Here is a 50400-nt window from a genome sequence, read left to right as displayed (position 1 = left end):
CCCCTAAAGGGTTTCCCAACACTCTGAAAAAAAGAACGTGATCCAATCACGTTCTTTTTTCATTATATGTTCATCTTTTCCTTTAGTTGTACTCCTGTAACAGATTCTAATACATCCATCGATTCTCCAAATGTCATATCAAAAATTGTATTGTCCTCTATGTATGGAAACTGTCTGAAACGCTTTTCTAACACCTTCACAGCATCTGATGTAAAGTTTGCACTATCAATGCCAAATTCTGTTTCAAGAAGAACGATCCAATCTAACACATGAAAACCTAATCCATTGACGAATGCAATAAGTTTTTCTTCTGGGTTTGAAGATAAGAATACTTGGCGTTCCATCTCACTAAAAAGTTCTTCTCCTAAGATTTCAGCTAACTCATCATCATGTTCACGTTCAACAAGTTCTTCGTAGCCGTAATCATCCACAAGCTCTTCTACTTCTTCACTATCCTGACACAGCAATTGACTAAGAAGTGCCTCTTTCTTAAATTCACTATTTTGTACGACTTCTAAAAAGCTCGTTTCCCATCCATTTTCTAATTTCATATTATGTACTCCTTTATATACGTTTCTTATCATCACTGTACCCAAAAGATCACTTTTATAACCTTTTAGGTAGTTACTATTATTTCACATGATTCATAACATAAGATGCAAACTCCGCTACATCTCCTTCAAAAATATTTATTTCTGGCAAGTGATAGAACGTTTTTTGGAGCGGGTTTCCTGCATGATATACATATATCGTTTTCTCTAGTGCAATCGCCATTCCAAACTCTGTATGGCTCCCGTTTCCGCCATCTAATATAAGTAAAAACACATCCGCTTCTTTTACAGCATTTTTTTCTGCCTGACCAATTTCTCTTAATTGTTCTTGATTCACTGCTCTTTCGTTTTTGGTCCAATCATATGTATGGTGCCATCCTGCATGTTTCAGTTCATTTGCTACGGAACATACAAGATGTTTATTTTGGAAACCTGAGGCGATATAAAAATTCATTTATATACACTCCTTCATTATGTATCGGGAAACTCCTTTTTAGCGTTATTTGTTATAGCTATAATAAAGAACAACTTCAAAAAAAAATCCCCATCTTTAAAACTTATTTGCGTTTAAATGATGGGATGCTTCATGGTCTTCTTTTATTTTTTGTTTTTTATAACTTTCATCAGCTAACATTTCTAGTTCAGCTGTTATCTCTGATTTTTCAAGCTCTCTTTCTTGCGAAAATTTCCTTGAAATATAAACAATAACACTACCAACGTACAACACAAAGCATATAATAAGTGCAGTATTTTCATAGAGACTTAGCTCCAACACAGTCACTCCTAATCCATTCGTATTTTCACGCTTCATTAATTGGAATTTCCCTATTAACCCATTTGTTATCCCGCTATTTGAGGGCAGTAAAACCCCCTCCTCAAATTCCAGTGAAAGCAAAGAAGTTAGATGGAGGATGCCCCCAACTGATTAAAGTTTCACTTTATTGTAACATAAAAATATCAATTCTTGGAATCTTTCACCCTACTAAAAGAGGCATGATTGTTTCATCATGCCTCTGAAATATTTTGAATGATTGTTTTAATTGCTTCTTTTCCATTATATTTTTTTAGTGCTGTTTTATACTTCTCATTATTTTGATTCAATTCTTCAACATACTTTATAAGAGATTTTACAGTTACATCTTCTTCATATAATACGGAGGCATACCCTTGCCTTTCAAAGGACTCTGCATTTAATATTTGATCTCCACGGCTTGCAAATTTCGATAATGGAATTAAAACCATCGGCTTTTGTAATGTTAAAAATTCAAAAATTGCGTTGGAGCCCGCGCGTGAAATAACAAAATCTGTTACCGCTAATATATCTGGCAGTTCTCCATGTACATATTCAAATTGTCTATATCCTTCTTTATTTTGTAAACTTTCATCAAGGTTACCTTTTCCGCAAAGGTGAACAATTTGATACTTTTTAAGAAGTTCTGGTAATGCTTCTCGAGCCGTATCATTAATTTTTTTCGCGCCCAAGCTACCTCCCATAATCGTAATAACTGGCTTTTTACGTGAAAAACCTAAAAACGCTAAACCTGTTTCTCGATTTCCCTTCAGCACTTCTTCACGTACAGGAGATCCCGTATATATTACTTTTTCTTTCGGTAAATGTTTCGCTGCTTCTTCAAATGTAACAAATATTTTCGAAGCAAAACGAAGCGCAATTTTATTTGCTAGTCCTGGCGTCATATCAGATTCATGTAATAAAACTGGTACTCTATTTAGCCATCCTCCAATTACGACTGGTACAGATACGAAACCGCCTTTTGAAAAAATCACATCTGGTTTTAGTTTTCGAATCCTTACATACGCATCCATAACACCGATACGATAAACTTAACTAAATCTATACAATTCAATCAAATTTACACGAGTTAATGCTTCATCGTGTTCTCGCAGCCCCAAAGGGACGAGGGGTATAACACTCCACACGAGGCAGTATCGTTACCTCCTATTATCAAGCATTTATTTTACCCATCTTGATAAATTTATCGCAGCATTTACATCCCTATCGTGATAGCTATTGCATGAAGCACAACGCCATTCACGAATCTTTAAACTCCACTGTCCTTCTGGTTGAAATGAATGGTCGTATTTAACGCCGCAACATGAGCAAATCTTGCTTGAAGCGAACCATTTATCAGCTTTTACATACGCAATGCCGTACTTCTCGCACTTGTATGACAAACATTGAAAGAAGAAGTTTAATTTTTGAAATGAAAATGCTTTCGATAGTTTTTTGTTTTTTAACAGGTTTGAAATAGATAAGTCTTCCACAACAATCCTCATTGGTTTGGTTTTCACCAATTTAGCTGTTGCTTGATGGATATGGTTATTTCGGATATTCATAATTTTCCTAGATAACCGCAGGTGCTCAGCTTTCGCTTTTTCATATCCAGCAGATTGAATTTTCACACCTTTTTTAAATCTCCTAGACATATCTCTTTGCGCTGACTTTTTCCTTTTCAAAAGTTTTTTAACCTTGGCATCTTTGTTTATATTTCGTTCTTTCGTACCATTAGAAGCTACAAAAAGCTCTTTTAAACCAACATCCACACCAATCGACTCATCGGTTAATTCTTGTGATTCAAAGTCTTCTTGGAACCCTACACTCATCCACCAGTGACGACCGTCAAAGGTAACTCTTGGATTGGATGGTTTTTTATTTCTTGGTAGTTGTTGGCTTGTTTTCACTTCTCCAATAGACTGAATATGAACTACTTTCTTTCCTATAACCAGTCTTTCATAATTGGCATAAAATCCTTGGATTAAATCTTTTTTGGATTTATAAGAAGTGTGATAACCATTTTTGTACTTTTTGAACGAATGTTTTCTCGCCGTATCAAAATCTTTTGAAGCCTGTTTGGGAACTTGTGCGTTGATGTCATTTAACCACTCATATCTCTTTCGCTTCTTGATCTTTGTAAATCGTTTCTGTAAAGCTAACTGTGAAACAGATTTTCCAAATAGCTTATAATACCTATCACTCATTCTTTTACAATAGTTATAAGCGAATCTTGCAGCACCAGCATGGTTTCTAAGCACTTTTTCTTGTTCAGGCGTTGGAATCAGTCTGACTTTCTTCGCTAATATCATCAGAATGTAACTCCTTTAATGAAAGATTTGTTCTTCTGAATCGTAGCGTGTTCCACCAGCATTCTCGTAAGACTACTCGGATGCAAACCTGTTAATTCTGATACTTGACTAACTCGTGAAAATTTCATTATTATTCTTACCTCATTGAACCCACAATAGCACATGTGTTCGATATATTCAATGAGGTTTGATAGATTTAATTAAATGTATCTCGTTCAACTAAGGGCGCAATTCCTTAGCCAGTTCTCTTATGAACTTCTCATGTTTTCACATGAGCGCAGACTATATGTTTATCTCTTTAGAGATAGAGGATTTTTCCATCACCATAGGCTTGTGATGTACTCTCGTCAGTTATACGAGATAGTCGTTGAACGTTCATCTTATCGCTTTTGACTTAGATGATTCGAGGCGGAAGACCCATTGTTCTAGTGTTTAGGATTTAACCTTGCACGATCTGATTGATTTTTTCTGCTTTCGCAACATTCACGCTCGCCATTTCTAGCCACGTTGTAGTTCAATCAGCTTTAGGGATTGCCCGCAGTTAACCCTCACTACTAGCCAATCACTTGACTAGCAGGGCTTACTGATATATTTAATTAACTTTCGTTATAATTGGTTAAATAAATCGTAACAGTTAGTTACCCTTCATTACAAGAAAAGGATCTTTTATATTTTTCAAATCAAAATAACGACGTAGCTTTCCACTCGAAATACTATAGTAGGGAATGCCTTCCTTTTCTATAATCGTTTTCTCAATACCTTGATGAGAACCAATGTAAGAGATATCCCAGTTGTCTTCTTGTAAATATGGGATAATGGCTAAATTAGGTGTTACATGTCCTGCCGAACCGCCACCTGTAAAGACTATTTTCTTCATACGTCTCCCCCTTCTAGACTATAATACACTAAAATATCTTGCCTCAGGGTGAGAAAATACCATAGCCGTTACGGACGCTTCTGGCTCCATCATGAATCCTTCTGTTAATGAAATACCTATTTCCTCTGGATGAATTAAGCGAAATAGCTTTTCTTGATCTGCAAGTTCTGGACACGCCGGATAACCAAATGACACGCGTATTCCTCTATATTTCGTACGGAAACGTTCTTCCATCGTCAGTTCAGGTGAGTCTGGAATGCCCCAGCGGTCACGAATGAGCATATGTGTTTTTTCAGCAAGTCCTTCTGCTAATTCAAGCGCTAACGATTGAATGGCATGACTACGTAAGTAATCACCTTTCGCCTTCCACTCTTCAGCAATGTCCCGAACTCCTTCCCCAACCGTAACAGATAAGAAAGCAACATAGTCCATCTCATCTCCAATTGGGCGCAAATAATCGCCTAAAGTACGATAGGGAGCCTTTCCTTGTCTAGGGAATGTGAAACGCTCTATAACACGCGTATGATCTTCTGGATCATATATTACAATGTTTTGTCCGTCGCTTTGCGCTGGGAAAAATTGATACACTGCTTTCGGCTTTAACCAAGATTGTCCTTCCTGCAATAATTCATCTATTAAATCATTTAATTCATGTGCTCTCTTATCCCCCTCTTTCAAAAGCTTCTTCACATTTCCTTTTAATCCAAGGTGATGCCCAAGTAACATTTGTCTATTTAAAAATGGAGCGAGATGAAGAGCCGGAATATCGCGTAATACAATTCGTTTTGTTGAATCAGGCACCATAACCTCAGCCTTCGGTAATGGCTCAATTACTGCTGGAATTTCTACTTGCTTCTCCTCTTTTTTTACGATATGAAGATGACGTTCTTTTTTATCCTGTTTCATCTTCTCACGCTCTTCTTCTTTTTGAAGCTTATTAATAATATCGAGCCCCGTCATCGCATCACTCGCATAACAAACGAGCCCTTTATATGATGGTGAAATCCGATTATCTGTAAACTTTCTCGTTAACGCTGCACCACCTACAACAATGGGCACATCAATATTTGCTGCTTTTAAATCTTCAGCAGTCGTTACCATTTGTTGCGCTGATTTTACTAATAAACCTGAAAGGCCTATAATGTCAGGCTTCTTTTCTTGTACTTCTTGAACAATTCGATCCGAACGAACATTGATTCCTAAATTAATAATCTCATATCCGTTATTCGATAAAATAATTTCAACGAGGTTTTTCCCAATATCATGTACGTCACCTTTAACAGTTGCTAATAATACTTTCCCTTTTTTTGCACTATCGCTAGATTCCATATGTGGCTCTAAATAACTTACAGCAGCTTTCATACTTTCGGCACTTTGCAATACTTCTGCAACAATAAGTTCATTATTATTAAATAGTCGTCCTACCTCGTCCATCCCTGTCATAAGCGGACCGTTAATAATATCAAGAGGTTTTCTTCCTTCTTCAAGTGCAAGACTTAAATCCTCGTGTAATCCTTGTTTCGTACCTTCTACAATATAATTTGCTAGTCGTTCATCAAGCGTTAACGTTTCTTGCACAACGACATCTTTCTTTTTAGCGACTCGGTAAAAGTTTGTAAATTCTTCTAACGTCTCTTTCGTCGTTTCAAACAGTAATGCATCTGCAAGTTGTTTTTCTTCCTCTGGAATTGACGCATAGCGTTCTAATTTTTCCGTATTAACAATCGCGTAATCTAATCCAGCCTTCGTAGCATGATATAAAAAGACGGAATTCAATACTTCACGTCCAGCTGGTGGTAAACCAAATGATATGTTACTTACACCTAAAATCGTTAAACACTCTGGTAACGCTTCTTTAATAAGGCGAATCCCCTCTATAGTCGCTGCCGCTGAACCGATATATTCTTCATCACCTGTCCCTACTGGAAACACAAGTGCATCAAAAATAATATCTGACGGGCGTATCCCATATTTCGTCGTTAATAATTCGTAACTTCTTTTTGCAATTTCTAATTTTCTTTCAGCACTTACTGCCATACCATCTTCATCGATTGTACCAACTACAATTGCAGCACCATACTTACGAAGAAGCGGTGTTACCTTTTCAAAACGCTCTTCTCCATCTTCTAAATTAATAGAGTTGATAACAGCTTTTCCTTGAATATAAGTAAGTGCTCTTGCCATAACATTTTCATCCGTTGAATCAATCATAATCGGTACTTTTAACACTTTCGTAACTTCTGTCAAAAATTTCTCCATATCTTCTATTTCATCACGATCAGGATCTGCCATACAAATATCAATAATATGAGCATTTTTCTTCACTTGCGCTCTTGCCACTTCAGCAGCCTCTTCAAATTTCCCTTCTGCTACTAATCGTTTAAATTTACGTGAACCAATAACATTCGTTCTTTCACCTACAAATAACGGTCTCATAGACTCATCGTATTGCAGTGCCTCTAATCCACTAATTCCATGTCCTTCTCTCTCATGATGGTCACGAGGCTTAAGAGATGCTAGCGCTCCCTTCATTGCTCTTATATGTTCTGGTGTTGTGCCACAACAACCACCGATAATATTAACCCATCCTTCTTCAGCAAATCGCTTCACCTTTTCAGCAAGAGAAGATGGAGACTCATGGTAATGTCCATCTTCATCAGGAAGACCTGCATTTGGATAACAAGAAATGTAACACTCCGATAAATCAGATAGTGAACGAATATGATCCCTCATAAACTCCGGACCAGTCGCACAATTTAACCCAACAGATAATGGTTTCATATGTTCTACTGATAAATAAAAAGCTTCAATTGTTTGCCCAGCCAGAGTCGTTCCCATTGGCTCAATCGTTCCTGAAATCATAATAGGAACCGTTTTTTTCAGTTCTTCAAAAGCAGCTTGAATTCCAATATAAGCTGCTTTCACGTTACGCATATCTTGACTCGTCTCAACGAGTAATACATCAACTTCTCCTTTTAATAATCCTCGTGCCTGCCTTGTATAAGCCTCAATCAATTCTTCAAAAGTCACACCACCAGTAACACTAATTGCTTTCGTTGTTGGTCCCATCGCTCCCGCAACATATACTTCCTTACCGCTTTCTTTAACAGCTTGCTTCGCCAAAAGTGCTGCCTTTTCATTTAGTTCTTCATCTAAATGAGACAGCTCATAATCACTTAGTACAATATTCGTTGCTCCAAATGTATTTGTTTCAATAATATCCGCTCCAGCTTCAATATAAGCTTTATGAATCTTTAAAATAACGTCTGGTCTTGTTTCTACTAAATATTCATTACAGCCCTCGTACTCTTCTCCTCCGAAATCTTCAGCAGTTAAATCCTCTTGCTGAATCATTGTTCCCATTGCACCATCTAATATTAAAATGCTATTTTGTAATTTTTCTTCTATACACTTCATCAATTAATACCTTCTTTCACTTCTTGCTTTTCTCTTACATATTTAACAAGATGTTCTGTAATTTCATATTTTAAAAATGGTGTAATAAGATAAATACCATTAAAATATTTCATCGCTGCGTCGATCAATTCTTGCGAAATGCGAATCCCTTCCTCAATTACTGCCTCTTTCGTTTCGTGTCCATCCATTCTCTCTCTTATTTCTTCAGGAAGAGTAATACCCGGTACCTCAAAATGAAGAAAATCTGCATTCCGCTTACTTACTAACGGCATAATTCCAATAAAAATAGGTTGTTCCAAATGCTTTGTCGCTTCATACACTTCTTCAATTAAGGCGATATCGTAAATTGGCTGAGTTAAAAAATATTCCGCTCCAGCATCTATTTTTCGTTCCATTCGCTTAACCGCTGCTTTTAAGTGCCTCACGTGAGGATTAAATGCGCCGCCTACAGAAAACCTTGTCGCCGGTCCAATTGATTTCCCTAAAATTGAACGTCCATCGTTCATTTCTTTAATCATTTTAATGAGCTCAATAGAGGACAAATCGTATACAGAAGTTGCACCGGGAAAATCACCAACGCGCGCTGGATCACCAGTCAAAGCTAACACTTCTTCCATCCCTAACGCCGATAAACCTAACAAATGAGATTGTAGTCCAATGACGTTATGATCTCTACACGTTAAATGTGTCAATACCGGGATATCATGCTTCGTTAATAACGCACCCATCGCCATATTAGAAATACGAGGCGATGCTAATGAATTATCTGCTAGAGTAATAGCATCTGCTCCCGCTCTTTTTAACGCTCTTGCTCCTTCAAAAAAACGCTGTGTATCTAACGTTTTCGGTGGATCTAATTCCACTACAACTGTCGTTTGTTTTTTCGCTTTCTCTGCTAGAGTGACGTGAGCCTTCGAACGTTTCTCATGCGTATGAACGACTTTCGGCCTTTGAATAGTGTCTTTTTCTATTACAGGTGTAACATTCGCAACAGCGCGCTTCATACTTTGAATATGTTCTGGAGTCGTACCACAACAACCACCTAATAACCGAATACCTTGCTCAATAAATCTCGGTGTCATCGCCTCAAAATAAGCTGGGCTTCCCTCATATACGTAACGTCCCTCCACATAATTCGGGAGACCTGCATTTGGGTATGCTGATAAATAGCCATTTTGCGGAATCGATATCATTTTGAAAGCCTCCGTCATATGAAGCGGCCCTAGTTGACAATTCAATCCAACAACATTTGCACCGTAATCTATAAGTTGCTTTAATATTTCATTGACATCATTTCCATTTTGAGTCGTACCTGCTTCATGTAACGCTAATTGAGCAACAATTGGAATGTTCGTTTGCTTACGCAATACTTTAACGGCATGCAGTAATTCAAATTCATCGTAAAAGGTTTCTAATAGTAATCCATCAACTTGTTCTTCTAGTAAAGCCCCTGCCTGTTCAAGTAGCATAAACTCCCTTTCCATATCAGTCGTTGTAACGGCTCCGATATGTTTCATACCACCAATTGTTCCTAAAATTGCATTTCTGTCCGTAACAGATGCTTTCGCCAGCTTTACTGCCGCTCTATTAATTTCTGTAACTTGATTTTCTAAGCCATACATACGTAATTTCGCCTCATTTGCTCCATACGTATTCGTTTGAATTACATCTGCTCCAGCAGCTACATATTGTTTATGAATCGATATAATTAAGTCTGGATCAGATACATTCAATTCTTCAAAGCTACTTTGCAAACCATGTGAATGCAATAACGTCCCAACCGCACCATCACCTATTACAATTCCTTTTGATAATAAATCTAGTAACTTCACGAATCTCCCTCATTTCTATCAATATAAAAACCCCCTCTTCACTTTGAAGAGGGGGACATAATCGTTCCTCCTCTTATTATGCAAAACATTCGTTTTGCAGGTATTAGCACCGTTTCAAACATTTCGTTTGAAGGTTGCCGGGTTTCACAGGGCCTTTCCCTCCACCGCTCTCAATAAGAGTTGTCTTTATTATTTTATTTATGTAGCTAAAAGGAAATGCGTTCCCCTTTTAACAATGTTTGTTAATTTTTTAATAAATTTAGCATGCACAAAAGTAAAAGTCAATGACACTTGCGGAAAAATAAAAATTATTTAAAATAGAGTTGCAATTCAATTATCTTTTGTTGTAAAGTTAAAAACATAATAAAAATTTCATACGAACATTCTTATCTAGAGAGGTAGAGGGACTGGCCCTGTGACGCCTCAGCAACCATTAACATTTTGTTAATAAGGTGCTAATTCCAGCAAATTGTGAAAGATTTGACAGATGAGAAGAAGACTCTATTCAAACCGAAAGCCTTCTTCTTAGAAGGCTTTTTTTATTTTATATTCAGTTAATGTTTCAATTTAAAAAGGAGGAATTTTCACATGTCAACAATCGAAACAAAGCTAGCACAAATCGGCAATCGCAGTGAAACTACAACAGGAACGGTTAATCCACCAGTTTATTTCTCAACCGCTTATCGTCACGAAGGAATTGGTAAATCTACTGGCTTTGACTATTCACGAACTGGCAATCCAACTCGCGGTCTTTTAGAACAGGCGATCGCAGACTTAGAATATGGCGAACAAGGTTATGCCTGTAGTTCAGGGATGGCAGCTGTTCTCCTCGTCCTTTCTCTATTCCGCTCTGGAGACGAACTTATTGTATCTGAAGATTTATACGGGGGAACGTATCGATTATTTTCTGAACATGAAAAAAAGTGGAATGTTCGATGTAGATACGTAAATACACAGTCTATTAAACAAATTGAGCAAGCTATCACAACTGAAACGAAGGCTATTTTCATAGAAACTCCAACTAATCCATTAATGCAAGTTACTGATATTGCTGCTGTCGCAACTGTAGCGAAAAAGCACGGACTACTTCTTATTGTAGACAACACATTCTACACACCTTATATACAGCAACCATTAACAGAAGGTGCCGACATTGTACTTCATAGCGCAACGAAATATTTAGGGGGGCATAACGATGTACTAAGCGGACTTGTCGTTGCAAAAGGAAAGGAACTTTGTGAGGAAATCGCCCATTATCATAATGCATCAGGTGCGGTCTTAAGCCCATTTGACTCATGGTTATTAATTCGCGGTATGAAAACGTTAGCGCTTCGCATGAGACAACATGAAGAAAATGCGAAAGCAGTTGTTGCGTATTTAAATGATGAAGACGGGGTGACAGATGTATTTTATCCAGGAAGAGGCGGCATGATTTCATTCCGCCTTAAAGATGAAGCTTGGATCAATCCATTCTTACAATCTTTATCCTTAATTACATTTGCCGAAAGTCTCGGTGGTGTAGAAAGTTTAATGACTTATCCAGCAACGCAGACACATGCTGATATTCCTGAAGAAATTAGAACAGCAAACGGTGTATGTAATCGTCTTCTTCGATTCTCCGTTGGCATTGAAAATAGTAACGATTTAATTCAAGACTTAAAGCAAGCCATTAAACTCGTAAAAGAAGGTGTAAGAATATGAGTTATTCTATAGATACACTCTTACTACACAACCAATATAAACATGACTCACAAACAGGCGCTGTGAACGTTCCTATTTATAACACATCAACTTTTCACCAGTTTGATGTAGATACGTTCGGAAAATATGACTATAGCAGGTCAGGAAATCCAACTCGTGAAGCTCTTGAAGATATCATCGCTTTATTAGAGGGCGGCACAAAGGGGTTCGCCTTTGCATCAGGCATTGCAGCGATTTCCACTGCATTTCTTCTTCTTTCACAAGGGGATCACGTTCTCATTTCAGAAGATGTATACGGAGGCACTTACCGAGTGATAACTGAAGTACTCTCCCGTTACGGTGTTTCACATACATTTGTTGATATGACCAATTTAGAAGAAATAAAACAAAACATTAAACCAAATACAAAGCTCTTTTATGTAGAAACACCTTCTAACCCACTTTTAAAAGTGACAGATATTCGCGAGGTTTCTAAACTCGCAAAATCTATTGGCGCTCTTACTTTTGTTGATAATACATTTTTGACACCACTATTCCAAAAACCACTTGAACTTGGAGCTGATGTCGTTCTTCATAGTGCTACAAAATTTATTGCTGGTCATAGTGATGTTACTGCCGGATTAGCAGTCGTAAAAGATGCAGAACTCGCTCAAAAGCTTGGATTTTTACAAAATGCATTCGGTGCTATTTTAGGGCCTCACGATTGTTCTCTCGTACTTCGCGGTCTAAAAACATTGCATGTACGCCTCGAGCATTCAGCTAAAAATGCCAATAAAATTGCACATTATTTACAAGAGCACGTTAAAGTACAAAATGTCTATTATCCGGGATTACAAACACATCTCGGATTTGATATTCAACAATCTCAAGCGACATCAGCTGGAGCAGTCTTATCATTTACTTTGCAATCAGAAGATGCACTCCGCCAATTTTTATCAAAAGTAAAATTACCTGTTTTTGCAGTTAGTTTAGGAGCTGTCGAGTCAATTCTTTCCTATCCAGCTAAAATGTCACATGCAGCACTGTCGCAAGAAGCTCGTGATGAAAGAGGAATCTCTAATTCATTACTTCGGTTATCAGTTGGTCTCGAAAATGTTGACGATTTAATATCCGATTTTGAAAATGCCCTTTCTTATGTAGAAGAACCTGTAAATGCATAGAGAAAAAAGAAGATATGAGAATAGGTTTTCATATCTTCTTTTTATGCGATTTAGTTATATTCATTTGAATTTTTTCTTTTCTTATAGTCAAAAAAATAAAAGTATATCATCTATTTCTAAATAATGGATTAATTGATATATTAAGAAATAAAAAGGGGTAAAAATAATGGATACTTGTGCAGATATTTTAATCGTTATCGATTTACAAAATGGCGTATGTTATGGCGGAGAGCATTTATTTGATTTACAGAACTTACTAACAAAAGTAAATAAAAGAATTTCTTCATACAGAAAATTAAATAAACCAATCCTTTTTGTTCAACATTGTGATGATGATTTAGTACCCGAGAAAGAACTTTGGGCTATTCATACCATTCTAGATGTTCAAGAACAAGATTTTTTTGTAAGAAAAACACATGCAAATTCATTTTATAAAACAAACTTAAAAGAAATTTTAGATCAATTATCTGTAAAGCGCATTGAATTTTGTGGTGCCCAAACAGAGTACTGTATGGATGCTACGATTAAGTTTGCCCACGGACTAGGATACGAAAACTTTATGGTACAGAAAACAACCTCTACGTTGAATAATCCTTTTATGTCCGCAAAAGAGACAATTGATTTTTACGAGAACATATGGAATACCAGATTTTTAACGTTGCTAAAAGATGAATTTTAGAATAAATGACTAATGACTTGATTACCCTAAGATTTATCAGCCGTAATCAAATATTTCATTATCACCATAAAGAAGCGAATTACATTCAGCTTCTTTTCTTTTAACCTGTTTTATATTCTATATATATCATTATAATTCCTTTGTCATATTATTTTAAAAATTTCGTATATTCATTTGAAAGAATAAGAAATTCATGATAAAATTGTGTTACAAATATATCTATATCTTTCAATTTTTAAAACACATCGAAATTTTCACCCAAAAATGTCATTTTACAAAAACATGCTAATTTATCTATTTTATTTACATCAGGGTCTCTTTTCTTACAATTTCTTTACTTTAGGACTTTTTTTCTGCAACAACTATTTTCTTTTCTTTAAATTTTTGGTATGTATAGTATGGTATAATAGCTCACACGGAGGTGGAAAAGAACATGTTAGAAACCTTTCAAAAAGAATTAGAACTATATGAAAGTAATGCAGAATTATTAAAAGTACTAGCTCATCCTGTTCGTTTATGTATCGTAAAAGGATTAATCGAGCGCGGTCCAAGCAACGTTTCTACAATGTATACTGGCTTAAACATGCCACAATCTACAATTTCACAGCATTTAGCAAAATTAAAAAGCGCTAAAATCGTTTCTAGTGAAAGAAAAGGTTTGGAAATTTATTACAAGGTAGAGAACGAAACAATAATTCAACTCGTTCGCGTATTATTAGGTTAGGGACTAATAATCGAAGAAAAAGAACGTATTCTATATTTTTTATCTCATATCTTTAATATAAATATATATCATGAGAGGAAATATATAATACTACATAAGTCGTATTAAAAAACAAGACACAGTATATACTGTGTCTTGTTTTTTTATATTGTTACATACCGCTCCAAATGTAAATGTTGCATATCTTTTGTATGTATAACAACATCAAACGCACTCCCTACTCCTCCATTCAAAATCATAGAACGAACTGCTCGATTTTGTTTTTGCGTTTCAGAAAAAGGATTTGTATCTTGATGATTCGTAAGCTGTTCTAATATTCCTGCCGCTAACAAAAACTCAGATTGTTTCTTATGCCATACTGCACTCATTCCTTGCAGACTAAACATCTCCTTTAGCTCGTCCCAATGAATATGAGTAGTAAGATCCATTTCACCTGGATACGCTAGTGGGTTACGTATTAGATTATGCTGATAATAACCTCGTAAACTTCCTTCACGGTGTGCTGGATGCATCCATTCTTCTTTTGTGTATCCGTAATCAACTGTAATACATATACCTTTTTGAAACCATTTCGCAATTTCTTTTATATACTCCTCCATCACAATTGGTACTTCAAAACGTTGCCCTTCAGCAATATGAATATTATATTTCAATAAATAGCGACCAATTCTTTTATCTAACGGCCTACATACTTCTGAAAGTTTTCCTTCCTCTGTATATGTAATACGTACTTCATACAACATACCATTTCTTTTCTCAATTATTTCAACAGGAAATGCATCAAACAACTCATTTGAAAAAAGAATTCCCTCGAAAGAATCTCCCATTTCACTATAAGACGTATAGTACGATACATTAGAAAATGAGCCAAGGTGCTCCTGCTGTAATTTTCTATGAAAAGGGCTCACTTCAATCATTGAATAGTTTAAATCAATAAAGGTTTTTGGAGATAATTGCTTCCATTCTTGTAAAACATCATAGGCAAACTTTCCTGTTCCCCCGCCAACCTCACAAATATTCGGAGCAACTTCACCATTTTCAACAAGACGAATAAAAAGTTTAGCAAAAGTTTTTGCAAAAACAGAGGAAACGTTGCTACTTGTAAAAAAATCCCCTTGTCTTCCAATCTTTTCACGTTCTTTCATATAATATCCATGATCTTCTGTATATAATACAAGGTTCATATACGTACTATATGAAATTGAATAATCCTTTTCTTTCCCCATCCATTCTCTTAAAATGAGCTCCATTCCCATAATGACTCCTTATTGTAAAAACGGATTATTTTCTTTTTCAAAACCAATGCTTGTTTCTGGACCATGTCCACATAACACCGCTGTTTCATCTGGTAATACAAATAATTTCTCTTCAATACTTCCAATTAATTCAGCAAAACTTCCACCAGGTAAATCTGTTCTTCCAATGCTCATTTGGAACAATACATCTCCTGAGAACACAGCATTCGCCTCTTTACTATAATAAGAAATACTTCCAGGAGAATGTCCTGGCGTCTCAAAAATTTCAAAATTAAATGATCCAATTGTTAATGTACCTTCTGCATCAATAATATGATCCGCTGGTTTTGCTGTAATACTGCGGTTCATCATAAAAATTTGAGCGCCGTTTACAGTTGCATCTCCTAACCAATTTGCTTCTTCTTTATGTACGTATACAGGAATATGAAAAGCGTCTCTTACCGCATCAACAGCACCGATATGGTCAAAGTGAGCATGCGTTAATAAAACCGCCAATGGTTTTAATTGTTCTTCTTGTAAATATGTAACGAGCTTTTCACCTTCGTGACCAGGGTCAAAGATAATGCACTCTTTTTGATCGTTCATTAAAATATAAGCATTTGTTTGTAATGGGCCTAACGGCATTTGTATCCATTTCATATGAAAATCTCCTCCAGTTATTAAACTTACTTTTAATGATACAACATTTCTTTCTCTTAGGAAAAGAAAGGATGCTCTCTCGACAATCATTTTTAAAACATGTACAATATAAAAGAGTAAATATTCCAAAAACTCATAATAAGAAATGGGTAGACAGAGGAGGATATTGCATGGGCCTTGTTATTATTTTTACACTTGTCACTCTGTTAGCTGTATTTGCTACGCTTAGAACACTTCGTGAAAAAAACTTTTTCGCGAGCGGCTTTGCAATTGCAACTGTACTCGTTTTCGGATGGTTTACGATCATGACTGTTCTATATAACGGGTATCCACCAACAGCTTAATTCGTTTACACTTTATTCTTCATCAAGATTTCACACAAAAAGAGGAAGGGTTTCCCCTTCCTCTTTTCATATTTCACAACTTATATCATCTTCGCTTCGTATTTGTGCTTTTTTACAAGCCAAGCTCCTCCGATAACACCTGCATCATTACCAAGTGTTGCAATAGCTAACTTCGTGCTCTTTACAGCACGCGAGAAAGCGTATTGCTCGAAATAGCGTTGAATTGGTTCTAATAGCGCATCTCCAGCTTTAGACACGCCTCCACCAATAACAATTTTCTCTGGGTTCAACGTACTAGATAGGTTCGCTACAGCTAACCCTAAATAAGAAGCTACTTTTTCTACTACTTCGCCTGCTAATTCATCACCTTGTCCAAGTGCTTCAAAGACATCTTTTGATGTAATACGTCCTTCTTCAGCTAACATAGAACGCAACATGCTTTCTTTATTAGTCTCTTGTATTTTTTGCATAGCAACACGTACAATACCTGTCGCAGATGCTACTGTTTCTAAGCAACCAGACTTCCCGCAATTACATGGGAAAGCATTTTCTGTAACTACTGTAATATGTCCAATCTCACCAGCAGCACCACTCACGCCGTGTACAATCTCACCATTGGCGATTACACCACCACCAACGCCCGTACCAAGTGTCATACAGATTAAATCTTTTGCACCTTCACCAGCACCTTTCCACATTTCACCAAGCGCTGCTAAGTTTGCATCATTATCAATAACAACAGGTAATCCTGTTTCTACTTCTAATAAATCTTTTAGCGGATAGTTTTTCCACCCTAAATTAACCGCTTCATAAATCATTCCAGATGCCACATGTACAGGGCCAGGAGCTCCCATACCAATACCAATTAACTTGCTCTTCAATTCGCCTAATTCTTCTAGCTTTTTATCAATTGCTTTCGCAACATCAAGTGTAATATGTTTTCCTTGCTCACCTGTATTTGTAGGGATTTCCCACTTATGTAAAATTTCACCGTATACATTAATAAATGCTAATTTAATCGTTGTACCACCAAGGTCAACACCAACTAACCATTTCTCTTCCATGTTGCTTACCTACCTTTATCTAATTCTTATTTAGCTCTTTTTGAATTTCTTGCTTCAATAAAAATAAAGCTGTTTGATAGTCTTGTGGATCGATTAGCTGTGATTGATTTAATTCACGCAATTCATCTTGCATTAATTGTAAATCTGCAATTCGATCTCCCGTATAAATAATCGTACCAAATTTCTTTAGCAATTGCTGAATATCATAAATAGATACCATTTCATCACCCTCTATGCTCACTTACTATAAAAATTATAATAAGAAAACGTTCACATATTTTATTATAATCAAGAAGAAAAAGTCTCGTCAATTTTTATTTGTCTATACAAGCTCATTTATAAGCATTGTTCCTTTTTCTGTAATAATTTTTTCTATATTTTTATCAAATGGTTCTACCGGAATGTGTTTTACCATTTGAAAATCATATGCTAATGATAGCGTTTTCCCTTTATAATGCACGAGATAACGATCATAATAGCCCCCGCCGTATCCAATCCGCTCTCCTCGCTCTGTATAAGCTACGCCTGGCACAATTTGAAGATCAATTTCATCCACATTCACTTCTTCCGTAAGTCCCGGAATCGGTTCACGTAAATTCATATACACCGTTTCTAATTGATCAAAATCACTAATTTTCCGGAAAGACATCGTTCTTGTTCCTTTATTACACTTAGGAACTACAACTTTCTTTCCTTCTTCCCAAGCTTTTTCGATAATAGGATATGTATTCACTTCATTTTCCATTGAGAGAGTAATTCCAATTGTTTTAGCTTCAATCCACTCTTTTTGCGCATACAACGAAAATGCAATCTGTTCTGATAAAGTTGTATACTGTTCTTCTGATAAAGAATTCATGTGTTCTATTATTTGTTTACGCAAACGCACTTTCTCTTCTTTCACACATTCTCCTCCTTACAGTGACACTTTACTCTATGATGATAGTGTATCACTTTTAACATAGGAATCGAATAAAAAAAGAAACAGTAGGAAAATATTCCTACTGTTTACTTTGTTTCACGGTGTAACGTAGACTTCTTGTCACGCTTGCAATACTTTTTAAGCTCGATACGCTCAGCGTTGTTACGTTTATTTTTCTTTGAGATATAGTTACGATCTCCGCATTCTGTACATGCTAGAGTAATATTCACACGCATTCTTATTTCCCTCCAGTACTAATAACTTAAATCAGACTATACTATAATACCACTTTTAAAATAAAAATTCTACACCTTTTGATATTGTCTAATTTTTTCTATAAGATTTTTCATGTTTTCCCTTGCTATTACTGGGTTTCTAGCATGTGAATACACTAAAAATTTTGGTTGTTTTGTGTCAGAAACGATATAAGACCACTCTTTTTCAGTATATTTGAACTGTACTCCTTCAAATATACCTTCTCCCTTCCTTTCAATATCATCCAATAATTTCCTCATAATTTTCCCTTTTTCATTCCATGAACATACCACTTCATCATAAAGTAAATAGAGCGGAGGTGATTGCTCTACTATGCTGAGAAACGTTTTTCCTTGCAATGCTATTAGCTCAAATAATTTTCCAATCCGATATAAAATATCTCGCTTCCACCTTACTTGAAACGACTTCCTTTCATCCTGCGTATAAAACAGAAGATAACATTCTCCTAATTTCAAAGACATTGGGTAAATATTTCCTGTAGATTCGAGTAAGAAATCTGGAATATCTACCTCTTCCAAATCTGTACCCTGGTAAATATTACTATGTTTATCGTATAACTCGAAATGATTTCCTTGCTCAGAAAACATAAGAGCCATATTCGCTTTACTTGATTTCATCAAAGCTTTCACATGATCTTTTTGTTCGCTTGCATAAATCCATGTAACTGTACAACCAAGTCTTTGTAGAAAGAGCATAAGTAAATGTTGCAACGTATCATTTCTCTTATTAATAAGAAGATGAAACTTCTGCATCTGTATTTTCTCGATATCAATATGCCCCAATATAACTTCTATATACTCATTCATAGAAATATGAACCAGCTTATTTCGCCCCATCTCTTTCTCATGCACGTAATAAAACAATTCGGACATATATACTTGTTCTATCTCTTTTTGCTGCTTATACGTTAACGGCATGCCAGCTTGACCATACAACTTTATAACGATCTCATTCTCATTTTCCACTTGGATGAAAACCCCACCTGCACATTGCAAATGATGAACACTATATTGAAAAAGTGACTCGTTCATTTCTTTACATTCCATCGTATGAATCCCTATACCATGAATAGCATGTAAAAATAAATTTTTATAAGAGGTTGTTTCTATATTTTCTTGACTTCCAATTAATATACTTTCCCCTTTTGTGAATAGGGAGCCATACGCCATCGCAATCTTCACGATAAACTGGGGAGTAATTTCAACATTCCCTCTTCCTACAATGCGGCTTTTTTGTAACCACCCTGCACTCATTTCACTCTCTTGAATACCAGCCGCTCCTACTATCGAATGACTATCAATCGCCTTATAAGGCCATAGTTTTCCTTTTTGCTTAATTACCGTACTTCTCCCGATATGACAGTGATCCGCTACAACGCTTTTTTGAAACAGTGTAACGTCATCTTCAACCATTGTACGCTCTCCTATTGTCGTTTCTAATAGTTCACAATACTTCCCAATGTGGGCATTTGCAAAAACAATACTTTTTTGAAGATGAGAATAACTTGAAACGATACTATTTTTCCCAATAATAGAATATGGCTCAATTACAGCTCCTGTACCAATCTTTGCTCCTTCTCCAATAAAAGAGGGGCCATGAATTTTCGTCCCTTTCCCAATCGTCACCCCTTCTCCCATCCATACCATCGGTAATACTTCCGTATAAGGAATAGATACTTGTAACTTTTTCGTTAACAAATCAAATTGCGCTTGTCGATATTGATTAAATGTGCCGATATCTAACCAATAGCCTTCTGACAAATATGCGAATAACACATTTTTGTTTGCCAATAACGGAAACACATCATGACTGAAATCAAAAAATTGCCTAGGCGGTATGTAAGAAAAGATTTCTGGCTCCATAATATATATGCCTGTATTCACAACATTAGATACTACCTCATTCCAGCCCGGCTTTTCTATATATCGTGTAACCTCCTGGTCTTTATTCATTACAACCAATCCAAATGAGAGTGGATTTTCTACTTCTTTCACAAACATTGTTACCATTCTTTTCTTTTGTTCATGAAACCTAATTCCTTCTGATAATTGAAAGTCAGTTAATGCATCCCCGCTTATTACAACAAATGTTTCATCTAAAAATTGTTCTGCTTGTTTAATACTCCCTGCTGTACCAAGCGGAGGAGAGTCTTCAAAATAATACAAGTTAACTCCCCATTTACTACCATCACCAAAATATCGCTTAATCGTCGTACTCATATATTGAACAGTAATTGCAATTTCACGAATACCATGCTGGCGTAATAACTCAATATTGTATTCTAAAACTGGTTTTTCTAATAATGGTAACATCGGCTTTGGAGTATTACATGTTAATGGTCTAAGGCGTCTTCCTTTTCCTCCAGCTAAAATAACCCCCTTCATATACTTCAGCCTCCACTTATATAATGTTCAGTAGCTCCATATACCATATGTATATTCTCTATCCCACATGAACTAGCAGCATAAACTTGATTAGTTAAACGAATCCTCATTTAAAAGACCCTATAATTAAATTTCCCACCTATAAAAACGTACGTTTAAAACAAAAAGAAAACGCTTACTATTAATTGATAAATAATACTTATTAACGAACAACATATATACTAATTTTCCCATTACATTATGATACATCTTATCATCATAAACTCAAGGAAACAACGAGCTTTTTTTGTCATGTTTTGACTAAAAAAAGCAGGTGATTTCTCATCACCTACTTTCATTCCTACTCATTCAATAAATAATGCTTTCCTTTTACTAAATAAAAGACATTTTCAGCAATATTTGTAATATGGTCTGCTACACGCTCAATATATCTCGCCACAAATGATAATTGTGTAATTTGCGTAATTGCTTCTGGTTGTTCCGGAACTGAAGATATAAACTCACGAATTGCTTTTCCATATATTTCATCAACGGAATCATCCATTTCAGCAATTTGTTTCGCGAAAGTTAAATTTTCTTGTTCATATGCTTCTAACGCTAAATGCAACATCTTATTTGCAACCGCAAACATTTCATCCAGGTTGTGCAAACTAACAGCCACTTCTTTTTCCCCAAGACGAATTGTAGCCTTTGCAATATTAACAGCATGATCTGCAATACGCTCTAAATCTGTCGCTGTTTTAATTGAAATAAAGATCCTTCTTAAGTCACTTGCTACAGGTTGCTGCTTCGTAATAAGCATAAGCGCAAGATCGTTTATTTCCTCTTCTAAATTATCCATGCGGTAATCGCCATCAATGACCTCTAACGCTTTCTCTACATCCCTTGTATGCAGACCTTCCATAGCAATCAATAAAGCCGCATTTGCTAATTCGCCAAGCTCAATCACCTTTTGCTGTAACACTTTTAAATCACCTTGAAACTGTTCTCTTACCATTTTTTCTTCCCCCTCAATACTATGTGCCAATATATATAAAGTGAAGCTTTAATCAGCCCTCATCAATCGGGCTTTTACTGACAGCCCGATCCCCACCTAACTTCTTTACTTTCGCTGAATTTTGAAGTGGGGGTCTTATTGTCCGAAAATAGCGGGATAAACCTCCTACATAACCTCTTACGCCTGTAATAAACCTTAAGATAGAAGATCCCAAAATAAGAAATGCCCTCTGTTAAGAGGGCATTTTCTCTTAGCTTTGCAACGATATCAACCAAAGCGACCTGTAATATAATCTTCTGTACGCTTATCTGAAGGCGTCGTAAATAATTTGTTTGTATCTGTATACTCCACAACTTCCCCGCTTAAGAAGAAAGCGGTTTTGTCTGAAATACGCGCTGCCTGTTGCATATTATGCGTTACGATAACAATACTAAAGTCTTTCTTTAACTCTTGAATTAATTCTTCTACTTTTAATGTTGAAATTGGATCTAGTGCCGATGTTGGCTCATCCATTAAAATAACGTCTGGCTCAATAGCTAAGCAACGTGCGATGCATAGACGCTGTTGCTGTCCACCAGATAAACCGTATGCATTATCGTGCAAGCGATCTTTTAATTCATCCCAAATTGCTGCTCCGCGTAAACTTTTCTCAACAATTTCATCTAATGTCTTTTTATCACGAATACCATGGATTTTTGGACCGTATGCTACATTCTCATAAATAGATTTTGGAAATGGATTTGGCTTTTGGAACACCATTCCTACGTGCGTTCTTAATTCTTCAACTGGATATGATTTATCAAATATATTGCGTTCTCTATATTCAATTACACCTGTAGTTCGAACGATCGGTACTAACTCTACCATGCGATTTAACGTTTTTAAGTACGTTGATTTACCACAGCCACTTGGACCGATAATTGCTGTAACTTCATTCTCATGAATACTTAAATTAATATCTTTTAAAGCATGGTCTTCCCCATACCATAAATTTAAGTTTTTCGTATCAAATACTACTTTCTTTGGCGCAGTCTCGATTTTCTCTTCGTTTTTCACCTGTACATTTACTACTGTTGCTACCATTTGAATTCCCCTTTCATCCACTTCCAACTTATTTTCGATTTCGTAACCATAAAACAAATATATTGATAAATAGCAACAAACCTAACAAAACAATCATCCCAGCTGCTGCTACATACTGAAATTCTTCTTGTGGCCTACTCATCCAATTAAAAATTTGAATTGGTAAAACTGTAAATCTATCAAACATACTAAATGGAACATAATTTGCAAACGCAAGTGCCCCAATAACTAATAGTGGTGCTGCTTCTCCAATTGCTCTTGATATCGCTAACGTACAGCCCGTTATAATCCCCGGGAAAGCATATGGCAATACAATTTGATACATCGTTTGCCACTTCGTAGCACCTAATCCGTAAGAACCCTCTAATAATGCACTTGGTACTGATCGGATTGCTTCTTGACTCGCCACAACAACTGTTGGTAAGACGAGTAAACTCATCGTCAGTGCTGCTGCAACTATACTCTCTCCTAAATGAAGAGCATATACAAAAATAGTTAAACCAAGCAATCCAAATACAACGGATGGTACTCCTGCTAACGTTTGATTATTAATCTCTACTATTTTTTTAAATAGAGATTCCTTCGCATATTGCTCTAAATAAAGGGCTGTTCCAACTCCAAATATAAAAGAAACAGGTATAACAATACTCATAAATAATATTGTCCCTGACAAAGCTGCAGCAATACCAGCTTCTTTCGGATTACGTGAAGCGAAATTTGTAAAGAAATCTATTGAAAGATAGCTTATACCTTTTTCAACAATTTGAAACAGTAACACAAACAAAATTACGATTGAAAATAAAATCGCTATATAAAATAACAATTTGTAAATTCGATCTTTTAAAAAGCGTGATGCCATGTTTTTTTGTATTTTTTTATGATTCAACATCCGCATATTATGTCATCCTCCTAAAACGGCGCATAATTGACTGCGAAATGATGTTCATAATAAAAGTAAACAAAAATAATGTTGCACCTACAGCATACATGCTGTAATACGTAATCGTTCCATGCGGAGCATCACCTAAACTTACTTGCACAATATAGGCTGTTAACGTTTGAATAGAATGTGTCGGATCAAGCGATACATTTGGTGTGGATCCTGCCGCAATTACAACAATCATCGTTTCACCAATTGCACGCGAAGCCGCTAATATAATTGCTGCCATAATCCCTGTAAAAGCGGACGGAAACACCACTTGTTTTACCATTTCAAACCGCGTCGCTCCGAGTGCTAATGAAGCTTCTTTCGTCCCTTTCGCCACAGCTCTCATCGCGTCTTCAGATAAAGATGCAACTGTAGGCATCATCATAAATCCGATAACGATTCCTGGGCTAATCGCATTAAAAAATTGTAAATCTGGTATAACCCTTTGTAAAAACGGCGTAACAATTGTTAATGCAAAAAAACCATATACAATTGTCGGGATACCTGCTAATAGCTCTAACATCGGCTTTAATATTTTCCGTGCACTATTTGAAGCATATTCGCTTAAAAATACGGCACACGCTAAACCAATAGGAATTGCTACAAACATAGCGATTGCTGTTACAAGGAACGTTCCACATATAAGTGGTAATATACCGAATTTAGGATTTTCAAAAAACGGTAACCATTCTTTCTCCGTCAAAAAGGAGTACAATGATATTTTTTGAAAAAACATGATTGTTTCATTAGAGAGCGTAAAAACAATTCCAAGTGTCGTAGCAATAGAAACGCTAGCAATTATTTTTAGTAACAAAGGCATTATTCGATTGATTCGCTGCGTTTTTTTTCTTTGTTTTGTATTTCTTTCAATCAAATGTTGTACAGAAAATGTAATTTGACTTTTGTCATTATGAGCCAAAGATGAAAACCCCTTTCCACCCTGACATTACCTTTTTATTTCTGTTAACATACGCAGCTGTTCATTGTATTTTTCTTTTCGTAATTTTACATACCCGACCTCTTCAGCGAGGTTACCAACATGCTGAATCATAAACTCAACATAGTTTGCTACATTCATTTTATTTCGGATAGATGCATTATTCACATAAGTAAGTAGCGGCCTAGATAACGGCTTATACTTACCTGACTGAATGGTCTCTTTCGTCGGAAATACACCATTCACTTTTATTGCTTTCACCTTATCTCGATTAGCCATATAATAAGCATATCCTACAAAAGCAATGGCATGTTTATCATTCATTACCCCTTGCATAATAACTTGATCATCTTCAGACAAAGAGACCTTTTTTACAATGCGATGATTTTGTAAGATGACATTTTGAAAATAATCATAAGTACCAGAGTCTACGCCTGGTGCATAAAACTTCACTTGTTCACGTGGCCATGTTGAATGAATTTGTGACCATCGCTTCTCTCTTCCATTTTCACTCCACAGTAAACGTAACTCGTCTACTGACATATCGTCTACCCATGTATTGTGCCGATTCACAACGATTGTAAGACCATCGTTAGCGACCTCAAAAGGTGTGAACTGAATAGAGTTTTTCTTCATCTCATTTTTCTCGACTTGTTTCATTACTCTCGAAGCATTATTTATATCTACTTCTCCTTTACTAAAACGATTAAATCCTCCTCCAGTTCCAGAAACACTGATGGAAATTTTCACGTCTGGATGCACCTTTGTATATTCCTCCGCTACTGCTTCTATAATAGGAAAAACCGTTGAGGATCCATCAACTCTCACTTCTCCCATATCATTTAAAGCAAATGCAGTAGACATTTCAAAACAGAGGAACCATATCGATAGTACGAAAATTATAATCGGTGTACGCATCCATTTCACGTGTTCTTCCTCCTAGAAGTAACCGGAAATAACAGGATTACAGATATAAGAATACTGCTAAACTATTAATTCGGTTTTAATTGTTTGTAAAAGTTTTGTAAAGTTCCACAAAAATCAACATACGATACAATTTTAATCGGTAGTAGTTATTCATTTTCTCTGATGATTTCCCTATAAAACCGTTATCCCCTATCCCATCATATACAAGTATTATTTATATGGACGCGTGTTTTTTCAATATTGTATACTTGTCCACATTTATTACACGATATGCATAAACCATAAAAAAAAGCACACTATCTTTTCAGATAGTGTGCTTTTTAAATTTTTTTTTATTCATCATCTTGATCTTTATTTTTATTGTTTTTGTCATCTTTTGGAGCTTCACCATTTACTTCTTGGTTTTTCAAATCAAAGTAAGCGTCCATAATTTCACGACCAATATATCCATTAATACCAGTCTTATCATCATGTACCCAGGGAACAACAACAGAGAATGCTACTTCTGGATCTTCAAGTGGCGCATAACCTACTAATGTTAAGTTATATGTTTCCACACGTTCACCGTTTGCTTTTCTACCAATCTCTTTATCTCCGCCATACACAGTTTGCGCGGTACCTGTCTTCCCTGCCGCTTTATATTTTGCACCTGTAAAGTATTTGGTAGCTGTACCACCTGAATCATTATACACTTGTCTAAATCCTTCTTGAACACGTTTAATTTGCGATTCTGGCATATCAACACGATTTAATACTTTCGGTTCCATAGATTGAACAACTTTCCCAACCTCATCTGGTTTCACTGCCGGTTGACGAATTTCTTTTACAACTTGTGGTTGCATACGATATCCGCCATTGGCAATCGTCGAAATATATTGCGCTAATTGAAGCGGTGTATACGTATCATACTGTCCAATTGATAAATCTAGTAAGAAACCTGGTTGACTACTTCTACCCATCTGACCAGCAGATTCATTCGGTAAATCAATTCCTGTTTTTACACCAAGTCCAAACTGTCCGAAATAATAACGCATCGTATCAAATGCTTTTTGAGGTATATCTAATGTACCACCTCTCACATATTGAACACCAGCGATATTCATCGCTGTTTTAAACATATAAACGTTAGAAGACATTTTTAAAGCTGTAAGGTCATTAATATATCCCATCGTTTTCCAAGACGACTTCGTAGGTGTACCTTTTAATTTAATTGGTTCATCCAATTGTACTGCCCCTGGTTGAATCGCACCAGTTTGATATCCAGTAAGTACTGTTGCACCTTTTACAGTTGACCCCATCGGATAAGAACTTGTCATGGTACCTAATGCAAAGTCATTTACTTTCGTTTGACCATCTTCATTAACTAATTGTTTCCCAGCCATGGATAAAACTTCACCATTTTTCGGATTCATCATTACAACGAATGCGCGATCTAAAAGAGGTTCGCTTCCTTTAAATCTCATTAAATTCTTCGCAAGAATATCTTCCACACGCTTTTGTAATTCCATATCAATTGTTAAGTTCAGGTCATTACCACTTTGCCCTTTTGATACATTAATCGTTTCTAAAATATTACCGTTTTTATCTGTAACATTTCTAACTTCTGCTTTCGTACCGTGCAGGCTATCTTCATACTGTTGTTCAAGATAACTTTTGCCTACTCGATCATTCCGATTATAATCACGGACAAGATAGTAATCTAGTCTTTCTCTCGGTAAGCCTTCATCAGATGTCGACACCCCACCAAGTACACTTCGGAATAAATCATCGTACGTATATTTTCGATCCCAATCAACATTTGTATCTACACCTGGTAATGCTGCTAGGTTTTCACTAATAATCGAATATTCCTTTTCTGTAGCATCCTTTTTAATAACTTGAGGTGTCATTGCATATCCGCCATCCATCTTACTCTTAATCGCTAGTATTTCTAGATCTTTTGCGGATAATTGATTAATCTCTTCTTCTGTTACACGACTGCGCTGACGCTCGTCTAATTCTTTATCATCAATTTTTTTATCTTTAAACTCTTGACGATCTTTATTCGTAATTTTTTCTTTAGCTTCCTCTTTATGCATAGCAAGCCAATAATCTTTTTTATCGCGATCTGTTAATTTATCTGTCGGTACTTCAATCAAATCTGCTAGCTTTTTCGCTGTTTCTAAGCGATCCTCTGCAGTTGATCCTTTCATTTTTGTAAATGTAATAGTACGAATGGCTGCATTATCTACTACAGGTCGCCCATAACGGTCAAATATTTTCCCACGCGGTACAGGATTACTTATCGTTGAGTTTTCTTTCTTCTCCACTTCATTCTTATATTCTTCACCGCGAACAATTTGTACATATCCGAGCCTTACAATAACCGCGGAGAACATTAAAAACACGCAGAAAAACAGCACGTTTAACCGAAAAGGAACGTGGGTCTTTTTCTTATTTTGCTTCTGCTTCTTGCTCATACAAACCCCCTCTACCAACAGCTATGTAATGTGAAAGGGACACCTTCATACAGGTGTCCTCACTGCTGTCTTACATCTTTTTCTATTCTAGCATAAAACAAACGAGAAGTTAACCTTCTGGTTCAGTTTGGTTTTGCGCGTTTCCTTGCGTTACAACACTTGTTTTACTCGCATTTCCCTCATCATATTTGACATTTTTAACTGCAAAATAAATAAGAAAATGTCCAGCACCTAAAATACATAATAAGTAAGGTAAACTTTTTTCAGGTGGAAAGAATAGTACAGCACATAAAAAACTTAAAATGGAACAGATTCTTCCGGCGTTTAACCACAGCTCCCGAACAACGACATATTCCACACGCCATTCTCTCGCATTTTTCGCTCTACCAATTACGTCATATGTCATTGATCCATACGGAACAAGTAAAATAGGATATGCAATCGCAATACATGCCGCATAAATAAGTAATTTCGTGTATGTAACATTGAAAATAACTAAAAAGACGACAGCATATAAAATAATGCCTCCAAGTAAAATTGCTTTTTTTCGCCACTCCTTCTTTAACATACGAGCAACTAAGTAATAACATACAAAGGATACAGCAGAGTTCACTAAACTATATTTCCCTAATGCGAACTCACTATTAGTTGCTAAATAAACATATACTGAAATGACAAAAATAAACGTTCCTTCTCTCAATCCTTGGAAAAAATGAGCTCGTGTAATCTTTCCCCAGTTTTTATCAATCCGTCGTTCTTTCAATACTTGCACGATTTCATAACGCCCTTCACATTCTCTTTTAGATAAAAAGAAGCTTAAGACGACAGCAATTGCAAATAGAACTAATGAAAGAAAGAATATAACAGTATAACCACTCCATTTCTCCATACGTGAAATTGTGTATCCTGCTGCTATTGGTCCGATCATCCCAGAGAAGGATGTAAGAAGTCCAAGAAACCCATTAAAGAAATCTCTTGTTTCTGGTTCTGTAATTTCAAATGTCAATAAGTTAAAAGCCAACCAGTAAAAACCGTATCCTACTCCTAAAAGAGCCCCCATTAATAAAATATACTGAGAAGCACTTTTCCCCGCTACTAAGACAACAATAAAAAAAATTGCGAGCGTTCCTACTCCTATTCGTAATAAAATCGAGCGATCGATACGTTTCGCTAATTTTCCCCCTACAAGAAATGTGAGAGGCTGTAATATAACGCTGGCCAAATTATACAAGCCAAGATTCACATAATTTTGTGTTTGTTTCCATAAATAAATATTTACAAACGTATTCGATAAAGAAATTGCGAGCGTGTATAAACCTCCTATAAGGAGCAATAACACTAAATCCCGATTCACTTCAACGTCACCAATTATATGTTTCCACTTCATACACAACTCTCCTTTACTTCATGTTCTAGTCTTCCAAAGACAAGCCCAATTATGTAAAAGGAAAGCATAGAAAAAAGCTAGGGGTTCTCCCCTAGCTTTTTTCTATATTTATTACAATTATTTTGCTTCTTGGTAACGTTTTTCAGCAGCGTTCCAATCTACAACGTTCCAGAATGCACCGATGTAGTCTGGACGACGGTTTTGGTAGTTTAAGTAGTAAGCATGCTCCCAAACATCTAAACCGATAACTGGCGTTTTACCTTCAGTTAAAGGAGAATCTTGGTTTGGAGTGCTTGTTACTTCTAGCTCACCATTGTTTACTACTAACCAAGCCCAACCAGAACCGAAGCGAGTTGCGCCAGCTTTTGCGAATTCTTCTTTGAATGCATCGAAGCTACCGAATTTTGCTTCAATTGCAGTTGCAAGTTCACCTACAGGTTGTCCTCCGCCGTTTGGAGATAGGATTGTCCAGAAGAATGTATGGTTAGCATGTCCGCCACCATTGTTACGTACTGCTGTACGGATTGCTTCTGGTACTTCGTTTAAGTTTGCAACTAATTCTTCTACACTTTTGTCAGCTAATTCTGCATGACCTTCTAAAGCAGCGTTTAAGTTTGTAATGTAAGTGTTGTGATGTTTTGTATGATGGATGTTCATTGTTTCTTTGTCAAAGTGAGGCTCTAAAGCATCATACGCATAAGGTAAATTTGGTAATTCGTGTTTTGCCATTGTTATATTCCTCCCAGTTTATGTATTGCCACTTAAGTGACATACAACTTCATTCTACCCTAATTGCCATAGGGTGCAAACAAATAAATCACATTGTCTTGCTATCATTAAAGTAGCAAAATTCCCACTTCTTTTCAATTAAAATGCTCATATATTCCGTAAAAAAAGCTTCCTTCTACAAGGAAGCTTCCTGCTAACATATAAACATGCGAAATGGATATGGACCCTGTAGGACTCGAACCTACGACCGGACGGTTATGAGCCGTCTGCTCTAACCAGCTGAGCTAAGGGTCCACAATTATGTATGTAACAACATATCAAATAAAGGAATTCCTATCGGATATATCGTTTAAGAAATGTAAGATAAATTTACCATATAGAAAAGAAAAGTGTCAATTGTATTTTTCTCATTTAAAAGAAGAAAGTTAATAAAAAGAAATTTAGTTATCTCCACTATATGTAAATATAATATATCTTGAGATTCTCTAGATTCCTACGTTACAATGATTCTATACATACATAAAGGAAGTGAATCTATGTCCATATTTACCCAATTCGTAAAAAGCATATACTCGCCTAAAGATATGGCGCTATTCCGTTTTCAAAAAATCGGTAAAACCATTTTGTATATTATGCTACTTTGCTTAATTACTACTATTCCAAGAACTTTCTTGTACGGTAGCTTTATCCAAGATAGTGTAAACATGGTAAATCAAGTCATCGATAAAGATTTACCTGATTTTAAAATTGAAAATGGCGAACTAAAAGCCGATATTGATCAACCTATTGAAAAAGAAGAAGGAAATGCACTTTTCGTATTTGATCCAAATTCAACAGACCTAGAAAAATATCAAAATAAAACAGGTTTATTTGTTTTAAAAGATAAAGTAGTCTCTATGGGAAATGGTCAAACACAAACGTATTCTTATAACGATTTGTTAGGTGCATCTCTTGAGAAAAAAGATCTACAAGAATTCATTTCTTTATTCGATAATATTTACCCAATTTTACTATTTGTCATCGGATTTTTAGTGTACCTATTCCAACTATTTATCACTTTTGTAGGAGTAACTTTACTGGCCTTCATCGGTTCTGCCATGAGCGGTCAACGTAAATTATCCTATAAACAAGTTTGGACACTGACTGCGTACAGTTACACAATCCCAACCATTTTCTTCATGATTATGGACTTATTCAAAATCGTCGTACCTGGGGCAACGTTCATTTATATCGCTGTTGCTTTAATCGTTCTGTACTTAACAATTAAAGAAGTTCCAAGACCGAAAGAAAAATAAGAACGAAAAAAATGCCTAAATAGGCATTTTTTTTTTGGACAAGCATATATTCCTAGCAAAGGAGTGAAGAATATGAAGAGGTTAGGTATATTCCTATTCGTGCTTGTTCTCGGTTATATATTTTATTACGATATAAAAATCGGTACTTTACCGATGTTAAGTTCATATAAAAAAACAACTGCTGCCCAAACGATTAAAAAAGAAAATACAGACAACCAACAAAATAAAGAGAACAAAACAGAAAAAGAAACGGATGTATCTTATAAAACAATTGAAGTAAAAACTGGTGAGACAGTTCTTTCTATTACAGAACAAATTAACAAGAAAAAAATTCCTTCCATAGAAAAAGTCATTGACGACTTTAAACAATTAAACAAAAGTACATCTGCTACAAAAATACAAATTGGAAAGTCTTATAAATTCCCGTTATATCAATAAGCTATCACTTAATCCTTGTCAATTACATAAAGGCGCTGATACAATAGTAAAAGTGAAACCGAGTACTTCGGTTTCTATAGCCCTATATCACGTATACTATCATTGATATGAGGGACTAAATAAGAAACTTCTTTTATAAGGAGAGCGATCTATTCGTGAATGAAATGACTCATCGTACAAAAACACGTCCAGTTAAAGTCGGTAATTTAACAATTGGCGGTAATAATGAATTAATTATACAAAGTATGACAACAACAAAAACACATGATGTTGAAGCAACAGTTGCCGAAATCAAGCGTTTAGAAGAAGCTGGCTGTCAAGTCGTCCGTGTTGCCGTTCCAGATGAACGCGCAGCTAATGCTATTGCTGATATAAAAAAACAAATCAACATTCCACTTGTTGCTGATATTCATTTTGATTATCGCCTTGCTTTAAAAGCAATCGAAGGTGGCATTGATAAAGTACGTATCAATCCAGGGAATATTGGTCGTCGCCATAAAGTAGAAGCTGTTGTAAATGCAGCAAAAGAGCGCGGTATTCCAATCCGTATCGGTGTAAACGCTGGTTCATTAGAGCGTCACATTTTAGAAAAGTATGGATACCCAACTGCTGATGGTATGGTTGAGAGTGCGCTACATCATATTAAAATTTTAGAGGACTTAGATTTCCACGATATTATCGTATCTATGAAAGCCTCTGATGTTAACTTAGCAATCGAAGCATACGAGAAAGCTGCTCGCGCTTTTGATTACCCATTACATTTAGGTATTACAGAATCCGGAACATTGTTTGCTGGAACTGTAAAAAGTGCCGCTGGTCTTGGAGCAATCTTAAGTAAAGGCATCGGAAATACACTGCGTATTTCATTAAGTGCTGATCCAGTTGAAGAAGTAAAAGTTGCTCGTGAACTATTAAAATCATTCGGTCTTGCGTCTAACGCAGCAACACTTATCTCTTGTCCAACTTGTGGTCGTATTGAAATCGATTTAATTAGCATCGCTAACGAAGTAGAAGAATACATCTCTACACTTCAAGTACCAATTAAAGTTGCAGTACTTGGTTGCGCTGTAAATGGTCCTGGTGAAGCTCGTGAAGCTGATATCGGTATTGCCGGTGCACGTGGAGAGGGATTATTATTCCGTAAAGGGCAAGTCGTTCGTAAAGTACCAGAAGAAACAATGGTAGAAGAACTGAAAAAAGAAATCGACGTAATTGCTGCTGAAATGGCTGCTGAACGAGAAAAAGAAAAAGAGACACAAGAACAATAAAAAGAAGGTTGCCACAATATTTGTGAGCAACCTTCTTTTCTACGTAAAAAAGCTCGTCAGTTATATAACCGACGAGCTTTTACTTTGCACATTTTGGACAACGACCATATATTTCAAACTTATGACCCGTTACTTCATAACCAGTAAAATCTTTATTCATAAAATCCATTGGGCAGGAAGTAATCTCTTTCGTCCCCCCACAATCCAAACAAATAAAATGATGATGATGTTCCATAATAGAACAAGTAAAACGAAAATGTTTTTCACCATTTAATTCCGTTTGTTCTAAAACACCAATCTCAGCAAAAACTGTTAAGTTACGATAAATCGTATCAAAACTAAGCCCTGGATAATCGTCTTTCATATGCTCTAAAACGTCTTTCGCAGTTAAATAACGATTATGTGCTGCAAATAATCTGAGCATCTCTTCTCTTTTTCCAGTATGTTTGTATCCTTTTTCTTTCATTAGGCGTAAAGCTTCTGTTAGATTCATACCTATCCCTACTTTATGCAGTTTTTTTCTTCTTCCATAAAATCGCACCGATTAAAATAAGAACTGCTATCATAACAATTGTACCACCTGGTGCTAGATCAAGTTGATACGAAGCAAACATTCCACCAATTACCGCAATTTCACCAAATAAAATGGAAAAGAAAATTGTTTGTTTAAATCCTTTAGCAATACGAATACTTGCTGCAACTGGTAACGTCATTAATGATGATACGAGAAGAACCCCTACTACACGCATTGATACTGCAATGACAAGAGCAACTAATATAATGAAAATAAAGTGAATCCATTTCGCTCTTAAACCAGTTGATACTGCGTATTCCTCATCAAATGATAGTAGAAACAGCTCTTTATATAATAAAATAATTGTCGCAACAACAACAATTGCTACAATCCCAATAATAATTAAATCCGTACTTGTTACAGCACTGACACTACCAAATAAATAACTAAATAAGTCTGTGTTAAATCCATTTGCAAGTGAAATGAAAATAACTCCAACTCCCATCCCTGCCGAAAGGATAATCGGAATTGCTAATTCTTGATAGTGCTTATATACAGTTCTTAACTTTTCGATTAATAGCGCTCCACCAATTGAAAAAACCATCCCCATATATAAGGGGTTTAAAAATCCACCTGTAAAAATGGTTTTTTCAAGTAATAAACTTGCTGCAATACCTGATAACGTCACGTGACTTAATGCATCCGCAATAAGAGATAAACGACGAATAACAACAAACACACCTATTAGCGGTGCAACAAGTCCAATTAAAATACCTGCGTATAAAGAATTACGTAAAAAGTCATATTGTAAAAAATCTTGTATCATTATATCCTCCCGTGATGCTCATGCTCGTGTTCTAAACGATGAACATGATGCCCATATAAGACGGACATTTCTGCATCTTCTAACTCTCGGAACTTCTCTACATTTCCATGGAAATGTAGATGTTGGTTTAGACATGCAACATGTGTTACTTTTTCGGTAACAGCTCCCATATCATGAGTAACAAGAATTAATGTGATTCCCAACCTTTTGTTTAAATCCTCTAATATTTCGTAAAAACTTTCCACATTTTTTACATCGATTCCAACAGTAGGCTCGTCTAAAATAAGCAATTCAGGATCACTAACGAGCGCACGAGCAATAAATACACGCTGTTGCTGTCCACCAGAAAGCTCTCCAATATTACGACCTTGAAACTCACTCATCCCTACATCAGCAATTGCTTTTTCTACCTTTTTCTTATCCTCTTTTGTGAAAAAGCGAAAAAGCCCTTTTTTCGAAACAAGTCCCATTGACACAACTTCAGAAACAGTTGCTGGAAAACCAGAATTGAAACTATTTGCTTTTTGGGATACATAACCAACTTTATTCCATTCCTTAAACTTCTTACTATCAACGCCAAACACACGAATGCTTCCTTCTTTTGGCTTTAAAACGCCTAATAAACACTTAAGTAAAGTTGATTTACCTGAACCATTCGGTCCCACTAAACCTAAAAAAGCTCCCTTCGGAACTTGCAAATTAATATTTTCTAACACATTCCGATCTTCGTATCGGAATGTTAAACCTTCAATCTCTAATATATTATTCATAGCATCTCACCTATTTTAATTCAGAATGATTCCGATTTATATCTATTTGAATTATAGTACAGCTTATTATAGTTGTAAACCAATCTGCCTAAAATATATCTATTTTTTCAAGAAACCTTATTATTATAACAAAAAGCAGAGAAAAATTCTCTGCTTTCGAAAAATATTCCTATATACGTTTAGTGAATAGCCGATTTAAACTTACCACCATTTGTCTCTTGCGTGCTCATAATCGTAACAAACGCATTTTCATCAATTTCATGCACAATTGACTTTAACTTCGTCACTTCTAGACGCGTTACAACTGCATAAATAACTTCTTTTTCTTTATCTGTGTAACCACCTTTTGCTACAAGCTTTGTAGTTCCACGGCCGAGTCGATGTAAAATCGCATTTGATACTTCCTCATATTGATCAGATACAATTAAAACTGCTTTCGTTTCATCTAGCCCTTGAATTACTGTATCGATCGTTTTAAATGCAATATAGTACGTCATAACAGAATACATCGCTTGTTCCACACCAAACACAAATGCTGCCCATGCAAAAATAAATAAGTTCACAAACATTACGAATTCACCAACAGAGAACGGTAATTTCTTCGTTAATAAAATCCCCATAATTTCAGTTCCATCTAACGATCCACCATGACGAATTACAAGTCCAACACCAAGACCTAAAATAAGACCACCAAACACAGTCGCTAAAATAGGCTCTGTTGTAAACGGTGGCACCGCATGTAACGTTGACTCAATGAATGCTAACGCTACAATACCAAATGCCGAAGATAACATAAATGTTTTTCCAATTTGCTTATAACCCGAATACATAAATGGGATATTGAGAACAACGACTAAAGTAGAAAAACTTAACCACCAAATATTAGGAGTAAGATAATCTAATATAAGAGAAATACCAATAATTCCACCATCAATAATTTTATTTGGCATTAAAAATAGTTCAATCGCTACCGCCGCGCATGCTGCCCCAAAAATAATCATAACTAAACGATAAATGAGATGAATAACACTTTCTTTTCGATGTTGCTTTTGCTCCATAGGTCCTCCCTTTACTCTTTTTTCTGTAGTTTTGTCCTTATATTATAACATACGCTTCTTTTCCTCATGAAAAAAGAAACTCCATACGAATATGTACAAGCTATATGCTCATATATTTCGATAGAAGAACGCTTGAAGGAGGATAATAAGATGAACCTCATTAAACAAATTGTTAATAAAAAATTAAATCATATTTCTACAAAAGAGTTATTAAAATATAGCAAAGAATATGAAGTTTCTATTACGACTGCACAAGCTGACCAAATCGTTTTACTTATGAAAGGTAAAAATATTAATATTTACGATAACAACGAGCGACTAGAGCTCTTAAAACAGATTGCAAAAGTAACTTCCCCTGCCACTGCCCAACAAGTAAATACATTATTTCAGCAATTACTAAAATAAGGAGGGGAAATCCCCTCCTTATTGCGCTTTAATTTTTTCAAGAAGCCCTTCATCAAAAGTACCGTTTTTCAGCATTTCGATTTCCAATTTGTATGGTGGCTTCTTATCTTTTTTATCTTCCCCTACATACGGTGTTTCAAGAATTTTTGGTACATGCATTAACTGTGGATGATGTACAATGTGATGCAACGCTTTATACCCAATGTGACCAAATCCGATGTTTTCATGACGGTCTTTTCCTGCTCCGCGTACATTTTTACTATCATTAATATGAAGTACTTGCAAACGATCCATACCAACGATCTTATCAAATTCGTTTAATACACCGTCAAAGTCATTTACAATATCATATCCTGCATCGTGCGTATGACACGTATCAAAACATACAGATAGCTTTTCATTATATTTTACGCCATCAATGATCTTTGCAATTTCTTCAAAGCTACGACCACATTCTGTTCCTTTTCCTGCCATCGTCTCTAACGCAATGTTAACCGTCTGTTCTGGCGTTAATACTTCATTAAGCCCTTTAATAATTTGTTGAATACCAGCATCTGCTCCAGCACCAACGTGCGCTCCTGGGTGAAGAACAATTTGTTTCGCTACACCTAATGCCGATGTCCTTTCAATTTCCATACGAAGGAAGTCTACACCTAATTGGAATGTTTCTGGCTTCGTCGTATTCCCAACATTAATAATATACGGCGCATGGACGATAATTTCCTCAATACCATTCAGCTCCATATGTTTTCTTCCTGCTTCTATGTTCAATTCTTCAATTGGTTTTCTTCGTGTATTTTGCGGTGCACCTGTATAAATCATAAACGTTGTTGCACCGTATGAAACAGCCTCTTCACTTGCTGCTAATAACATGTTCTTACCACTCATGGAAACATGAGATCCAATCTTTAACATACAATCACCTCTTCAATATACAATAGATATAATGATAGCATAATTTGTAGAAATATGTAGTGAATTGTTTGTTCACAAAAGACGCACTACACAAATTTATATGAGTATTTAAACAAACTATACTCTTCATTTAAATTAGCGGGATTAAAAAAAGATAAGGGAAACCCCTTATCTTTTTTTATTGCTATATTTTCTCTTCACTTTGTCACGTTCTGTTGCAAGTTTACGTTTATAGTTTGGTTTTACTTTTTTCGGTTTTTTAATAACTTTCGTTGCCATAACATCAAGTTCGTCATTTGGTTTTTTACGGCTCTTACGACGACGACGCTCACCTAAATCCGCCCACTCATCTCCGCGTAAATCTACATGTTTAAACTCGATATGACGTTGTTTTTCTAAGCTATCTAACGCTTCTTCGTTTGCTGGATCATAAATCGTCACTGCAATACCAGAATGCCCCGCACGTGCTGTTCTTCCAACGCGGTGAACGAAGAAATCTAAATCTGATGGTAGCTCATAGTTAATAACATGGCTAATTCCTTCAATATCAATACCACGTGCTGCTAAATCAGTCGCAACAATATATTGGAATTCAAGGTCACGAATTTGTTTCATCATTTTTTTACGATCACGTGGTGATAAATCCCCGTGAATTCGTCCAACTTTTAAGCCGCGTTCCATTAATCCATCAGCAACTTGATCTGCCATCTTTTTCGTATTCGTGAAAACAACTGCTAAATACGGTTTAAATTGAAGTAGCATTTTATTCACTAAATCAATTTTATTACGATGTTTAGAAGGCACTAAATAGTGTTCAATGTTTCCAGCTGCAACTTGTTTTGGATTGATATGAATATGCTCTGGATTCTCCATATATTTCTTCAGAAACGGTTTTAGTTTTTGAGGAATTGTTGCAGAGAAAACTAGCATTTGCAAGTTTTTAGGCATGCGTGCTGCAATTTTATCTACATCGTGAATGAATCCCATATCAAGCATTAAGTCAGCTTCATCGACAATAATTGTATTTGCTTTATGAACAAATAATGCTTGTTCTTCTACTAAGTCTTTAATACGTCCTGGTGTCCCGACTACGATATGAGGTTGTTTTTTCAATTTTTCAATTGAACGTTGTTTATCAGTTCCACCAATTAAACAACGCGCTGTAATCATTTGATCTTCCGCACAGAATTTTGTTAATTTCACAATCTCTTCGTAAATTTGTTGTGCTAACTCACGAGTAGGTGCTGTAATAACAAGTTGTACTTCTTCACGGCTTGCATTAATTCTGTTCAATGTAGGAAGTAAGTATGCATGTGTTTTCCCAGAACCTGTTTGGGATTGTCCAATTACACTTACACCTTTTTTCACGACCGGGAAAATTTTCTGCTGAATTCCTGTCGGCTCTGTAAAGCGTAGTTCACGAACTGCATCTATTAAAAATGGTTTAAAATCATACTGTGTAAAAGTTTGTTGTGTCATAAGTTACACCTTCTTTCTAAATTTCTACTGCGCGCACAAATCAGTCAAGTCTACATTATATCGAAATCTACAAGTAAAATCCATCTTTAGTTTAGGTTTTCCCTTCAAAAACTAACCTTCTTCCCCCTTATTGCATATTGTATGTGTATATACCTAACTGAAGAAAGGAGGATTTCTCACATGTTTCCAAAATCCCCCACAAGACAAATGTATCCAAATCAAGGGCAGCAACCTTATACACCATATCCAATTCCACAACTACCACCGATGGCACAAAAAAAGAAAGGGTTCCTTGCTAAACTCTTTAAAAAACACGATCCAACCGAACCTTATATGCAAATGGTTCCGCCTTATCGACAAATGGAAGGACCGCCACCAATGATGCACCAGCACCAGCAACCGCCACCTCAATATCGGCAACAATATCAACCCCAATACCAACAGCAATACCCACAGCAGTACTCACAGCAATATCAACCATACATGCAGCAGCATCCAGAGCAAATGATTCCCCCTCAAATGTACGAATCAAACGAAACGCGCAGCGGTGCAACAACTACAGCAGCATCCAGTAGCGGCATCGGCAGTTTTTTTGCGAATTTAATTTCGAATCCAACTAATATGATAAACAATATAGAAAAAGTATCCCAAGTCGTTCAATCTGTAAGCCCTGTCGTCGAACAGTACGGCCCTATTATGCGTAACCTACCAAGCATTGTTAAAATCCTCACCTCTGGAAAAAGTACGGAAGAAGATTCAACTAAAAATCAGGCTGAAGACATAACAGAAAAGGTTGAGGTAGCAACTCCACCTCCTCCACAAAAAAAAAGAAAAAGAAAAAAAATAGTGATTGAGCCAGTCATAGAAAAAGAATTACGAGAGGAGCCTGTTCAAAAAACAGCAACAAAACCAAAACTATATGTGTAACAATCCTTTGTTTTCTATCCACTCCTCCTTTATAATGTAAAAGACTATGCACAAAAGTATCCCTTGTTTAGAAGGAGAGGATTACTCATATGAAAATTGTTAAAATTTCCCCTCGTGGTTATTGCTACGGTGTTGTCGATGCAATGGTAATTGCACGTAACGCCGCATTAGATAAATCATTGCCGAGACCCATTTATATTTTAGGTATGATTGTTCACAATAAACATGTTACAGACGCTTTTGAAGAAGATGGAATCATCACATTAGACGGTCCAAGTCGCTTAGAAATTTTAGATAAAATTGATTCTGGTACTGTTATTTTCACTGCACACGGTGTTTCTCCAGAAGTTAAACAACGCGCAAAAGAAAAAGGTTTAACAACAATCGATGCCACTTGTCCAGATGTTACCAAGACACATGACCTTATCGAAGCTAAGAAAGCGGAAGGGTATCATGTCATTTATATCGGTAAAAAAAATCATCCAGAGCCAGAAGGCGCAGTTGGTATTGCACCTGACATCGTTCACCTTATCGAAAAAGCCGATGATTTAAAAACATTAGAAATCCCAACAGATAAAATTTTAGTAACGAATCAAACAACGATGAGTCAATGGGATGTTCAACATTTAATGGAGGACATTCAAAAAAAATTCCCAACAGCAGAATTCCATAAAGAAATTTGTTTAGCAACTCAAGTTCGCCAAGAAGCTGTCGCTAAACAAGCTGATGTTGCAGACTTAACAATTGTTGTCGGTGATCCGAAAAGTAACAACTCAAACCGTTTAGCACAAGTGTCACAAGAAATCGCTGGTACGAAAGCATACCGCGTTGCAGACGTAAGTGAGATTAAATTAGAGTGGCTACAAGGTGTAGAAAACGTAGCTGTTACAGCAGGTGCTTCTACTCCAACTCCAATTACAAAAGAAGTTATCGCTTTCTTAGATCAATATGACCCAATGAATCCCGCTACATGGGAGAGAGTTCGAAAAGTACCGTTACAAAAAATATTACCTCGTGTAAAAGTGAAAAAAGAACAATAATAAAAACCGTTGCCTATATGAGCAACGGTTTTTATTTTTCTTATACGAATGTAAATGGATCTGTATGTAATTGCGAAGCATGAATGTGTACATTGAGTTTCTTTGCATCCACTTTTTCTTGTAATTGCTTTTGTACACCTTGCTTCATTACTTTTTCAACGTTATGTCCTGGGTCAACTATATTTAAACCGAGCATCATCGCATCATGAGCAACATGATAATACATGTCACCTGTTACATATACATCTGCTCCTTTAAATTTAGCTTGATTGATGTATTTGTTACCATCACCACCAAGTACAGCTACTTTGCGCACTTTATCATCTAATTTCCCAACAACTCGTGCACCCTTTACATCTAATGATTGCTTTACATGTTCTGCAAACTGTCCAAGTGTCATTTCTTCTTTTAAGTATCCTATTTTCCCAAGCCCTAATGTTTCGCCTTTGTTATCAAGTGGATACACATCATACGCTATTTCTTCATATGGATGTGCCGTTACCATTGCTTTAATCACTTTTCGTTGTAGTGAAACTGGAATAATCGTTTCGATCCGCACTTCTTCTACGCGCTCTAACTGTCCAGTTTCCCCTACATAAGGATTTGTCCCCTCTTGAGGTACAAACGTACCTGTACCCTCGCTATTAAACGTACAGTGGCTATAATTGCCGATATGACCAGCTCCTGCATCTCCTAATGCTTTTCGTACTTCCTCTGCATGAGTTACTGGCACAAACACAACAACTTTTTTCATTTCTTCTGCATATGTCGGTGCCAAAACTTCTGTATTTTGCAACCCTAACGCCTCAGCAAGTAAATCATTTACCCCGCCCTTGGCAACATCCACATTTGTATGCGCTGCATAAATGGCAATATCATTTTTAATACACGTTTCAATAATTCTTCCGTACGCTTTATCTGTATGAATCGCTTTTAACGGATTAAAAATTAAAGGGTGATGCGCGATAATGACATTCGCTCCTAATTGAATCGCTTCCTCCACAACTTCTTCCGTTACATCTAACGCAATTAATACGTGTTGTACAGGCTTATTAAGCGCTCCAATCTGCAGTCCAATCTTATCTCCTTCCATCGCCAAATGCTTTGGATACATACTTTCAAATAAAGAAATAATTTCATGGCCGTTTGGAATTTTACTCATGATAAAACCTCCTCTATCATTTTCATTTTCGCTTCTACTTCCGCACGCTTCGCTTTTGTTTCTTCAGAATTAGCCGCACGTTCTAACTGTTTTAAAATATTTTGGAAGTTTTTCAATTCCCCTTCCCATTTCTCACCAAAAGCTTCATTTTTCGCTTTTATTAGAAATGGCCCCATAAACAATCCCGCTTGCTTATTTTCCGAGTAAGGTGCTTCGACATTTCCTCGCTCTCCTACTAAAATCTCGTAAATTTTCCCATCTTCTTTTACGATTTTTTCATGGATAAGCTCCCAACCATTTTCAACAAACCATTCACGAATATGATGCGCTGCAATATTCGGCTGTAAAATTAAACGTGTTACACCTTCTAATTTTTCTTTACCACTTTCTAAAATGTCACGAATTAACGCTCCACCCATTCCAGCAACCGTAATAACATCTACTTCTCCTGGCGCGATAACAGCTAATCCATTCCCTTTACGAACGTCTACTTTATCTTGCAAACCACTTTCAGCCACAGTTGCTTGCGCAGAACGAAATGGTCCATCTACAACTTCTCCTGCAACTGCTTTTGTAGCAATATTATTTATAATTGTATAACACGGTAAATACGCATGATCCGATCCAATATCAGCAACTGTAGATCCTACCGGTATTTCACGTACAACTTCTTCTAATCGTTTTGAAAGCTTTACTTCATTCATGTATTTCCATTACTCCTTCTCTTGTCAGTCTGTCTCCATGATAATGAATTTATAGTAGTTGTTGCAAGCCTATAACAACAATTCACTTCTCTATCATTTATCGTATTTTAGAAAATATAGAAAAACAAGCCCTTTGCATAAGCAAAAGACTTGTCATACGGAACTTTATTTTTTCTTCGATAACCAATCAGCTACTTTAGTGGCTTGATCAGCTGGAACTATATTGGCAGGCATATTGCCCTTTCCTTTCGAAAGAATTTCTTTAATTTCATCCTTTGAAAGTTTCCCACCAATTTTTTGTAAGTTAGGTCCTACTGCCCCTTGTAACTGATCACCGTGGCAGCTCGTACAGCTTTGCTTCACAATATCCTCTGGTTTTGATGCTGTTTGTGCTGGCTTCCCGCCATTTTTTGCATCAGCTAACTCTTTAGATTTATTTAGCCCCTGAAATGAAAATACAAACATAACGATAATACCCAATGCTGCAATAAGAGCGAACGGAATCAGCGGATTACGTTTCATATCTCTTCTCCCCCCTCTATACCCCTAAATAGTTAGATGATTCAGTCATTTCCATTGTACTTGAAAACGCTCTATCAGAAAAGAGTAAACTACTACTTGTTAGAAATATTCCATAAATTCAGTTTATTGTTTTTTATTGTCATATAGCTTATTATTTCGATAATTATTAACGTTTCTCATCATATTTTTCGCTTTTCTACATATATTTTTGTATAGAATAAACAAAATTAATCGAAAAATCGAAAAATGAGCATTTGCAAATCAAAAGACAATTCTGTAAAATAAATTACAAGAAATTGTAATCGTTGCCGATAGCTAAATTTTAACAAAAATTAACAAAATAAAAAAGTTTACTTCACAAAGGTGAAGTAAACTTAAAAAATAACCTATTCTAAGAAATCCTTAAGACGCTTACTACGACTTGGATGTCTTAATTTGCGAAGTGCTTTTGCTTCAATTTGACGGATACGCTCTCTCGTTACGCCGAATACTTTCCCAACTTCTTCAAGCGTACGAGTTCGTCCATCATCTAAACCGAAACGAAGACGCAGAACATTTTCTTCACGATCTGTTAGTGTATCTAACACATCTTCTAATTGTTCTTTTAGCAATTCATAGGCTGCATGGTCCGCAGGCGATGTTGCTTCTTGGTCTTCAATAAAGTCACCTAAATGGGAGTCATCTTCTTCACCAATTGGTGTTTCAAGAGAAACTGGCTCCTGTGCAATTTTTAAGATTTCACGTACTTTTTCTGGAGCAAGATCCATTTCTTCACCAATCTCTTCAGGAGACGGTTCGCGACCTAAATCTTGTAATAATTGACGTTGTACACGAATTAACTTATTAATCGTTTCAACCATATGAACTGGAATACGAATTGTTCGCGCTTGGTCTGCAATCGCACGTGTAATAGCTTGGCGAATCCACCAAGTTGCATACGTACTAAATTTGAAACCTTTACGATAATCGAACTTTTCAACAGCTTTAATTAGACCCATATTACCTTCTTGAATTAAGTCTAAGAAAAGCATACCACGGCCTACGTAGCGCTTTGCAATACTTACTACAAGACGTAAGTTTGCTTCTGCAAGACGACGTTTCGCTTCTTCATCGCCTTCTTCAATACGCGTTGCAAGTCGAATTTCTTCTTCTGCAGATAGTAAGTCTACACGACCAATTTCTTTTAAATACATACGAACAGGATCGTTGATTTTAACCCCAGGTGGTACACTTAAATCATTGAGGTCAAACTCTTCTTCTGTTTTTGTAATTTGGCGATTATTAGGGCCTTCTTCGTTGTCATTATCACCAACTAAGTCAATGCCTTGTTCACCTAAATATTCATAGTATTCATCCATTTGATCGGATTCAATTTCAAATCCATTCATGCGTTCTGCAATCTCTTCATATGTAAGAACGCCACGTTTTTTTCCGAGCTCAGTGAGTTGTTCCTTCACTTGCTCAAGGGTCATTTCAGTTTCAATTTGTTTAGAACGAGCTGGTTTGTCAGCCATCTGTTCCCCTCCTTACGCGAGATACAAACATTCATTATACTAAAACTTTATCAAAAAAGCTATTTTCTCGCTTTTTGATTTTGTAAATATGCTACATAATATTTAGCAGCCTCTACAGGATCTGTTTTTTCCATTTGTTTCACTTTAAAGATGATCTCCATCTTTTCAAGTTTTTCCTGATGCCGTCTAAGCGTCTCCAGATGGCCTTGCAACACTTCTTCTGTGTATTCTGGATTAATAAATTCATCCGTCGAAATATCAGTGATAATATTTTTCAACTTTTCATCAGAGAGCCAACTTAGAAATGTTCCGACTGAAGGTTCATTTCCCTTTTCATAATATGCGTATAGTTCATATAAAATCCCTTTATGTTCTTCTGTATGAAAATCTTCTATATGGGATTCCATACGAACAGCTACTTCTGCACTTTGCAACATATGGTAAATAATTTCTCTTTCCGCTCTTTCAAAACCTGTTAACTTCGGTTTTGTTTGAACGACTTGAGACGGTTTAGCAACCTGCTTTATTTGTTTTTGCTGTACCTTTTGTTCTTTGCGATATTGGTGCAATTGATTCAAAAGCGTTTCCATTGAATACGAAAACTCTTGCGACAATGACTTCAAATATGACTCTGCCTGCATCGCATCTTGTAACAACGATAACTCTTTTAAAACACTTTTCACATATTCTTCTTTGCCAGACTCATCTTGCAAATTTTTCCCTAAACGCAAATAATTTATTTTAAAACCAACAAAACTCATACTTGATTTCACAAGATTTTCAAAAGCGGTAGTCCCATATTGTTGCACATATTCATCAGGATCAAGCTTATCTGGCAAGGATGTGACTTTCACTTGGCAACCAACTTTTAGCAATAATTGCCCTGCTTTCATCGTCGCTTCTCGCCCTGCTTTATCACCATCATAGCAAAGAACAACAGTTTCAACGTTACGTCGCAGAAGTTTTGCTTGTTCTTCAGTTAAAGCTGTTCCCATTGTCGCAACAGCTTCTTCCACACCACTTTTTACCGCAGCTAGTACATCGGCATATCCTTCAAAAAGAACCACTTGCCCACGTTTTCTAATAAACGGTCTTGCTTGGTGGAAGTTATACAACAATTTACTTTTGTGAAAAATCGGCGTTTCGGGGCTATTTAAATATTTCGGAGTGTCATCTCCTAACGCCCTTCCACTAAACGCTATCACCTTACCTTGTAACGTATAGATCGGGAACATAACTCTTCCACGGAAGCGATCGTAATGACTACCATCCTTCTCACTTCTTATTAGAAGGCCAGCTTGTTCCATACTAGACAGCGATAAACCTCTTTTTTGTAAAATTTTCGTCGCTGCATCCCAAGCAGGTGATGCATAACCAATTTCAAACTTCTCAATCATCTCTTTCGTAATACCACGGTTTAATAAATATGAAAGTGCTTCATTTCCTTCTTCCGTATTTACTAATAAATGATGATAATACTTTTTCAATAATTCATGAGCTTGTTGCATGATGACAGTGTCATCAGATATCTCTTCTTGTTGTCCTTGCCCTGATGTATACTCTGCAACCGCAATTCCATTTCTTTCGCCTAGCTTTTGAACAGCCTCGGTAAAAGCCAGTCCTTCCATTTTCATTAGAAAGGAAAATACATTTCCACCTTCTCCACATCCGAAGCAATGAAAAATTTGCTTATCAGATGAAACAGAGAATGAAGGAGAATTCTCACCATGAAATGGACAAAGGCCGAAATAGTTACGCCCCTGTTTTCTAAGTTGAACGTATTCACCAATGACTTCTACAATATCGGATGATGTCCGAATCTGTTCAACAACTTCTTCGGGAATTCTGTTCCCCATAACTCCATCTCCGTGTCGTATTTTGTATTCGATATAAATTTAAAAATTCCTTTATAATTCGACAATATTTTTCTAAACTTGTTAGAAAGTGTTGCCGATTACATTGTATAAACGATTTTGAACCTTTCCTATAGGTCCTTTATCTGCATAAATCGCATATACATACTTGCTATATAAAATTGTATACATTTGCTCATCTGTTACAAATGTATCTCTTAGAAACAATACATATACACCTTTTTACAAGAAGAGTAGCAAGCCACATATACTGTTTGATCTTGAGATCTGTAACTTTTTCATGTTGATCCATATAACAATCAACTCCATTTTGTTCAGTATCTACAATGATCCAATTGCCTTGCTATTTCCTTAAAGGATGAGCATATGATGCGACAAACAAAATTCCGACATGAAATTCCGCTCCAACTTGCACAATTTCAGCCTTCACGGGATATACATCTACACCAACTAATATGTTGTTGATGTTTTGCATATTTCTGTATTCTACATCCCTTCTGTGAATCCTTCCATAATGTGCGTTTTCTTGTATAGATTTTGTCGATTTAACGTAATTACATGTCTTTTTCGTAAATCCTATCCCTAGTTTATTCTGAAAAATTAAAGTCTAAACGTAAAATATAGGTTTTTATCACAATTTTTTATTATAATATATTTTCTTCAACTACGCTACATATCCCTTTATTTTTTCATTTTACATTTCAGGATGACAAACTCACATCTTGAATATACTAAAAGACAAAGGAGTATAAGTATAACCATTACACTACAATCTATTACAAAATCCATAGGTATCATATTTCACACGAGCGAAAAAAGCACATTCACCTTTGGTAAATGTGCTAAAACATTTTTTGGTTTTGCACTGCATTCACAATAATATTTGCTGTTTCTTCAATCGCTTTATTCGATACATCGATTACTTGGCAATTTATTTTACTAATTACTTCCTCAAAGTGATCAATTTCTTCTTGAATACGATTAATATTTGCATATGTTGCTCCATCACTTAATCCAAGTGATTTTAATCGTTCTTTTCGAATATGATTTAACTTATCTGGCGTAATTTTCAAACCGAAACATTTTTCTTTTGCCACTTGATATAGTTCTTCAGGTGGGTCAACTTCTGGTACGAGTGGTACATTCGCAACTTTCAAGCGTTTGTTATGAGCTAAATATTGGGAAAGTGGTGTTTTTGATGTACGCGAAACACCAATCAACACGATATCTGCTTTTAAAATACCTCGTGCATCTCTGCCGTCATCATACTTCACAGCAAACTCAATCGCTTCAATCTTTTTAAAGTATTCTTCATCTAACCTACGGACAACACCTGGCTCATATCTCGGCACTTGCCCCGTAATTTCTTCAATTTGATCAATAAGAGGGCCGATAATATCGTATGCCTCTACTCCTTCTTTTGCAGCCTCTGTTACTAAATACTGGCGCATATCAGGCTTAACTAACGTAAAACATATAAGTGCTTGATTACTCTTAGCAATCGAAATCACTTCTTTTAATGTCCCTGTATCTTCTACATACGGTACACGTCTAATATCAGGAGCAAACGGGAATTGCCCCATTGCTGCTCGAACAACCAAATCAGCCGTTTCCCCTACAGAGTCAGATACGACATATACGATTTTATTATCCATTACATTACCTCACTTTAAACAAATTACACTTATTCGTTATTTACTAAATTTACAAACGCGCGTGTAATATTTGTTTTTGTAATTCGCCCAATCACTTCTAAACCTTGTTTCGTATCTTTTACAACTGGCATTGCATCAATCTGTCTTTCTATTAATTCCATCGCAATATCATATAAAGAATCCTCTCTACGACACATCGCAATGTTTGGCATCCTTGTCATGATAATATTAACCGGAAGAGAGGTTAAATCCTGCTTTCCTAAGCTCGCTCTTAATAAATCTTTACGAGACACAACACCAACTAATAGAGTCATCTGATCTACAACGAACAATGTACCAACGTCCTCTAAAAACATCGTACAAATTGCATCGTATACGGAAACATTTTTATCAATTACAACCGGTCTAGATTGATAATCTTGTACTTTAATTTTCTTAACAGCTTCAGATAATAGCTGCCCCCCAGTTTTACCCGTATAAAAATAACCTACGCGTGGACGTGCTTCTAAATAACCAGCCATCGTTAAAATTGCTAAGTCTGGTCTTAGCGTCGCACGTGTTAGACCCAATTGCGCTGCAATTGATTCCCCTGTAATAGGACCGTGATCTTTTACAATCTGAATGATATGTTCTTGCCGTTTATTCAGCTCTATGATAATCACCACCTTTAATGCACAACGAAAAAAGTTATACTATCTCTTAAATATTATATACTAAATATGCTATTCGAAAAAGAAAGTATGTAAAAAGGACCGTATACGGCCCAAAATTATATTTGAAACTTATCAAGTTGTTCTAAAAAACGTCTTGATTTCAAATAAATTCCGCAATATTCATCATAATATGTATTCAATACTAAACGCATTTGTTTTTTTGTGCTATCCTTTACCGATACATTTCCGAGCCTATGTAAATCGAAATGGAAGAAAAGACGTAATAATTTATGAACAGCTTCTCCTACCGGTATACGATATGGGTCTTGCTCTGCATGACGTGAGCACAGAAAACCGCCTTCCCTGACGGAGAAGGCGACAAAGTCTGTTTCTTGATGACAAATCGCACATGTATCAAAGTACGGGCGCATCCCTAATACCGGAAGCATTTTCGTTTGATAAATTAATGATAATACTTCTGAATCAACACCCTCACACATATAATGCAACGTTTGATATAACATTTCAAATAAATACGGATTATGTTTTTTATCTTCTGTTGCTTTATCAGTTAACTCAACAATAAATGATGCATAAGCAGTTAAAAATATATCCTCGCGAATTTCTTTCATAGTTGAAATAATCTCGCCTTGTTGCAATGTTCCAAGCCCAGATCCCATTTGAATAAGAAAATGGCCATGTGTCATTAGTTGCGACACAGATGCTAACCGGCTTTTCGGCTTTTTTGCCCCTCTTGCCATTGCACTTATCTTACCAAGTTCTCTTGAGAATATTGTAACAATCTTGTTCGTTTCTCCGTAATCTGTCGTACGGATAACGATGCCCTCAACTTTTTGAAACATGTTCGTCACCATCCAAGGTTTGAACAAAACGGGTCAAGAAATTGGAGAGTCTAGATGCGCTAGCTCCTCTTCATGTTGATCCATCTCATCGTTTACGTCTTTTTCCATTTCTTTCAAAAGCAAGTACGTTTCAATGCTTCCTGTTT

General features: G+C 36.1%; 49 protein-coding genes, 1 tRNA gene, 2 pseudogenes and 2 riboswitches (1 of these 54 cut by a window edge). Of the genes and pseudogenes, 11 read left to right on the top strand and 41 right to left on the bottom strand.

Going from position 1 to position 50400, the window contains the following annotated elements:
- Positions 1-62: 62 nt before the first annotated feature.
- From RT27_RS12050 to RT27_RS12015, 9 genes and pseudogenes are all read right to left on the bottom strand, one after another.
- Positions 63-551 (bottom strand): hypothetical protein, encoded by a 489-nt coding sequence (locus RT27_RS12050; RefSeq protein ID WP_029443299.1) that lies wholly within the window; start codon positions 549-551, stop codon positions 63-65.
- Positions 552-630: 79 nt separating this feature from the next.
- A complete protein-coding gene (locus tag RT27_RS12045; RefSeq protein WP_043936283.1) occupies positions 631-1005 on the bottom strand; it encodes a nucleoside 2-deoxyribosyltransferase in 375 nt (124 codons plus the stop codon).
- Between the two features lie 96 nt (positions 1006-1101).
- Positions 1102-1362, bottom strand: coding sequence for a DUF3966 domain-containing protein (locus tag RT27_RS12040; RefSeq protein WP_000817964.1), 261 nt, complete (start codon positions 1360-1362; stop codon positions 1102-1104).
- 194 nt (positions 1363-1556) lie between these two features.
- Positions 1557-2381 (bottom strand): annotated as a pseudogene (locus RT27_RS12035) (undecaprenyldiphospho-muramoylpentapeptide beta-N-acetylglucosaminyltransferase); the annotation flags it as partial.
- Positions 2382-2522: 141 nt separating this feature from the next.
- Positions 2523-3653: an RNA-guided endonuclease TnpB family protein gene (locus RT27_RS12030; protein WP_043936281.1), complete on the bottom strand. Its 1131-nt coding sequence runs from the start codon at positions 3651-3653 to the stop codon at positions 2523-2525.
- Positions 3653-3781: a hypothetical protein gene (locus tag RT27_RS36105; RefSeq protein WP_000672787.1), complete on the bottom strand. Its 129-nt coding sequence runs from the start codon at positions 3779-3781 to the stop codon at positions 3653-3655. Before RT27_RS36105 ends, RT27_RS12030 begins: the two co-directional genes overlap by 1 nt.
- Before the next feature lie 512 nt (positions 3782-4293).
- Positions 4294-4530 (bottom strand): annotated as a pseudogene (locus RT27_RS12025) (glycosyltransferase); the annotation flags it as partial.
- An 18-nt stretch (positions 4531-4548) separates the two neighbouring features.
- Positions 4549-7947 carry a methionine synthase gene (metH, locus tag RT27_RS12020; protein WP_043936277.1) on the bottom strand — a complete coding sequence of 1133 codons (3399 nt, stop codon included), beginning with the start codon at positions 7945-7947 and terminating at the stop codon, positions 4549-4551.
- A complete protein-coding gene (locus RT27_RS12015; protein ID WP_043936275.1) occupies positions 7947-9779 on the bottom strand; it encodes a bifunctional homocysteine S-methyltransferase/methylenetetrahydrofolate reductase in 1833 nt (610 codons plus the stop codon). Before RT27_RS12015 ends, metH begins: the two co-directional genes overlap by 1 nt.
- Positions 9780-9849: 70 nt before the next feature.
- Positions 9850-9959: riboswitch (SAM riboswitch) on the bottom strand.
- Positions 9960-10162: 203 nt separating this feature from the next.
- A riboswitch (SAM riboswitch) is annotated at positions 10163-10273 on the top strand.
- 94 nt (positions 10274-10367) lie between these two features.
- On the opposite strand from RT27_RS12015, the gene metI reads away from it, so the two are divergent.
- The 4 genes from metI (at position 10368) to RT27_RS11995 (ending at position 14043) form a co-directional block, all read left to right on the top strand.
- Complete coding sequence (metI, locus tag RT27_RS12010; RefSeq protein WP_043936273.1) at positions 10368-11480, top strand: cystathionine gamma-synthase/O-acetylhomoserine thiolyase; 1113 nt, start codon at positions 10368-10370, stop codon at positions 11478-11480.
- Positions 11477-12640 (top strand): cystathionine beta-lyase, encoded by a 1164-nt coding sequence (gene metC / locus RT27_RS12005; protein WP_016080280.1) that lies wholly within the window; start codon positions 11477-11479, stop codon positions 12638-12640. The genes metI and metC overlap by 4 nt, the downstream gene beginning before the upstream one ends.
- 166 nt (positions 12641-12806) lie before the next feature.
- Positions 12807-13319 (top strand): cysteine hydrolase family protein, encoded by a 513-nt coding sequence (locus RT27_RS12000; RefSeq protein ID WP_043936271.1) that lies wholly within the window; start codon positions 12807-12809, stop codon positions 13317-13319.
- 433 nt (positions 13320-13752) lie between these two features.
- Positions 13753-14043: a metalloregulator ArsR/SmtB family transcription factor gene (locus tag RT27_RS11995; RefSeq protein WP_000894377.1), complete on the top strand. Its 291-nt coding sequence runs from the start codon at positions 13753-13755 to the stop codon at positions 14041-14043.
- 143 nt (positions 14044-14186) lie between these two features.
- Here RT27_RS11995 and RT27_RS11990 read toward each other — a convergent pair whose 3' ends face one another.
- Both RT27_RS11990 and RT27_RS11985 read right to left on the bottom strand, forming a co-directional pair.
- Positions 14187-15299 carry an SAM-dependent methyltransferase gene (locus tag RT27_RS11990; protein ID WP_043936269.1) on the bottom strand — a complete coding sequence of 371 codons (1113 nt, stop codon included), beginning with the start codon at positions 15297-15299 and terminating at the stop codon, positions 14187-14189.
- 9 nt (positions 15300-15308) lie between these two features.
- Entirely contained in the window at positions 15309-15938 is a 630-nt protein-coding gene (locus tag RT27_RS11985) for an MBL fold metallo-hydrolase (protein ID WP_043936266.1), read from the bottom strand.
- Between the two features lie 170 nt (positions 15939-16108).
- Here RT27_RS11985 and RT27_RS33260 point away from each other — a divergent pair, with 170 nt between their 5' ends.
- A complete protein-coding gene (locus RT27_RS33260; RefSeq protein WP_029443307.1) occupies positions 16109-16282 on the top strand; it encodes a DUF2759 domain-containing protein in 174 nt (57 codons plus the stop codon).
- Between the two features lie 80 nt (positions 16283-16362).
- On the opposite strand, the gene glcK is transcribed toward RT27_RS33260, so the two are convergent.
- From glcK to RT27_RS11910, 14 genes are all read right to left on the bottom strand, one after another.
- Positions 16363-17346 carry a glucokinase gene (glcK, locus tag RT27_RS11975; RefSeq protein WP_000391701.1) on the bottom strand — a complete coding sequence of 328 codons (984 nt, stop codon included), beginning with the start codon at positions 17344-17346 and terminating at the stop codon, positions 16363-16365.
- A gap of 19 nt (positions 17347-17365) precedes the next feature.
- Positions 17366-17566, bottom strand: coding sequence for a YqgQ family protein (locus RT27_RS11970; protein ID WP_000253699.1), 201 nt, complete (start codon positions 17564-17566; stop codon positions 17366-17368).
- Positions 17567-17668: 102 nt separating this feature from the next.
- The gene (locus tag RT27_RS11965; RefSeq protein ID WP_043936265.1) at positions 17669-18247 is read right to left on the bottom strand and encodes a 5-formyltetrahydrofolate cyclo-ligase; all 579 of its coding nucleotides are present in this window, start codon (positions 18245-18247) and stop codon (positions 17669-17671) included.
- Between the two features lie 104 nt (positions 18248-18351).
- Entirely contained in the window at positions 18352-18501 is a 150-nt protein-coding gene (gene rpmG / locus RT27_RS11960) for a 50S ribosomal protein L33 (RefSeq protein ID WP_001265616.1), read from the bottom strand.
- Positions 18502-18570: 69 nt separating this feature from the next.
- The gene (locus RT27_RS11955; protein ID WP_043936263.1) at positions 18571-20925 is read right to left on the bottom strand and encodes a sugar phosphate nucleotidyltransferase; all 2355 of its coding nucleotides are present in this window, start codon (positions 20923-20925) and stop codon (positions 18571-18573) included.
- 340 nt (positions 20926-21265) lie between these two features.
- Positions 21266-21922: a phosphate signaling complex protein PhoU gene (gene phoU, locus RT27_RS11950; protein WP_000251246.1), complete on the bottom strand. Its 657-nt coding sequence runs from the start codon at positions 21920-21922 to the stop codon at positions 21266-21268.
- A gap of 267 nt (positions 21923-22189) precedes the next feature.
- Positions 22190-23005 carry a phosphate ABC transporter ATP-binding protein gene (gene pstB / locus RT27_RS11945; RefSeq protein WP_000226681.1) on the bottom strand — a complete coding sequence of 272 codons (816 nt, stop codon included), beginning with the start codon at positions 23003-23005 and terminating at the stop codon, positions 22190-22192.
- Between the two features lie 28 nt (positions 23006-23033).
- A complete protein-coding gene (pstA, locus tag RT27_RS11940) occupies positions 23034-23900 on the bottom strand; it encodes a phosphate ABC transporter permease PstA (RefSeq protein ID WP_029443309.1) in 867 nt (288 codons plus the stop codon).
- Between the two features lies 1 nt (position 23901).
- The gene (pstC, locus tag RT27_RS11935; protein ID WP_043936261.1) at positions 23902-24852 is read right to left on the bottom strand and encodes a phosphate ABC transporter permease subunit PstC; all 951 of its coding nucleotides are present in this window, start codon (positions 24850-24852) and stop codon (positions 23902-23904) included.
- 27 nt (positions 24853-24879) lie between these two features.
- Positions 24880-25797, bottom strand: coding sequence for a PstS family phosphate ABC transporter substrate-binding protein (locus RT27_RS11930; protein ID WP_029443311.1), 918 nt, complete (start codon positions 25795-25797; stop codon positions 24880-24882).
- A 332-nt stretch (positions 25798-26129) separates the two neighbouring features.
- Entirely contained in the window at positions 26130-28256 is a 2127-nt protein-coding gene (locus RT27_RS11925) for a penicillin-binding protein 2 (RefSeq protein ID WP_016080272.1), read from the bottom strand.
- A 109-nt stretch (positions 28257-28365) separates the two neighbouring features.
- Positions 28366-29643: an MFS transporter gene (locus RT27_RS11920; RefSeq protein WP_023523062.1), complete on the bottom strand. Its 1278-nt coding sequence runs from the start codon at positions 29641-29643 to the stop codon at positions 28366-28368.
- 117 nt (positions 29644-29760) lie between these two features.
- On the bottom strand, positions 29761-30372 hold the full coding sequence (gene sodA / locus RT27_RS11915) for a superoxide dismutase [Mn] (RefSeq protein WP_001052031.1): 612 nt from the start codon (positions 30370-30372) through the stop codon (positions 29761-29763).
- Between the two features lie 220 nt (positions 30373-30592).
- Positions 30593-30666 (bottom strand) — tRNA-Ile (locus RT27_RS11910).
- Positions 30667-30908: 242 nt separating this feature from the next.
- On the opposite strand from RT27_RS11910, the gene yqgB reads away from it, so the two are divergent.
- The 3 genes from yqgB (at position 30909) to ispG (ending at position 33373) form a co-directional block, all read left to right on the top strand.
- The gene (gene yqgB, locus RT27_RS11905) at positions 30909-31667 is read left to right on the top strand and encodes a protein YqgB (RefSeq protein ID WP_029443312.1); all 759 of its coding nucleotides are present in this window, start codon (positions 30909-30911) and stop codon (positions 31665-31667) included.
- A gap of 72 nt (positions 31668-31739) precedes the next feature.
- Positions 31740-32105, top strand: coding sequence for a protein YqfZ (gene yqfZ / locus RT27_RS11900; RefSeq protein ID WP_016080270.1), 366 nt, complete (start codon positions 31740-31742; stop codon positions 32103-32105).
- 164 nt (positions 32106-32269) lie between these two features.
- A complete protein-coding gene (gene ispG, locus RT27_RS11895; RefSeq protein WP_161114734.1) occupies positions 32270-33373 on the top strand; it encodes a flavodoxin-dependent (E)-4-hydroxy-3-methylbut-2-enyl-diphosphate synthase in 1104 nt (367 codons plus the stop codon).
- Between the two features lie 79 nt (positions 33374-33452).
- Here the strand turns inward: ispG and RT27_RS11890 are convergent, their stop codons facing one another.
- From RT27_RS11890 to RT27_RS11875, 4 genes are all read right to left on the bottom strand, one after another.
- Complete coding sequence (locus RT27_RS11890; RefSeq protein WP_001054516.1) at positions 33453-33866, bottom strand: Fur family transcriptional regulator; 414 nt, start codon at positions 33864-33866, stop codon at positions 33453-33455.
- A 13-nt stretch (positions 33867-33879) separates the two neighbouring features.
- On the bottom strand, positions 33880-34713 hold the full coding sequence (locus tag RT27_RS11885; RefSeq protein WP_000613817.1) for a metal ABC transporter permease: 834 nt from the start codon (positions 34711-34713) through the stop codon (positions 33880-33882).
- On the bottom strand, positions 34713-35483 hold the full coding sequence (locus RT27_RS11880; RefSeq protein WP_001059662.1) for a metal ABC transporter ATP-binding protein: 771 nt from the start codon (positions 35481-35483) through the stop codon (positions 34713-34715). Before RT27_RS11880 ends, RT27_RS11885 begins: the two co-directional genes overlap by 1 nt.
- Positions 35484-35662: 179 nt before the next feature.
- Positions 35663-36541, bottom strand: coding sequence for a YitT family protein (locus tag RT27_RS11875; RefSeq protein ID WP_000435960.1), 879 nt, complete (start codon positions 36539-36541; stop codon positions 35663-35665).
- Between the two features lie 150 nt (positions 36542-36691).
- Between RT27_RS11875 and RT27_RS11870 the strand changes: the two genes are divergently transcribed.
- Complete coding sequence (locus RT27_RS11870) at positions 36692-36946, top strand: DUF2624 domain-containing protein (protein WP_001048958.1); 255 nt, start codon at positions 36692-36694, stop codon at positions 36944-36946.
- Positions 36947-36964: 18 nt separating this feature from the next.
- Here RT27_RS11870 and RT27_RS11865 read toward each other — a convergent pair whose 3' ends face one another.
- Positions 36965-37861, bottom strand: coding sequence for a deoxyribonuclease IV (locus tag RT27_RS11865; RefSeq protein ID WP_043936258.1), 897 nt, complete (start codon positions 37859-37861; stop codon positions 36965-36967).
- Between the two features lie 168 nt (positions 37862-38029).
- Complete coding sequence (locus RT27_RS11860) at positions 38030-39340, bottom strand: DEAD/DEAH box helicase (protein WP_000194023.1); 1311 nt, start codon at positions 39338-39340, stop codon at positions 38030-38032.
- 180 nt (positions 39341-39520) lie between these two features.
- Between RT27_RS11860 and vrrA the strand changes: the two genes are divergently transcribed.
- Positions 39521-40267, top strand: coding sequence for a VrrA/YqfQ family protein (gene vrrA / locus RT27_RS11855; protein ID WP_043936256.1), 747 nt, complete (start codon positions 39521-39523; stop codon positions 40265-40267).
- A gap of 89 nt (positions 40268-40356) precedes the next feature.
- The gene (locus tag RT27_RS11850; protein ID WP_000706657.1) at positions 40357-41307 is read left to right on the top strand and encodes a 4-hydroxy-3-methylbut-2-enyl diphosphate reductase; all 951 of its coding nucleotides are present in this window, start codon (positions 40357-40359) and stop codon (positions 41305-41307) included.
- Positions 41308-41347: 40 nt separating this feature from the next.
- Here the strand turns inward: RT27_RS11850 and RT27_RS11845 are convergent, their stop codons facing one another.
- From RT27_RS11845 to RT27_RS32405, 10 genes are all read right to left on the bottom strand, one after another.
- On the bottom strand, positions 41348-42469 hold the full coding sequence (locus tag RT27_RS11845) for a Nif3-like dinuclear metal center hexameric protein (RefSeq protein ID WP_043936254.1): 1122 nt from the start codon (positions 42467-42469) through the stop codon (positions 41348-41350).
- Positions 42466-43173, bottom strand: a complete 708-nt coding sequence (locus tag RT27_RS11840; RefSeq protein WP_043936252.1) for a tRNA (adenine(22)-N(1))-methyltransferase TrmK — start codon at positions 43171-43173, stop codon at positions 42466-42468. The genes RT27_RS11845 and RT27_RS11840 overlap by 4 nt, the downstream gene beginning before the upstream one ends.
- Before the next feature lie 165 nt (positions 43174-43338).
- Complete coding sequence (gene cccA / locus RT27_RS11835; RefSeq protein WP_000828142.1) at positions 43339-43695, bottom strand: cytochrome c550; 357 nt, start codon at positions 43693-43695, stop codon at positions 43339-43341.
- 386 nt (positions 43696-44081) lie between these two features.
- Complete coding sequence (gene rpoD, locus RT27_RS11830) at positions 44082-45209, bottom strand: RNA polymerase sigma factor RpoD (RefSeq protein WP_000764066.1); 1128 nt, start codon at positions 45207-45209, stop codon at positions 44082-44084.
- A 59-nt stretch (positions 45210-45268) separates the two neighbouring features.
- Positions 45269-47065: a DNA primase gene (gene dnaG, locus RT27_RS11825; RefSeq protein ID WP_043936251.1), complete on the bottom strand. Its 1797-nt coding sequence runs from the start codon at positions 47063-47065 to the stop codon at positions 45269-45271.
- Between the two features lie 81 nt (positions 47066-47146).
- Positions 47147-47290: a hypothetical protein gene (locus RT27_RS35215; protein ID WP_000479733.1), complete on the bottom strand. Its 144-nt coding sequence runs from the start codon at positions 47288-47290 to the stop codon at positions 47147-47149.
- A gap of 635 nt (positions 47291-47925) precedes the next feature.
- Positions 47926-48738, bottom strand: coding sequence for a pyruvate, water dikinase regulatory protein (locus RT27_RS11820; RefSeq protein ID WP_000368944.1), 813 nt, complete (start codon positions 48736-48738; stop codon positions 47926-47928).
- 29 nt (positions 48739-48767) lie between these two features.
- Positions 48768-49400 carry a helix-turn-helix transcriptional regulator gene (locus RT27_RS11815; protein ID WP_000583756.1) on the bottom strand — a complete coding sequence of 211 codons (633 nt, stop codon included), beginning with the start codon at positions 49398-49400 and terminating at the stop codon, positions 48768-48770.
- Between the two features lie 107 nt (positions 49401-49507).
- The gene (recO, locus tag RT27_RS11810; protein WP_000487007.1) at positions 49508-50254 is read right to left on the bottom strand and encodes a DNA repair protein RecO; all 747 of its coding nucleotides are present in this window, start codon (positions 50252-50254) and stop codon (positions 49508-49510) included.
- Positions 50255-50287: 33 nt separating this feature from the next.
- Positions 50288-50400 carry the 3' portion of a YqzL family protein gene (locus RT27_RS32405; protein WP_000883924.1) on the bottom strand. Its footprint extends 31 nt past the window's final position, so the window shows 113 of its 144 coding nt (coding positions 32-144); the start codon falls outside the window, past its right edge — the gene reads right to left on this strand; the stop codon is at positions 50288-50290.

This window comes from Bacillus sp. L_1B0_5 (assembly GCF_000836715.1).
GTDB lineage: Bacteria > Bacillota > Bacilli > Bacillales > Bacillaceae_G > Bacillus_A > Bacillus_A thuringiensis_S.
This window is presented reverse-complemented; position numbering and strand designations above follow the sequence as displayed.

Excerpts from the sequence above, each read along its gene's own strand:
- RT27_RS12050 (WP_029443299.1), bottom strand. The coding sequence starts at position 551 with ATGAAATTAGAAAATGGATGGGAAACGAGCTTTTTAGAAGTCGTACAA.
- RT27_RS12045 (WP_043936283.1), bottom strand. The coding sequence starts at position 1,005 with ATGAATTTTTATATCGCCTCAGGTTTCCAAAATAAACATCTTGTATGT.
- RT27_RS12040 (WP_000817964.1), bottom strand. The coding sequence starts at position 1,362 with ATGAAGCGTGAAAATACGAATGGATTAGGAGTGACTGTGTTGGAGCTA.
- RT27_RS12030 (WP_043936281.1), bottom strand. The coding sequence starts at position 3,653 with ATGATATTAGCGAAGAAAGTCAGACTGATTCCAACGCCTGAACAAGAA.
- RT27_RS36105 (WP_000672787.1), bottom strand. The coding sequence starts at position 3,781 with ATGAAATTTTCACGAGTTAGTCAAGTATCAGAATTAACAGGTTTGCAT.
- metH (WP_043936277.1), bottom strand. The coding sequence starts at position 7,947 with ATGAAGTGTATAGAAGAAAAATTACAAAATAGCATTTTAATATTAGAT.
- metI (WP_043936273.1), top strand. The coding sequence starts at position 10,368 with ATGTCAACAATCGAAACAAAGCTAGCACAAATCGGCAATCGCAGTGAA.
- metC (WP_016080280.1), top strand. The coding sequence starts at position 11,477 with ATGAGTTATTCTATAGATACACTCTTACTACACAACCAATATAAACAT.
- RT27_RS12000 (WP_043936271.1), top strand. The coding sequence starts at position 12,807 with ATGGATACTTGTGCAGATATTTTAATCGTTATCGATTTACAAAATGGC.
- RT27_RS11995 (WP_000894377.1), top strand. The coding sequence starts at position 13,753 with ATGTTAGAAACCTTTCAAAAAGAATTAGAACTATATGAAAGTAATGCA.
- RT27_RS11990 (WP_043936269.1), bottom strand. The coding sequence starts at position 15,299 with ATGGGAATGGAGCTCATTTTAAGAGAATGGATGGGGAAAGAAAAGGAT.
- RT27_RS11985 (WP_043936266.1), bottom strand. The coding sequence starts at position 15,938 with ATGAAATGGATACAAATGCCGTTAGGCCCATTACAAACAAATGCTTAT.
- RT27_RS33260 (WP_029443307.1), top strand. The coding sequence starts at position 16,109 with ATGGGCCTTGTTATTATTTTTACACTTGTCACTCTGTTAGCTGTATTT.
- glcK (WP_000391701.1), bottom strand. The coding sequence starts at position 17,346 with ATGGAAGAGAAATGGTTAGTTGGTGTTGACCTTGGTGGTACAACGATT.
- RT27_RS11970 (WP_000253699.1), bottom strand. The coding sequence starts at position 17,566 with ATGGTATCTATTTATGATATTCAGCAATTGCTAAAGAAATTTGGTACG.
- rpmG (WP_001265616.1), bottom strand. The coding sequence starts at position 18,501 with ATGCGTGTGAATATTACTCTAGCATGTACAGAATGCGGAGATCGTAAC.
- RT27_RS11955 (WP_043936263.1), bottom strand. The coding sequence starts at position 20,925 with ATGAAGGGGGTTATTTTAGCTGGAGGAAAAGGAAGACGCCTTAGACCA.
- phoU (WP_000251246.1), bottom strand. The coding sequence starts at position 21,922 with ATGGTAAGAGAACAGTTTCAAGGTGATTTAAAAGTGTTACAGCAAAAG.
- pstB (WP_000226681.1), bottom strand. The coding sequence starts at position 23,005 with ATGGTAGCAACAGTAGTAAATGTACAGGTGAAAAACGAAGAGAAAATC.
- pstA (WP_029443309.1), bottom strand. The coding sequence starts at position 23,900 with ATGCGGATGTTGAATCATAAAAAAATACAAAAAAACATGGCATCACGC.
- RT27_RS11925 (WP_016080272.1), bottom strand. The coding sequence starts at position 28,256 with ATGAGCAAGAAGCAGAAGCAAAATAAGAAAAAGACCCACGTTCCTTTT.
- RT27_RS11920 (WP_023523062.1), bottom strand. The coding sequence starts at position 29,643 with ATGAAGTGGAAACATATAATTGGTGACGTTGAAGTGAATCGGGATTTA.
- sodA (WP_001052031.1), bottom strand. The coding sequence starts at position 30,372 with ATGGCAAAACACGAATTACCAAATTTACCTTATGCGTATGATGCTTTA.
- yqgB (WP_029443312.1), top strand. The coding sequence starts at position 30,909 with ATGTCCATATTTACCCAATTCGTAAAAAGCATATACTCGCCTAAAGAT.
- yqfZ (WP_016080270.1), top strand. The coding sequence starts at position 31,740 with ATGAAGAGGTTAGGTATATTCCTATTCGTGCTTGTTCTCGGTTATATA.
- ispG (WP_161114734.1), top strand. The coding sequence starts at position 32,270 with ATGACTCATCGTACAAAAACACGTCCAGTTAAAGTCGGTAATTTAACA.
- RT27_RS11890 (WP_001054516.1), bottom strand. The coding sequence starts at position 33,866 with ATGAATCTAACAGAAGCTTTACGCCTAATGAAAGAAAAAGGATACAAA.
- RT27_RS11885 (WP_000613817.1), bottom strand. The coding sequence starts at position 34,713 with ATGATACAAGATTTTTTACAATATGACTTTTTACGTAATTCTTTATAC.
- RT27_RS11880 (WP_001059662.1), bottom strand. The coding sequence starts at position 35,483 with ATGAATAATATATTAGAGATTGAAGGTTTAACATTCCGATACGAAGAT.
- RT27_RS11875 (WP_000435960.1), bottom strand. The coding sequence starts at position 36,541 with ATGGAGCAAAAGCAACATCGAAAAGAAAGTGTTATTCATCTCATTTAT.
- RT27_RS11870 (WP_001048958.1), top strand. The coding sequence starts at position 36,692 with ATGAACCTCATTAAACAAATTGTTAATAAAAAATTAAATCATATTTCT.
- RT27_RS11865 (WP_043936258.1), bottom strand. The coding sequence starts at position 37,861 with ATGTTAAAGATTGGATCTCATGTTTCCATGAGTGGTAAGAACATGTTA.
- RT27_RS11860 (WP_000194023.1), bottom strand. The coding sequence starts at position 39,340 with ATGACACAACAAACTTTTACACAGTATGATTTTAAACCATTTTTAATA.
- vrrA (WP_043936256.1), top strand. The coding sequence starts at position 39,521 with ATGTTTCCAAAATCCCCCACAAGACAAATGTATCCAAATCAAGGGCAG.
- RT27_RS11850 (WP_000706657.1), top strand. The coding sequence starts at position 40,357 with ATGAAAATTGTTAAAATTTCCCCTCGTGGTTATTGCTACGGTGTTGTC.
- RT27_RS11845 (WP_043936254.1), bottom strand. The coding sequence starts at position 42,469 with ATGAGTAAAATTCCAAACGGCCATGAAATTATTTCTTTATTTGAAAGT.
- RT27_RS11840 (WP_043936252.1), bottom strand. The coding sequence starts at position 43,173 with ATGAATGAAGTAAAGCTTTCAAAACGATTAGAAGAAGTTGTACGTGAA.
- cccA (WP_000828142.1), bottom strand. The coding sequence starts at position 43,695 with ATGAAACGTAATCCGCTGATTCCGTTCGCTCTTATTGCAGCATTGGGT.
- rpoD (WP_000764066.1), bottom strand. The coding sequence starts at position 45,209 with ATGGCTGACAAACCAGCTCGTTCTAAACAAATTGAAACTGAAATGACC.
- dnaG (WP_043936251.1), bottom strand. The coding sequence starts at position 47,065 with ATGGGGAACAGAATTCCCGAAGAAGTTGTTGAACAGATTCGGACATCA.
- RT27_RS11820 (WP_000368944.1), bottom strand. The coding sequence starts at position 48,738 with ATGGATAATAAAATCGTATATGTCGTATCTGACTCTGTAGGGGAAACG.
- recO (WP_000487007.1), bottom strand. The coding sequence starts at position 50,254 with ATGTTTCAAAAAGTTGAGGGCATCGTTATCCGTACGACAGATTACGGA.